Source organism: Methylomonas sp. 2BW1-5-20, assembly GCF_052474515.1.
Genome location: NZ_CP184127.1, coordinates 4,191,617 through 4,248,985, shown reverse-complemented (window position 1 = coordinate 4,248,985; position 57,369 = coordinate 4,191,617). Strand labels below are relative to the sequence as shown.

The 57,369-nt window shown below is 51.5% G+C and carries 56 protein-coding genes (2 of these 56 only partly in view); 32 read left to right on the top strand and 24 right to left on the bottom strand.

Features of this window, described 5'->3' with window-relative positions; all coding sequences use genetic code 11:
- The 12 genes from groEL to sodB all read left to right on the top strand — a co-directional run.
- Positions 1-1,043 carry the 3' portion of a chaperonin GroEL gene (gene groEL / locus ACH50O_RS19650; protein ID WP_446809442.1) on the top strand. The gene continues 640 nt to the left of window position 1, outside the view, so the window shows 1,043 of its 1,683 coding nt (coding positions 641-1,683); its start codon lies off the left edge, out of view; the stop codon is at positions 1,041-1,043.
- Positions 1,044-1,261: 218 nt separating this feature from the next.
- Positions 1,262-3,049: a sigma-54-dependent Fis family transcriptional regulator gene (locus ACH50O_RS19645; protein ID WP_446809441.1), complete on the top strand. Its 1,788-nt coding sequence runs from the start codon at positions 1,262-1,264 to the stop codon at positions 3,047-3,049.
- 108 nt (positions 3,050-3,157) lie between these two features.
- Complete coding sequence (gene trpE, locus ACH50O_RS19640; RefSeq protein ID WP_446809440.1) at positions 3,158-4,642, top strand: anthranilate synthase component I; 1,485 nt, start codon at positions 3,158-3,160, stop codon at positions 4,640-4,642.
- Positions 4,639-5,229, top strand: coding sequence for an anthranilate synthase component II (locus ACH50O_RS19635; RefSeq protein ID WP_446809439.1), 591 nt, complete (start codon positions 4,639-4,641; stop codon positions 5,227-5,229). The genes trpE and ACH50O_RS19635 overlap by 4 nt, the downstream gene beginning before the upstream one ends.
- 149 nt (positions 5,230-5,378) lie before the next feature.
- Positions 5,379-6,071 (top strand): DUF4145 domain-containing protein, encoded by a 693-nt coding sequence (locus tag ACH50O_RS19630; RefSeq protein WP_446809438.1) that lies wholly within the window; start codon positions 5,379-5,381, stop codon positions 6,069-6,071.
- 117 nt (positions 6,072-6,188) lie between these two features.
- The gene (locus tag ACH50O_RS19625) at positions 6,189-7,421 is read left to right on the top strand and encodes a TIGR03862 family flavoprotein (protein ID WP_446809437.1); all 1,233 of its coding nucleotides are present in this window, start codon (positions 6,189-6,191) and stop codon (positions 7,419-7,421) included.
- Positions 7,422-7,534: 113 nt separating this feature from the next.
- Positions 7,535-8,551: an anthranilate phosphoribosyltransferase gene (trpD, locus tag ACH50O_RS19620; protein WP_446809436.1), complete on the top strand. Its 1,017-nt coding sequence runs from the start codon at positions 7,535-7,537 to the stop codon at positions 8,549-8,551.
- 39 nt (positions 8,552-8,590) lie between these two features.
- A complete protein-coding gene (locus ACH50O_RS19615) occupies positions 8,591-8,779 on the top strand; it encodes a type II toxin-antitoxin system RelE/ParE family toxin (RefSeq protein ID WP_446809435.1) in 189 nt (62 codons plus the stop codon).
- A gap of 112 nt (positions 8,780-8,891) precedes the next feature.
- Entirely contained in the window at positions 8,892-9,197 is a 306-nt protein-coding gene (locus ACH50O_RS19610; RefSeq protein WP_446809434.1) for an addiction module antidote protein, read from the top strand.
- Between the two features lie 334 nt (positions 9,198-9,531).
- Positions 9,532-10,920: a KAP family P-loop NTPase fold protein gene (locus tag ACH50O_RS19605; RefSeq protein WP_446809433.1), complete on the top strand. Its 1,389-nt coding sequence runs from the start codon at positions 9,532-9,534 to the stop codon at positions 10,918-10,920.
- A gap of 428 nt (positions 10,921-11,348) precedes the next feature.
- Complete coding sequence (gene trpC / locus ACH50O_RS19600) at positions 11,349-12,149, top strand: indole-3-glycerol phosphate synthase TrpC (RefSeq protein ID WP_446809432.1); 801 nt, start codon at positions 11,349-11,351, stop codon at positions 12,147-12,149.
- Positions 12,150-12,576: 427 nt separating this feature from the next.
- Entirely contained in the window at positions 12,577-13,158 is a 582-nt protein-coding gene (gene sodB, locus ACH50O_RS19595) for a superoxide dismutase [Fe] (protein ID WP_446809431.1), read from the top strand.
- A 123-nt stretch (positions 13,159-13,281) separates the two neighbouring features.
- Here the strand turns inward: sodB and ACH50O_RS19590 are convergent, their stop codons facing one another.
- Complete coding sequence (locus tag ACH50O_RS19590; RefSeq protein WP_446809430.1) at positions 13,282-14,076, bottom strand: hypothetical protein; 795 nt, start codon at positions 14,074-14,076, stop codon at positions 13,282-13,284.
- Positions 14,077-14,109: 33 nt separating this feature from the next.
- Here ACH50O_RS19590 and ACH50O_RS19585 point away from each other — a divergent pair, with 33 nt between their 5' ends.
- Positions 14,110-14,235 (top strand): hypothetical protein, encoded by a 126-nt coding sequence (locus ACH50O_RS19585; protein WP_446809429.1) that lies wholly within the window; start codon positions 14,110-14,112, stop codon positions 14,233-14,235.
- Between the two features lie 27 nt (positions 14,236-14,262).
- Here ACH50O_RS19585 and ACH50O_RS19580 read toward each other — a convergent pair whose 3' ends face one another.
- The gene (locus tag ACH50O_RS19580; RefSeq protein ID WP_446809428.1) at positions 14,263-14,913 is read right to left on the bottom strand and encodes a glutathione S-transferase family protein; all 651 of its coding nucleotides are present in this window, start codon (positions 14,911-14,913) and stop codon (positions 14,263-14,265) included.
- A 112-nt stretch (positions 14,914-15,025) separates the two neighbouring features.
- Between ACH50O_RS19580 and ACH50O_RS19575 the strand changes: the two genes are divergently transcribed.
- Complete coding sequence (locus ACH50O_RS19575; protein ID WP_446809427.1) at positions 15,026-15,598, top strand: TetR/AcrR family transcriptional regulator; 573 nt, start codon at positions 15,026-15,028, stop codon at positions 15,596-15,598.
- 115 nt (positions 15,599-15,713) lie between these two features.
- Positions 15,714-17,201, top strand: a complete 1,488-nt coding sequence (locus tag ACH50O_RS19570) for a polysaccharide biosynthesis protein (protein ID WP_446809426.1) — start codon at positions 15,714-15,716, stop codon at positions 17,199-17,201.
- Here ACH50O_RS19570 and ACH50O_RS19565 read toward each other — a convergent pair.
- From ACH50O_RS19565 to ACH50O_RS19555, 3 genes are read right to left on the bottom strand one after another with little or no spacing between them, the layout of a single operon-like run.
- Positions 17,198-17,428 (bottom strand): DUF1289 domain-containing protein, encoded by a 231-nt coding sequence (locus ACH50O_RS19565; protein WP_446809425.1) that lies wholly within the window; start codon positions 17,426-17,428, stop codon positions 17,198-17,200. The two genes, ACH50O_RS19570 and ACH50O_RS19565, sit on opposite strands and share 4 nt — an antisense overlap.
- A complete protein-coding gene (ribF, locus tag ACH50O_RS19560) occupies positions 17,425-18,369 on the bottom strand; it encodes a bifunctional riboflavin kinase/FAD synthetase (RefSeq protein ID WP_446809424.1) in 945 nt (314 codons plus the stop codon). Before ribF ends, ACH50O_RS19565 begins: the two co-directional genes overlap by 4 nt.
- Positions 18,360-18,497: a hypothetical protein gene (locus ACH50O_RS19555; protein ID WP_446809423.1), complete on the bottom strand. Its 138-nt coding sequence runs from the start codon at positions 18,495-18,497 to the stop codon at positions 18,360-18,362. Before ACH50O_RS19555 ends, ribF begins: the two co-directional genes overlap by 10 nt.
- Before the next feature lie 38 nt (positions 18,498-18,535).
- Here ACH50O_RS19555 and ACH50O_RS19550 point away from each other — a divergent pair, with 38 nt between their 5' ends.
- Both ACH50O_RS19550 and ACH50O_RS19545 read left to right on the top strand, forming a co-directional pair.
- Positions 18,536-19,126, top strand: a complete 591-nt coding sequence (locus ACH50O_RS19550) for an LOG family protein (protein WP_446809422.1) — start codon at positions 18,536-18,538, stop codon at positions 19,124-19,126.
- Positions 19,127-19,234: 108 nt separating this feature from the next.
- Entirely contained in the window at positions 19,235-20,152 is a 918-nt protein-coding gene (locus ACH50O_RS19545) for a PilZ domain-containing protein (RefSeq protein ID WP_446809421.1), read from the top strand.
- A gap of 125 nt (positions 20,153-20,277) precedes the next feature.
- Here ACH50O_RS19545 and ACH50O_RS19540 read toward each other — a convergent pair whose 3' ends face one another.
- On the bottom strand, positions 20,278-20,634 hold the full coding sequence (locus ACH50O_RS19540) for a hypothetical protein (RefSeq protein WP_446809420.1): 357 nt from the start codon (positions 20,632-20,634) through the stop codon (positions 20,278-20,280).
- Between the two features lie 495 nt (positions 20,635-21,129).
- Here ACH50O_RS19540 and ACH50O_RS19535 point away from each other — a divergent pair, with 495 nt between their 5' ends.
- From ACH50O_RS19535 to ACH50O_RS19520, 4 genes are read left to right on the top strand one after another with little or no spacing between them, the layout of a single operon-like run.
- On the top strand, positions 21,130-22,122 hold the full coding sequence (locus tag ACH50O_RS19535; protein ID WP_446812173.1) for a radical SAM protein: 993 nt from the start codon (positions 21,130-21,132) through the stop codon (positions 22,120-22,122).
- Positions 22,110-22,823, top strand: a complete 714-nt coding sequence (locus tag ACH50O_RS19530) for an SDR family oxidoreductase (RefSeq protein ID WP_446809419.1) — start codon at positions 22,110-22,112, stop codon at positions 22,821-22,823. The genes ACH50O_RS19535 and ACH50O_RS19530 overlap by 13 nt, the downstream gene beginning before the upstream one ends.
- Before the next feature lie 6 nt (positions 22,824-22,829).
- Positions 22,830-24,434 (top strand): NAD-binding protein, encoded by a 1,605-nt coding sequence (locus tag ACH50O_RS19525; protein ID WP_446809418.1) that lies wholly within the window; start codon positions 22,830-22,832, stop codon positions 24,432-24,434.
- A complete protein-coding gene (locus ACH50O_RS19520; RefSeq protein WP_446809417.1) occupies positions 24,431-25,135 on the top strand; it encodes a potassium channel family protein in 705 nt (234 codons plus the stop codon). The genes ACH50O_RS19525 and ACH50O_RS19520 overlap by 4 nt, the downstream gene beginning before the upstream one ends.
- 43 nt (positions 25,136-25,178) lie before the next feature.
- Here the strand turns inward: ACH50O_RS19520 and ACH50O_RS19515 are convergent, their stop codons facing one another.
- A complete protein-coding gene (locus ACH50O_RS19515) occupies positions 25,179-26,399 on the bottom strand; it encodes a potassium/proton antiporter (protein WP_446809416.1) in 1,221 nt (406 codons plus the stop codon).
- A 377-nt stretch (positions 26,400-26,776) separates the two neighbouring features.
- Here ACH50O_RS19515 and ACH50O_RS19510 point away from each other — a divergent pair, with 377 nt between their 5' ends.
- The 5 genes from ACH50O_RS19510 (at position 26,777) to ACH50O_RS19490 (ending at position 32,545) form a co-directional block, all read left to right on the top strand.
- The gene (locus tag ACH50O_RS19510) at positions 26,777-27,727 is read left to right on the top strand and encodes a universal stress protein (protein WP_446809415.1); all 951 of its coding nucleotides are present in this window, start codon (positions 26,777-26,779) and stop codon (positions 27,725-27,727) included.
- Positions 27,728-27,844: 117 nt separating this feature from the next.
- Positions 27,845-28,342 (top strand): disulfide bond formation protein B, encoded by a 498-nt coding sequence (locus tag ACH50O_RS19505; protein ID WP_446809414.1) that lies wholly within the window; start codon positions 27,845-27,847, stop codon positions 28,340-28,342.
- A 392-nt stretch (positions 28,343-28,734) separates the two neighbouring features.
- The gene (locus ACH50O_RS19500) at positions 28,735-30,942 is read left to right on the top strand and encodes a primosomal protein N' (protein ID WP_446809413.1); all 2,208 of its coding nucleotides are present in this window, start codon (positions 28,735-28,737) and stop codon (positions 30,940-30,942) included.
- A 175-nt stretch (positions 30,943-31,117) separates the two neighbouring features.
- Positions 31,118-31,870, top strand: a complete 753-nt coding sequence (locus ACH50O_RS19495; protein ID WP_446809412.1) for a DUF5765 domain-containing protein — start codon at positions 31,118-31,120, stop codon at positions 31,868-31,870.
- A gap of 3 nt (positions 31,871-31,873) precedes the next feature.
- Positions 31,874-32,545 carry an NAD(P)H-dependent oxidoreductase gene (locus ACH50O_RS19490; protein WP_446809411.1) on the top strand — a complete coding sequence of 224 codons (672 nt, stop codon included), beginning with the start codon at positions 31,874-31,876 and terminating at the stop codon, positions 32,543-32,545.
- Here the strand turns inward: ACH50O_RS19490 and ACH50O_RS19485 are convergent.
- The 7 genes from ACH50O_RS19485 to ACH50O_RS19455 form a co-directional block, all read right to left on the bottom strand.
- Positions 32,542-33,132 (bottom strand): C40 family peptidase, encoded by a 591-nt coding sequence (locus ACH50O_RS19485; RefSeq protein ID WP_446809410.1) that lies wholly within the window; start codon positions 33,130-33,132, stop codon positions 32,542-32,544. The two genes, ACH50O_RS19490 and ACH50O_RS19485, sit on opposite strands and share 4 nt — an antisense overlap.
- A 93-nt stretch (positions 33,133-33,225) precedes the next feature.
- The gene (locus ACH50O_RS19480; protein ID WP_446809409.1) at positions 33,226-34,641 is read right to left on the bottom strand and encodes a hypothetical protein; all 1,416 of its coding nucleotides are present in this window, start codon (positions 34,639-34,641) and stop codon (positions 33,226-33,228) included.
- Positions 34,641-36,026, bottom strand: a complete 1,386-nt coding sequence (locus tag ACH50O_RS19475; protein ID WP_446809408.1) for a GtrA family protein — start codon at positions 36,024-36,026, stop codon at positions 34,641-34,643. Before ACH50O_RS19475 ends, ACH50O_RS19480 begins: the two co-directional genes overlap by 1 nt.
- 130 nt (positions 36,027-36,156) lie before the next feature.
- Positions 36,157-37,248 (bottom strand): DNA polymerase IV, encoded by a 1,092-nt coding sequence (dinB, locus tag ACH50O_RS19470; protein ID WP_446809407.1) that lies wholly within the window; start codon positions 37,246-37,248, stop codon positions 36,157-36,159.
- Positions 37,249-37,254: 6 nt separating this feature from the next.
- Positions 37,255-37,557 (bottom strand): DUF4389 domain-containing protein, encoded by a 303-nt coding sequence (locus ACH50O_RS19465; RefSeq protein WP_446809406.1) that lies wholly within the window; start codon positions 37,555-37,557, stop codon positions 37,255-37,257.
- Positions 37,558-37,564: 7 nt separating this feature from the next.
- Entirely contained in the window at positions 37,565-38,584 is a 1,020-nt protein-coding gene (locus tag ACH50O_RS19460; RefSeq protein ID WP_446809405.1) for a DUF2333 family protein, read from the bottom strand.
- A gap of 110 nt (positions 38,585-38,694) precedes the next feature.
- Positions 38,695-38,967: a YcgL domain-containing protein gene (locus tag ACH50O_RS19455; RefSeq protein WP_446809404.1), complete on the bottom strand. Its 273-nt coding sequence runs from the start codon at positions 38,965-38,967 to the stop codon at positions 38,695-38,697.
- A gap of 89 nt (positions 38,968-39,056) precedes the next feature.
- Between ACH50O_RS19455 and ACH50O_RS19450 the strand changes: the two genes are divergently transcribed.
- The 5 genes from ACH50O_RS19450 (at position 39,057) to guaA (ending at position 44,387) form a co-directional block, all read left to right on the top strand.
- Entirely contained in the window at positions 39,057-39,647 is a 591-nt protein-coding gene (locus tag ACH50O_RS19450; protein WP_446809403.1) for a lysostaphin resistance A-like protein, read from the top strand.
- Positions 39,648-39,656: 9 nt separating this feature from the next.
- On the top strand, positions 39,657-40,124 hold the full coding sequence (locus ACH50O_RS19445; protein WP_446809402.1) for a hypothetical protein: 468 nt from the start codon (positions 39,657-39,659) through the stop codon (positions 40,122-40,124).
- Positions 40,125-40,219: 95 nt separating this feature from the next.
- Entirely contained in the window at positions 40,220-41,686 is a 1,467-nt protein-coding gene (gene guaB / locus ACH50O_RS19440) for an IMP dehydrogenase (RefSeq protein WP_446809401.1), read from the top strand.
- Between the two features lie 144 nt (positions 41,687-41,830).
- Positions 41,831-42,727 carry a class I SAM-dependent methyltransferase gene (locus ACH50O_RS19435; RefSeq protein WP_446809400.1) on the top strand — a complete coding sequence of 299 codons (897 nt, stop codon included), beginning with the start codon at positions 41,831-41,833 and terminating at the stop codon, positions 42,725-42,727.
- 73 nt (positions 42,728-42,800) lie between these two features.
- Positions 42,801-44,387: a glutamine-hydrolyzing GMP synthase gene (gene guaA, locus ACH50O_RS19430; protein ID WP_446809399.1), complete on the top strand. Its 1,587-nt coding sequence runs from the start codon at positions 42,801-42,803 to the stop codon at positions 44,385-44,387.
- Between the two features lie 867 nt (positions 44,388-45,254).
- On the opposite strand, the gene ACH50O_RS19425 is transcribed toward guaA, so the two are convergent.
- Entirely contained in the window at positions 45,255-46,007 is a 753-nt protein-coding gene (locus ACH50O_RS19425; RefSeq protein ID WP_446809398.1) for an SDR family NAD(P)-dependent oxidoreductase, read from the bottom strand.
- Between the two features lie 118 nt (positions 46,008-46,125).
- Here ACH50O_RS19425 and ACH50O_RS19420 point away from each other — a divergent pair, with 118 nt between their 5' ends.
- Positions 46,126-46,437 (top strand): ArsR/SmtB family transcription factor, encoded by a 312-nt coding sequence (locus tag ACH50O_RS19420; protein WP_446809397.1) that lies wholly within the window; start codon positions 46,126-46,128, stop codon positions 46,435-46,437.
- Positions 46,438-46,949: 512 nt separating this feature from the next.
- Here ACH50O_RS19420 and ACH50O_RS19415 read toward each other — a convergent pair.
- From ACH50O_RS19415 to atpA, 9 genes are all read right to left on the bottom strand, one after another.
- A complete protein-coding gene (locus ACH50O_RS19415) occupies positions 46,950-47,420 on the bottom strand; it encodes a hypothetical protein (protein WP_446809396.1) in 471 nt (156 codons plus the stop codon).
- Positions 47,421-47,789: 369 nt separating this feature from the next.
- On the bottom strand, positions 47,790-48,923 hold the full coding sequence (locus ACH50O_RS19410) for a hypothetical protein (RefSeq protein WP_446809395.1): 1,134 nt from the start codon (positions 48,921-48,923) through the stop codon (positions 47,790-47,792).
- Positions 48,904-49,941, bottom strand: coding sequence for a nucleoid-associated protein (locus ACH50O_RS19405; protein WP_446809394.1), 1,038 nt, complete (start codon positions 49,939-49,941; stop codon positions 48,904-48,906). The genes ACH50O_RS19410 and ACH50O_RS19405 overlap by 20 nt, the downstream gene beginning before the upstream one ends.
- Positions 49,942-50,285: 344 nt before the next feature.
- Positions 50,286-52,115: a glutamine--fructose-6-phosphate transaminase (isomerizing) gene (glmS, locus tag ACH50O_RS19400; protein WP_446809393.1), complete on the bottom strand. Its 1,830-nt coding sequence runs from the start codon at positions 52,113-52,115 to the stop codon at positions 50,286-50,288.
- 1 nt (position 52,116) lies between these two features.
- Entirely contained in the window at positions 52,117-53,538 is a 1,422-nt protein-coding gene (glmU, locus tag ACH50O_RS19395; RefSeq protein WP_446809392.1) for a bifunctional UDP-N-acetylglucosamine diphosphorylase/glucosamine-1-phosphate N-acetyltransferase GlmU, read from the bottom strand.
- A 73-nt stretch (positions 53,539-53,611) separates the two neighbouring features.
- Complete coding sequence (locus ACH50O_RS19390; RefSeq protein WP_446809391.1) at positions 53,612-54,034, bottom strand: F0F1 ATP synthase subunit epsilon; 423 nt, start codon at positions 54,032-54,034, stop codon at positions 53,612-53,614.
- Positions 54,035-54,058: 24 nt separating this feature from the next.
- Entirely contained in the window at positions 54,059-55,432 is a 1,374-nt protein-coding gene (atpD, locus tag ACH50O_RS19385) for a F0F1 ATP synthase subunit beta (RefSeq protein WP_446809390.1), read from the bottom strand.
- A gap of 44 nt (positions 55,433-55,476) precedes the next feature.
- Positions 55,477-56,340: a F0F1 ATP synthase subunit gamma gene (gene atpG / locus ACH50O_RS19380; protein ID WP_446809389.1), complete on the bottom strand. Its 864-nt coding sequence runs from the start codon at positions 56,338-56,340 to the stop codon at positions 55,477-55,479.
- Positions 56,341-56,351: 11 nt separating this feature from the next.
- Positions 56,352-57,369: the 3' portion of a F0F1 ATP synthase subunit alpha gene (gene atpA / locus ACH50O_RS19375; RefSeq protein ID WP_446809388.1), read on the bottom strand. The gene runs 524 nt beyond the window's last position; only the last 1,018 of its 1,542 coding nucleotides appear in the window; its start codon lies beyond the right edge, outside the window; it ends in the stop codon at positions 56,352-56,354.

The window sequence follows — 57,369 nt, the reverse complement described above, 5'->3', positions numbered from 1 at the left end:
CTATTTTGGAACGGCCCTACATTCTGTTGTATGACCGGGAAATCAGCGACTTTATGGATCTGGTACCCATTCTGGAAGAAGTGGCCGCTGAAGGCCGGCCGTTACTGGTGATCGCCGAGGCCTTAGCCGAGAAGGCTTTGACCGGCTTGTTGCTGAATCACGTGCGCGGCATTTTCAAAGTGGTGGCGGTCAAGCCGCCCGGCTTTGGTGACAAGCGCATCAATCGCCTGAGCGATTTGGCCTTGTTGACTGGCGGCACGGCTATTCTGGAGGCACATGCCAGTCGCCTAGAAGACGTCACGTTGGCGCAACTGGGTCAGGCACAGCGCGCGGTCATAGTGGAAGGCAGTACGACGATCATCGGCGCGGCTGGTTCGCGCGAACCGGTTAACACACGCATAGAGGCGCTCCGGCGCGAGTTGGCCCTGGTTCGTGCCCGCAAACCCGGCGAAGGTTCCGCCACCGGAAACTCCCACGAAGCCGAAGAACTGGAAGAGCGTATCGCTCTGTTGTCGGGCAAGACCGGCACATTCAGTGTCGGCGGCATCACCGATGTGGAAATCAAGGAACGTTTGGTACGGATCGAAAACGCATATTTGTCCGCCAAGGCAGCGCTGCAAGAAGGAGTTTTGCCTGGCGGCGGCGTGGGTTTGTGGCGTTGCATGGCGGTGTTGGACGAAGTGATTGCCGAAAACGCCGAGCAGCAACAAGGCATTGCCATTGTCAAGCAAGCGTTGAGCGCGCCGTTGCGGCAATTGCTGAGCAATTGCAGTCTAAACCGCGACGAAATCCTGATCCGCCTATCCAGCCAAGCCGATCCGACTTTTGCCATCGATATGCGGTATTTGCGTTTCGGACATTTTCTGGACATCGGTATTATCGACCCGGTGAAAGTAGTGCGCATGGCCCTGCGCAACGCAGTGAGCGTGGTAGGCACCTTAATCAGCAGCGAGACGGTGATCATGAACGTGCCCGACTTATCCATCATGACCGGCTATTCGCCGGAATGGGCTGCCGCCACCCGTGAAGACCCACGCATGTAATCGTTTCCCTTATTCAAGCTCCTCTCTAACCTCCGAATGTGAGCGTTTTTTCCTATATTCTGCAATAGAGTAAGGTAATGTGACGTTATGTCGCATTGCCTCTTTTTTTGATTTTGTTATTTTGGTCAACATCGCCGTAAAAAGCAGCTAAACCTCTGTTTTTTATATTTTTGTTTTGTGCCGATACTAATTTGGCGCACCAAAATACAAGAGGAAAAATGGATATTGCCTTGCATTTGCCCCACAACGTAAAAATCATCCGGGAAGCCTTTACCCTTAAAACTAGTTTGGAGTTTGAAATCGATCGCCCGGTGCAGGCCTGGCGTTGGATGGCGCAAACCCGCTGCGTCCCTGATCATGCCGATTGGGTGCGCCCCGAGGTTTCCGAATCCTGGCGCCGCTGTCTGGAAGAATATCAATTGCCGTTAGGCAATTATGTGCGATGGGATCATCTGAACATGACCGAAGAGCCACAGCCCACCGTCGGCGAAAAGGCGCAACGCATTTCGGATATGCTCGGCCGTTTAGGTCATCAATTCGACGTATTTCTCGAGGAAGCCGGGGTGATGTTGATACTGACCGACGCAGGCGGCCGCTTGTTACAAGTGTTGGGCGAAAATCCGTTTGCCAGCCCTTTCGTCTTCAGCTTGCATGAAAAACACAGTTGCTGGAGCGAAGCGGTATTGGGCAACAATGGTATCGGCACTGCTGCCCAGCTGAAAAAACCGATCGCCTTTCAAGGCATGGAACACTTTTTAAGTTTGTTACACCCGTTTACCACGGTCGGTTACCCCTTACTGGATCAGGACGATAACATACAGGCCGTGATCGGCTTGATCAGCGACAGACAGGAAAGCATGAATTCGCTGTTCGCGTTTCTACATTTGCTGTGTGTGCTGCTGAATACCAACCTGCCCCTAACCCAAAGCCCGGTAGCGCAGGCGCGGGTACTGGAAAAAATTCCGTTCAAGCTGGCAAAAAAACCACCCAGCCAACACGAATCCGCAATATCCGAACAATTAGCGGCCCTAGTGGACAAAGCCGTAAAGCTGCAACATCACAAAATTCCGATGTTGATTACCGGCGAATCCGGCGTGGGTAAGGATCACTTCGTCAATCTGTTGCAAAGCGCCGGGCCGCGGAAAAATCAGCCCTTGATCGCGATCAACTGCGCGTCGATTCCGCATGACTTGATTGAAAGCGAACTGTTCGGTTACGAAGCCGGCAGCTTTACCGGCGCCCGCAGTGCCGGCAAACCGGGGAAATTTCTGTTAGCCGACAAAGGCATCCTGTTCCTGGATGAAATCGGCGATATGAGCCTGGATTTGCAGTCCACGCTGTTACGAGTTTTGGAAACCTCGGAATTCACCCCGGTCGGCGGCAGCAAGCCAATCAAGGTGGACGTGCAAATCGTCGCCGCGACTAACGTCCCCTTGCTGGAAGCCGTCGAAGCCGGCCGTTTCCGCCGCGATTTGTATTACCGCTTAAACGGCGCGCAAATTCATCTGCCACCCTTGCGCGAACGCGACGACAAACTCGGCATCATTCATCACATTCTGCAACGCGAACTGGCCAATCTGCCCAATCCCCAGGCAATCCGCATTTGTCCCAGCGTCATTACGTTAATAGAGCAGCACCCCTGGCCCGGCAATATTCGGCAATTGATCAACGTGATCCGGGCGACGGTCTACACCGCCGGCGACACGCTGATTACCCGGCAGGATTTGCCGCTGGATTTTGTCGAGGAACTCGCCAAAGTCATGCCCGCCATCGACAATAAACCACCGTACAACATGCCGCCTTACGCAATGTCGGCGGTTCCCGGCCGGGCTATGACGCTGGAAGACTGGGAGTTGTACGGTATTAAAGCCAGCTTGCGGGAGTGCGCGGGCAATATTTCCCTGGCGGCAAAAAACTTAGGGATAACCCGTACCACGCTGTACCGGAAAATCGAACGCTTTGGTTTGGATAAAATCGACTGGCGCGAACAATCCCAAGCCGGTTAAGCATTGCGTTAATTCGGCGCGCATAGTTTTCAGCCGCGCGGGTCGCTGCTGGGCGCGTTGTGCGTTACAATCTTGGGTCGCACAACCGGTTGCCTCAAGAGAATAATAATGACACCCGCCGAATTTACCGCTTACGCCCAACAAGGCTACAACCGCATTCCGATCTGCCGCGAAGTGCTGGCCGACCTGGATACGCCGCTCAGCGCTTATTTAAAGCTGGCCGACGGCCCTTATTCCTATTTGTTCGAATCCGTACACGGCGGCGAGCAATGGGGACGGTATTCGATCATCGGCTTGCCCTGCAAAACCCGTATCAAAATCAGCGGCCACAGCATCACAATCGAAAATGACGGCGCGGACCCGCAAACTTTCGAACATACCCAGCCGCTGGAGTGGATAGAAGAATTTCGGCAAAACTACAATGTACCGGACGTGCCGGGTTTACCGCGTTTCAACGGTGGCCTGGTCGGTTATTTCGGTTACGAAACCATCGGCTACATCGAGCCGCGCCTGCAACCCAGCGGCAAGCCCGATCCCATCGGCGCGCCGGACATTTTGTTGATGGTGTCGCAAGATTTACTGATATTCGACAACCTGTCCGGCAAAATGCTGTTGCTGACCCATGCCGATCCGGCGCAGGACAATGCTTACCACAACGCGAAAGCCAAACTCGATCGTCTGGTGGAAAAATTGCGCAAACCGCATGCCCACCCGCAACCGAATGCAGCAACCAAGCATGTGCAGGAGACCGACTTTGTTTCCGGCTTTACCCAACAAGGCTTTGAAAATGCAGTACTGAAAGCCAAGCAATACATCACCGACGGCGATTGCATGCAGGTGGTATTGTCGCAACGCATGTCCATCCCATTCAGCGCCGCGCCGTTGGACTTATACCGGGCGCTACGCTGCCTGAATCCGTCGCCGTACATGTTTTTCATGAATTTGGACGATCTACATGTGGTGGGCTCGTCACCGGAAATTTTGGTGCGACTGGAAGACAACGAAGTCACGGTCAGGCCGATCGCCGGCACCCGGCGCCGCGGCGAGACACACGAACAGGATTTGGAGTTGGAAAAGGAACTGCTGGCCGATCCGAAGGAAATCGCCGAACACTTGATGCTGATCGACCTGGGCCGCAACGACACCGGCCGGGTCGCCAAAATCGGTAGCGTCAAACTCACCGACAAGATGATTGTGGAGCGCTATTCGCACGTGATGCACATCGTTTCCAACGTCACCGGCGAGTTGCAGGAAGGTAAAAACGCCTTCGACGTATTGGCGGCGACCTTCCCGGCCGGCACCGTCAGCGGTGCGCCCAAGATTCGGGCGATGGAAATCATCGACGAGTTGGAGCCGGTCAAACGCGGTATTTATTCCGGCGCGGTCGGTTACATTTCCTGGTCCGGTAATCTGGATACCGCCATCGCGATCCGTACGGCGGTGATTAAAGATCAAACCTTACACATTCAGGCGGGCGCCGGCATCGTTTACGATTCCGTGCCGCGCAACGAGTGGGATGAAACAATGAACAAAGGCCGCGCGGTGTTCCGTGCCGTCAGCATGGCCGAAGCCGGCCTCGGAGGCAAAGCATGAGCGGCGTCAGATTGGTGATGGTCGACAACTACGATTCGTTCACCTACAACCTGGTGCAATATTTCGGCGAACTGGGTGCCGAGGTGGTGGTGGTACGCAATGACGAAGTGACGGTGGAAGACATTGAGGCGTTGCGCCCCGACAAAATCGTGATCTCCCCCGGCCCCTGCACACCCAAGGAAGCCGGCATTTCCGTGGAAACCATCCACCGCTACGCCGGCAAATATCCGATTCTGGGCGTCTGTCTGGGACACCAAAGCATCGGTTACGCCTTTGGCGGCAACATCATCCACGCCAAGCAAATCATGCACGGCAAGACCTCGCCGGTTTATCACCAGGATGCCGGTGTATTCAAAGGCCTGAGCAATCCATTTACCGCGACCCGATACCACTCCCTGGTCATCGAACAAACCAGCTTACCGGATTGCCTGGAAGTGACTGCCTGGACTCAGGACGAGACCGGCAATATCGACGAAATCATGGGCGTAAGGCACAAAACTCTGGATATAGAAGGCGTGCAATTCCACCCCGAGTCGATTCTGACCGAGCATGGGCATGATATGTTGCGGAATTTTTTGCAGCGGTAAATTGCCGGTTAGTTTTGATTAAGGCGCAATACCGTGGTCTCGATGTTCAAATATTACATCAACACTAAATGCTTAGTTTTTAAGGGAGGGACATTGAATTGGTAACGAGACCAGAGTATGGAAGCAATAAATTTCAATGCCCTCACTGTATGGCTATCTCTCAGCAGCAATGGTTCGACGCTAATAATGCAAATGGCACTATTTTAAAATTAATTAATCATCTTTTTTATGATTATAGAACCAACATACAAAGCTATCAGCAAGAAGCAGTAGCTAGTTTCATTGACACCATAAACAAAACATTTGCACAAAACACAGCAAGTTACATACCGCCAAGATTTTCGCTTGCAACATGTATGTCATGTAAAGACATAACTTTGTGGGTTGATAGAGTGATTGTATATCCGCAAAAAACTTCAATACATCCTCCTAATGAGGATATGGATGATGGCATCAAATTACTTTATCTTGAAGCAGCAACCATTTTCAATAATTCGCCGCGAGGCTCAACAGCGCTGCTTCGTTTAGCTCTTCAAATGTTATTAAAGCAAGCCGGCAAAACAGGGAAGGACATAAATACTGATATTAAAGAACTAGTTGCTGAAGGACTTAGTCCAAAAGTCCAGCAGGCTCTAGATTTACTGCGAGTAGTCGGAAACCATGCTGTTCATCCAGGACAGATAAACCTTGAAGATAATAAAGACATAGCACTAAAGCTCTTTAGGCTTTTAAATTTTATTGCTGATGAATTGATTACCAAGCCTAGAGAATTGGAATCCCTTTATAGTGAAATAATCCCTGAAGGAACGCAGGAATATATAAAACAAAGAGATGGTAAATAATTTAACTAGCACACTGAGACAGCTTTGCTGTAGAGCACTAAAGCTTAGTTATTGAAGCCAAGGATGCCGACTGTTGCTTGATCAAGGCAATAATCCGTCTAAATCAGGCGTATTCCCATGAATTCAGAAACCCACTCGGCAATTATCATCGGCGCCGGCCCTGCAGGCCTGATGGCCTCCGAAGTATTGAGCCAGGCCGGCTTGAGCGTTACCGTTTACGACTCAATGCCGTCGGCCGGGCGCAAGTTTTTGATGGCTGGCAAGGGTGGTATGAATATCACGCACTCAGAGTCTTTCGCGCAGTTTTTAGCCCACTACGGTGCGCGGCGCGGCGAACTGGAACCCATACTGAACGATTTTTCGCCAGACGCGTTGCGGGCCTGGGCAAAAGGTTTGGGTATCGAAACCTTTGCCGGCACTTCAGGCCGCGTATTCCCGACCGAAATGAAAGCCGCGCCGCTACTGCGCGCCTGGCTGCATCGCCTGCGTTCCAGCGGTGTGCAGTTTCGGATGCGCCACCGCTGGCTGGGATGGGCGGAAAATGGCTTACGATTCGATACGCCGGACGGCGAGCGAATCGTCCAGGCCGATGCGGTGATTTTGGCTTTGGGCGGCGGCAGTTGGCCGCAATTGGGTTCGACGGGTGTTTGGCAATCAATATTGTCGCAGCGCGGCATCGCTGTCGAACCGCTCAAGCCGGCCAACTGCGGTTTCGAAACGATCTGGAGCGACTATTTTCGCGAGCGTTTCGCCGGCCAGCCGCTCAAGCCGGTCAGCATCCTATTCAGCAACCAGCGTGGTGAGTCGTTCAACCAACAAGGTGAATTGACGATAGCCGAGTATGGTTTGGAAGGCGGCTTGATCTATGCGCTGTCCGCACCGCTGCGCGATGAAATAGCCGCCAGCGGTTCAGCGGCGATACAGTTGGATTTGCTGCCGGATCGCAGCTTGGCAAATATCATCGACCGCTTGGCCGCGCCGCGCGGCAAGGACAGTTTGAGCAATCATCTGCGCAAACGTTTAGGTATTAGCGGCGCCAAAGCCGCTTTGCTACGCGAAGCCTTGTCTGCCGCCGAAATGGACGATCCGGCCAAACTTGCCATAACCTTGAAAGCGCTGCCCATTGCGGTAACGGCCACCCGGCCTATTGCAGAAGCGATCAGCAGTGCCGGCGGCGTCAGTTTCACCGAGTTGGACCAACACCTGATGCTGCAAAAATTTCCCGGCTTGTTCGTGGCGGGAGAAATGCTCGATTGGGAAGCGCCGACGGGCGGTTATTTACTCACTGCCTGCCTGGCCACCGGCCGCGCGGCGGGCTTAGGGGCATTGGCCTGGCTGCAACAGCAATGAGATACGCGAGTTTTGCTGGCGGTTTGTTATCATGTCCGCCTGTAATTTTTTTGCCCTGCTGGGTTTCGCTTTGCTCTACCCAGCCTACGTCTGCCGACCATTAGAACTGATCCATGCAAATCCAAGCCACGCTGCAAAAACTTCTGGATAAACAAGACCTCAGCACCGAGGAGATGTGCGCCGTGATGCGGACCATGATGCAAGGCGAACTCACCGATGCGCAAATCGCCGGCTTTTTGATCGCCTTGCGCTGCAAGGGCGAAACCATAGAAGAAATTGCCTCAGCGGTCAGCGTATTACGCGAGTTGGTAAGACAAGTGCCGGTGCACGGGGAACACGTGATCGACACCTGCGGCACCGGCGGCGACGGCGCCAACACCTTCAATATTTCCACCACCGCCGCCTTCGTGGTCGCGGCGGCAGGCGGCAAAGTCGCCAAACACGGCAACCGTTCGGTGTCCAGCAGTTGTGGCAGTGCCGATGTATTGGAGGCTGCCGGCATCAATCTGGATATGCCCGCCGAGCAAGTGGCGCAATGCGTGGACGAGATTGGCGTCGGCTTTTTGTTTGCCGCCAAGCATCATAGCGCGGTACGACACACGGTCGGCCCGCGCAAGGAAATGGGTGTGCGTACCCTGTTCAATCTGATCGGCCCGCTCTCCAACCCGGCCAATGCGCCGCACCAATTGATCGGCGTATTCGATAAACAATGGCTGGTGCCGGTCGCGGAAGTCCTAAAAAAACTGGGCAGCAAACATGTTTTGGTTGTGCATGCGCGGGATGGCCTGGATGAAATCAGCATCGCCGCGCCGACCGACGTTGCCGAATTAATCGACGGTATTGTCCATTGCTACACCATCACGCCGGAAGGTTTCGGCTTGTCACGCGCCAGCCTGGAAACCTTGTCGATTACCTGTGCTGCCGATAGTCTGACCATCATCCGGGCGGTATTGAATAACCAACCCGGCCCGGCCCGCGACATTGTCGCCTTAAACGCGGGCGCGGCAATTTATGCCGCCGATTTGACTGATTCGCTGGATGCCGGGATTCGGCGGGCACATCAGGTGTTGGCGGATGGAAGTGCGTTGGGTAAGTTTGAGGCGTTGATAGGGTATTCCAAAGCCGGTTAAAGTATTGACGCGATGTAATCGTTCGATTACAGTTTCTGTATGTACACAATCAAACAACTCCCCGCATTCAGCGAATGGCTGTTTGGCTTGAAAGATGGGTTGACCCGTCGCCGTTTGGCGCGCCGACTGGAAAAAGCCCAACAAGGCAAACTCGGTGACGTGAAAACCGTAGGCGAGGGGGTTTTTGAAATGCGTGAACATTTCGGTCCGGGCTGGCGGATGTACTAAGTGCAGCGGGGCGATGTGTTGATTGTGATGCTGGGGTGGCGGTGATAAATCCAGTCAGACCGCCGATATTGCCAAAGCTCAACGCCTAGCCGCGTTGTTGGAGGACTGAATCATGAATGAAAAAATCAAAATCGCCGACTTACCCGTGTTTGACATTACCGAACATCTGGATAGCGATCAAGCCATTGCCGAATACCTGACCGTGGTTCTGGAAGAAGATGACCCCGCAGCCTTGGCCCATGCGCTCGGCAGCATTGCCAGAGCGCGAGGCATGACGGAAATTGCCAATGCCGCCGGCATCAGCCGCGAAGCCTTGTATAAAGCCTTACGTGCCGACGCCCAGCCGCGCTTCGAGACCATTGCCAAAGTTTGCAAGGCGCTTGGGGTTAAGTTGACGGCGCAGACGAGAGCGGCTTGAGATTATGTGTGTCGCTATCGCGACGGTTATTTTAACGTCGGGTCTCGGCCCGACAGCCGAGATACTTTTCTTTGCTTGTCCAAAGAAAAATATCCAAAAGAAAAGACACCCCGATGCCGCTTTGATCCTGCGCTCCGAAGGGTTTGAACGGGGTTTTCGGAAGGGCTATCCATAGCCCTCTGAATACGAGCGGCATCCCTGCCGCTCCCCTGCGGGCTGATCCGCTCAAACCCTCCGGTGCTCGGCGCGACATAGGGTAGAATGAAGGATCTCCGGTATGGATAGCATGCAAAGAATTTTGTAGGTTAGGGAGTTTACTTTTCAAATAAGGAATATGAATAAGATGCTTGAATGGGAAGGGGATGTCTTACAAAGAAAAAAATACTCTTTGTTTTTGACAAAATATCTTGAAAACAAACAGCATCCTACGGTCATTAATATTAATGCGCCTTGGGGAGCAGGAAAAACCTTTTTTATCGAAAAATGGCATAGTGATTTAAAGCATGTTCATCCCGCCATTTACTTTAATGCTTGGAAGAATGATCACAATAGCAATCCATTAGTATCTCTTATTTCTTGCATTAACTCTCAATTGGGAGCTTTTTCAAAAATCAAACTTTCCGAGAAATCGAAACAGAATTTCTTTGTTAAATCTGGAAAAATTCTAAAAAAACTTGCACCAACAGTAATAAAAGGAATTGTCAAAAAAAACTTAGGCGAGGATGGATACCAAGACCTTGCTCTGATTGGCCAAGAAACGGAAGAAACATTATCCGATTTGTCCAGTGAACTTACAGAAGCCCTTCTAAAATCCCATGAAGAAACTGAAGCAGTAATCGAAGAATTTAAAAATGCAATTTCTTCATTGCTTGATGAATCAACCCAAGAAGAATTAGAAAAACCACTATTCATATTTATTGATGAGTTAGATAGATGTAGACCACTTTTTGCAATTGAATTGTTAGAAAGGGTTAAGCATATTTTTAATATCCCAGATGTGATTTTTGTAGTCTCAACCGACACAGAGCAACTAAGCCATTCTATACAAGCCGTCTATGGGCAAGGGTTTAACGGAGAAATCTATCTAAGAAGATTCTTTGATCAAATATACACGTTACCAGAACCAGATTATATCAGCTTCGTTTCAATGCTATTCAAAGACTACAAAGAAACCGCTAAATTTTTTAATTACAGCATTAACTCAGTAGGCGGCCGAAATAGAAACGAAAACACTCTAAAATGCTCATCACGCGAAAACACAGAAAAAATCCTTATATTTTCGTTGTTTTCTAGGTATTTTCGGCTTGATCTTAGAAGTAAAAAACAATGTTTTCAAAGATTTATAGCAATCGAAAGTTCAATTCAAAACAGTCACGAGATTCATTTCGCTTATTTGATTTTTCTAATAATGTTAGATGCGAAATATCCGTCCAAATTTCAAAAATATTTTTTAGATCAATCGGCAAAGGATATTTTAAATGATTTAGGGCAATCTAAAGAAAATGTGCATTTATATAAAGATATTTATACAGCCAAAGACTTAATTGAAATTTACTTAAATAATTTATTAGGATCAAAAGCTGATTTAATAACGAGCCTTCAAAAGCAAGACCATGCTGCTGCTGAATTTCTTGCGTATGATTTAACGTGGAGCTTGCATAATAATTACGATCAAATTATACATTATAAAACCCTTGTTGAGATGGCGAATGCTCTCGGATGATATCAATGTATATGACCGACACAACTTATTAATTCGCCAAATCGGTTTGTTACGGAAGACCTTGCAGTTGGAAGAATATGACTCTCATGAGTCCGAGTAATCTTCGCTAATTGTACAAACTGATCCTTTTATAAGTTTGAATTCTGCAACGGTTTTCTCCCCTATGCCGCGCCGAGCACCGAAGGGTTTGAGCGGATTAGCCCGCGGGGGAGCGGCAGGGAAGCCGCTCGTTTTCGGAGGGCTAGGGATAGCCCTTCCGAAAACCCCGTTCAAACCCTTCGGCGCGCAGGATCAAAGCGGCATCGGGGTGTCTTTTCTTTTGGATACTTTTCTTTGGACAAACAAAGAAAAGTATCTCGGCTGTCGGGCCGAGACCCGACTTCAAATATAATTAGTCGCGATAGCGACACCACTAATAAAACCAAACAATGACGAACAGCACTCCTGATATTTTAAAAACCATCCTAACCAAAAAAGCCGAAGAAGTAGCCCGCCGCAAAAGCAATACGCCGTTGTCGATGCTGCAAGAACTCGCCGGCACCGTGCAAGGTCCGCGCGGCTTTTATTCGGCATTGCGCAGCAAGGCCGATCAGAAAAAGCCGGCGATCATTGCCGAAATCAAGAAAGCCTCGCCCAGCCAGGGCGTGATTCGCGAGAACTTCAAGCCGGTGGAAATTGCCGTTGATTATGCTTTTAGCGGTGCGACTTGCTTGTCGGTGCTGACCGACAAGGAGTTTTTCCAGGGGTCGGAAGCCAATCTGCAAATGGTTCGGCAAAACTGCCCGCTGCCGGCGATTCGTAAGGATTTCATGATCGATCCGTATCAAATCCATGAATCTCGGGCTTTGGGTGCAGATTGCATCCTGCTGATCGTTGCCGCACTGGATGATGCGATGCTGAAAGAACTGGCCGACACCGCCACCGACTTGGGCATGGACGTATTGACCGAAGTACACGACGCCGATGAACTGGAGCGGGCATTGCGATTGGACACCAATATGATCGGCATCAACAACCGCAACCTGCGCACCTTCGATGTGTCGCTACAAACTACGCTGGATTTGAAAAACACCATTCCTGCCGACAAATTGATCGTTACCGAAAGCGGCATCCACACCCCGGCGGACGTGAAATTGATGCAGGACAATGGTATTTATACCTTCCTGGTCGGCGAAGCTTTCATGCGCGCCGAATCGCCGGGGCAAAAAATGCGCGAGTTGTTTTTTTAAGACGGTTGCGTTCCCAAGCCGGAGCTTGGGAACAAAGCAATCTCGAAAAGGAGAGACCTTTAATTTTAATGTCCCTGCTATCGTCAAGCAGAATGCATGACAACACATATGCCTAATTTGACGAGCGGCAGCGCCGCTGAAAACCGTCCATGTTGCCCGCGTGAAAAAGACAACAGGCCAGCGAGATCAATTACCGGGGCGGACTTTTTTAAAGCATGTTGATAAACATCAGCCTGCAAATAGTGTGGTTTTGACGAGACCGCAATTATTTTTAGCTCTAACCTATTGATTTTTGGGGCATCGACTCTGCGGAGCCCGCATTGTCTATTGCGCCGGGGAATTCTTTATTATAATGCTGGGTAATTAGATTTGGGCTGTCAGTCCATATCTAATAACTGCTGCTATTCAATCAATCTGGAGAATAAAGATGGCTTTTGAATTACCTGCATTACCGTACGCAAAAGACGCATTGGCACCGCATATTTCCGCGGAGACCATCGAATTCCATTACGGCAAACATCACCAAACTTATGTCACCAACCTGAACAATCTGGTTCCCGGTACCGAGTTTGAAGGCTTGTCTCTGGAAGAGATCGTGAAAAAATCCTCCGGCGGCATTTTCAATAACGCAGCGCAAGTCTGGAATCATACTTTCTATTGGAACAGCTTGTCACCGAACGGTGGCGGCGAGCCTACCGGCGGTTTGGCGAACGCCATCGACAGAACCTTCGGTTCTTTCGAGAAATTCAAGGAAGAGTTCACCAAAACCGCTGTCACTACTTTCGGCTCAGGCTGGGCGTGGTTGGTGAAAAATCAAAACGGAGGTCTGGAATTGGTCAGCACCAGCAATGCCGCGACGCCATTAACCGCCGGTCAAACCCCTATTTTGACTTGCGATGTTTGGGAACACGCTTATTACATCGATTTCCGTAATCTGCGCCCTAAATATCTGGAAGCTTTCTGGGCGTTGGTTAACTGGGAATTCGCCAGCGCCAATTACGAAGCTTAAGCCTTGATAAGGCGCGGGCCGGCGTCCTCACAGGCCCGTCCGCGCCGCTCTTATTTTCGCCGCGATTTAGCCGGCACAATTTTCTTTTCCGCTATAACGCCCGTTCACCCAATCTTGCCCGGATCATTTCTTCACCAAAACCTGTTGTAAGTTCGTATGTAAAAAATCGTCAGGACGCAATACTTTTTTGCTGAAAAACAGGATGCTCTGCTCCACCAGCTTGATGTCCACAAACGGACAAACGCAACGATAAATAAAGTAGATAAATTCCGTGCAGCTAAAACTTTTATGGGTTTCAAAATCAAAACCAAAATCGTAGGCATAACCCAGATGGGCCAACGCCAGCCGTTTGGCCTGCTCTATCGCATCCGCGCCGGCAACCGTATCGCCGTTTTTTAAGGCTTGATATATCCGTTCCTCCTCAACACTAAAATCCGGCACCTCCGCACTGCCGACCTGTACTTTCTGTTCGGTTTGTTTGCCGATTCGCTGAGGTAAACGCAGGATGGCGATCTTGTCGCAACGGGTAAAGGTCAAGATGTCCTCCATAAATACCCCTTCCGCCATGGAATGCACCACCATTTGCTTGCCGGGCGTGAACCAGTCATTGCCGTTTTCCTGTTGGCCGACTCGAGCCAACGGCCTATCGAACTCATCCGTGGCTTCGCCGTAATAAAAGCCGGCATGGCTAAATGTACCGCCGATAAATTTGCCGTCCAGATAATTATCGTAGCCGCGCAGCAAAATATCGCCTGCCTGTAACGTGTCTAAAATCTCGCGTAGATCCGGGCCTTTAATACGGTAGGAGCCGGGGTCGTAAATGATGAACATGGGATGCGGATAAATCTTGATATCGCCGAAAAACGTTAAAAACTTTTCCCAGGGATTTTGTTGGCGGGTTTTCTGAGTTGCACTCATGCTCGGTCTCCTTATTGTTGGTTTTAGTCGCGCATGACCTTATCTTCCTCCCGCGCGCTTGCCGATGCAAGATTGGCGCGGGAAGCGAATATTGAAATACTTGAACAGCTTGGGCTGGCCCGCCGGCTCAGCGCAAAACAAGAAGTAAAAGCGCTTTAAACCAAGTCGTGCTTGGTCGGATTGGCCTTACTTTTTCCGAAAAAACGCCGCCAGGGCTTTTGTCCGGTCGACACCAACAATTTGCGCGTGCGGCCGGCTTTCGATCAGTTGTATATAGGCTTCGATACCCGGAATATGGGTATTCACCAAATTCTCGCCGTATATTTTTTGCGTGGCAAAACCGACCAGTTGCAAATGCGGCCAAGCCACAATGTCCGCCGCGCTAAAGCTGTCTCCCAACGCATAGGGCGCCAATTTCAGCAATTTGGCCAATCCCATTAGACCTCTGTCGAGTTTTGCTCTGACTTCGTCCTTGGTTTCCGGCGACACAGTGTCGCCGAATAGAGCTTCCGCGTATAAGCGACGTGCTATCAGCTCGACATTGAGCTCGATATGCTGAATAAATTCCCGGCATTTACCGCGCTCGTATGCATCGGCCGGATACAAGGGATTTTCCGGAAACGCATCTTCCAGATACTCCAGGATCGCTTGCGATTCCGACAAATAGCCTTCGCTGGTTTTAATGAACGGGATTTTTCCCAGCGGCGAACGCTGCAGCAGTTCTTCACTCTGGCCGGGCGGAGTAAATTCTTCGATGAACGCTATATCCTTTTCCATCAAGGCGAATTTGATTTTGTTGTAATAGTTGCTAATTGCCACGCCGTACAAAGTAATCATCGAATTATCTCCAATAGTTGAATTAAGAGCTGCACTAGAACAGACCGGTCAGTCTGTTGAAATAATACATACCGGTCTGTATAGTTGCAAATTATTTTCTCGGCGTTTAATTATGGCTCGCAATCTCCAAGACCACATTTTGCAGACTGCGTCTGAGCTGTTTTACAGCCAAGGCATCAAGGCCACCGGCGTCGATGCCATAGTAAAAGCCGCCGGCACCACCAAGATGAGTCTTTATAAATACTTTCCATCAAAAGACGACTTGGTATTGGCGCATCTGCGCAGAAGCCGCGAAGCCATGCTGAAACGGATACTTGCCGGTATCGAGGCGCGCGCTAGCGAACCGCGGGCTAAATTGCTGGCGGTGTTTGCGGTATTCGACGAGTTACTGTCCAGCCCTGAGTTTCGCGGCTGTCCGTTTATCAATGCCTCGGCCGAATTTGCCGAAGCCGCCAATCCGATCCAACGTGCCGCCGTGGAATTTTCCGATGCCTTCCGGCAAATATTGGCCGATCTGGCGCGGACAGCCGGTGCGCGCAACCCGGACGTACTGTCCCAACAATTGGCGATGCTGATTTCCGGCGCCATCGTCAGTGAGCAGATGCGGCGGCAGTCCGGCGCGATGCGCACCGTCTCGGCTGCTGCGGAAATCTTGATCGCAAAAAGTTTAGCCGACGCGGCCTGAACGGCGCTCCTCCAAATTCCAGCCCGCGCAAATGCTCGGCAAGCCGGTAGCTGGCTTACAATATCGGCTCTAAGATCTCGCCGAGAAACCTCATCATTTTCTGGAAGAACCGCTCTTGAGCTCACTACGCCAACTCGTTTCCCAAACTGCCATCTACGGTCTCAGCAGTATCGTCGGCCGTTTTTTGAATTACTTGCTGGTGCCGCTCTACACCTACACCTTCAGCGCCGGCGAATACGGCGTGGTTTCCGAGTTTTACGCCTATGCCGGATTTTTTGCGGTACTGTTGGTGTTGGGCCTGGAGACCGGTTATTTCCGGTTTCGGCAGCGCCCGGAGTTTAGCGGCGACGAGGTTTACCGCAATGCCCTAGGCTTTCTGTTAGTTACCAGTCTCGGGTTCATCACTGCAATCTACTATTGGCAACAGGCGCTGGCCGACTGGCTACAATATCCGCAACACCCGGAGTATTTGCTGTGGTTCGGCTGGATTCTGGCGCTGGATGCGCTATCGGCGTTGCCGTTTGCCCGGCTGCGCGCCGAGAACCGGGCCTGGCGTTTTGCCGGCATCAAGATGACCGAAATTTTCATCGCCATCGCCTTGAATCTGCTGTTTTTACTGGCTTGGCCGAAGCTGCAAAGCCTCTGGCCGGATAGCGAGTTGGCCGCCTATTACGAACCGACAATGGGCGTCGGTTATATCTTCCTGGCCAATCTCGCGGCCAGCGTCTGCAAGCTGCTGCTGTTACTGCCGCAATTTCGCGCGGTACGTTTTCAGCTCGACCCGCGTGTGCTCGGGCCGATGCTGCGCTACTCCCTGCCCATGGTGATTATCGGCTTTGCCGGCATGGTTAACGAAATGCTGGACAGGGCTATTCTGAAAGTCTTGCTGCCTTACGATTTGTCCACCAATCTCAAAATGTTGGGCATCTACGGCGCCTGCTACAAGCTGTCGATTTTGATGAGTTTATTCGTGCAGGCATTTCGCTACGCCGGCGAACCGTTTTTCTTTTCCTATGCCGGGCGCGCCGATGCCAAGCGGGCTTATGCGTTGGTGATGCAGTATTTCGTGATTGCCGGGGTGTTTATATTTTTAGTGGTGATGCTGTTCATCGACCTGTTCAAGTACTTTATCGGCGCCGAATTTCGCGCCGGCCTGGAGGTGGTGCCGATTTTACTGATGGCCAATCTGCTGCTGGGGATTTATGTCAATCTGTCGGTTTGGTACAAACTCAGCGATCGTACCGGCCTGGGCGCCTGGGTTTCGCTGGCCGGAGCCGGTCTGACTATTGTGTTGAATATCTGTTGGATACCGGTATGGGGCTATGTCGGTTCCGCATGGGCGACTCTGGCCTGTTACCTGTTTATGGTGGTTTTGTCGTGGGCTTTGGGCCGGCGCTATTATCCGGTGAGCTATCCGCTTGGCAAAATAGCCGGCTATTTTGCGTTGGGCTTGGCGCTATATGTTGCCGACCGCTACGTGCTGGAGATGCATCGGCTTAACGTCTGGCTGGCCGGTAGCGCGGGTTTGACGGTTTATCTCGGCATTGCCGCTTGGCTGGATATCAGGCCGATATTGCAAAGGCGGCGCGTTGCCGACACTTAAGCTTCCGGCAACTGTTCGACATAAATAGAACCCAACCGGCGCAACTGGAGGATGCCGGCGCGGCGCTCGGCGACACGTTGCAAAACCAGTTCGCGCGTCGGCTTGTCGGCTGCGGACCACAAGCGAATCTCGTCCAGGGAACGGAAGCACCCCAGGCAAATATCGTCGTCGTTCAGGCAACAGTTCCTGACGCAAGGCGACTCCGGGAGGTTTTCGGCATTAATCATTTCATATCCGATGTTTGATTAAAAAACTGCAGGGCTTGTTCGACATCCCGGCTGATTTGGAGTTTCAATTCGACCAGCGAGGCAAAACGGATTTCGTCGCGCAGCTTCTTTTTAAAATGCACTTCGACATAATGCCCGTAAATATCTTGGTTGAAGTCGAACAAATGCGTTTCCAGCACCACCTTGGCCCCGCCGTCGAACGTGGGCCGAGTACCAACATTGGCGACGCCCCGATATTCCTTACCGTCCTGCCCCGTCATCGTTACCGCGAACACGCCGATAACCGGCGTATTTTTCCGAAACATCCGCACATTGGCCGTCGGAAAACCCAGTTCGCGGCCGCGCTTGTCGCCGTGCGCCACCCGGCCGCATACCGAATAATCCCGGCCCAGCATCAGTTGCGCTTGCTCCAGTTGGCCTTCGCCCAGCGCATCGCGAATCAGGGTGCTGCTGACTCTTAGCCCGGCCAATTCGAAAGAATGACTATCTTCCACCGCAAAACCGTATTCCCGACCGCGATGCTGCAGCAGCGCAAAATTGCCGCGCCGGGCCTTGCCGAAGTGAAAATCGTCGCCAACCACCAAATGTTTGACCTGCAAGCGATTTACTAAAATATCGCGGATGAAATGCTCGGCATCGCAATCGGCCAGACTGCGGTTGAACGGCAACACCAGCAACTCGTCGATCGGCAATTTGGCAAACTGGATCGCTTTCTCGCGCAAACGGGTCAGCCTGGAAGGCGCGTGGTCGACGAGAAAATACTCCAAAGGCTGGGGTTCGAACACCATCGCCACGCTCGGCAAACCCAGACGCCGACCGTGTTCGGCCAGCTTTTCGATCACTAGCTTATGCCCAAGATGCAAGCCGTCGAAATTGCCTATGGTCAGCACACAGCCGTGGCGTAACGGCTCAAGATGATTCAAACCCCGGATTAAGCGCATGATGGCTGTTTGGCTAAAAAGACTAATTCTATCAGCAACACCGGCTGAGCCACCATGCCGGCAATTGCCAACGCATTTACCGGCACCCGGCTTAACGAAAATTCGCCTTGCCGCGGCACTGCTTTCATCCGAATATAAACGACCCTAAATCTCCAGCAAAACGGACATGACAACGATAAACAGCATTTGCATCTATTGCGGCTCCAGTCCCGGCCGGCACGAAGCCTACGGCGCGGCGGCCCGTGCCCTGGCCGAAGCGCTGGTTAGCCGCAACATTCGCTTGATATACGGCGGCGCCGGAATCGGCATCATGGGCACGGTGGCGGATCGGGTACTGCAGCTGGGCGGCGAAGCAATCGGCGTGATCCCCAAAGCCTTGGCGCATAAGGAAGTCGCCCATCCAAACCTGACCGAATTACACGTCACCCAATCCATGCACGAGCGAAAAATGCTGATGGCCGAACTGGCGGACGGCTTTATCGCACTACCCGGCGGCATTGGTACGCTGGAGGAATTATTCGAGATTTGGACTTGGGCACAGCTAGGGTTTCATCAAAAACCTTGCGGTGTGTTAAATGTGGCGGGCTATTACGACGCCTTGATTACATTTCTGGACCACGTCGCGGCGGAACAATTCGTCAAACCGCATCACCGCGACATGTTGATGGTCGAAGCCGATCCGAATTTGTTACTGGACCGCTATGTCAATTATCAGCCGCCTGCTGTAAAGCTCTGGCTGAGCAAAGACGAAACCTGAGCTAACAACGCCCGCAATCCCCGGCTTATATTTATACCGGTTGAGACTTTCGGGTCTTGGGCTATCCTCGACAGTATGTAACGCGCGGTTTTTAGGATCCCAATGAACATGGCTAGAGCAAACGGCAAGAAATTAAATCGCAGAGTGGCTTTTCGCATCTATGAGCCGGCCAATCTGTTCTATCGCAAAATCGACCGCGCGCCGCAAAACGAGCCGGCGGAGAACTTCGATAGTTTACTAAGCGGTTTCAACCAGCCCTTTATTGCCACACCGTCGTCCGGATCTCCCGTTAACGACCCGGCGCTACCGGATTCGCAAAGCCAGGAAAACGACACGCTCAACGTCAATATCAGCGCCAGCGGCATTGCCTTTACCGCGCAAGCGCCGCTACAAGCCGGCGATTATCTAATGCTGCGCATATTATTGTTATCCGGCATGACCGCGATCATGACCTGCTGCGAGGTGGTTTATTGCAAACCCAGCAACCCTTACGAGAACGACCGCTATCCCTATTTGATCGGCGCCCGATTCGTCAATCTGACGGCTGAAGACAGCGCGTTGTTGAGTCGCTATGTTAACAAGAAGCAGAAACAACAATTGGCTGTCAATGGATTGCTGCTGACCTTGGTATTGACGGCGCTGGCAATGCCGGATGTCGCGTTCGGCCTGCTAGTGGGCTTGGCTCACCATCTGCTTGAGTTGGCACTGCATATGCTGCATTTAGTGTTCGAATATGCCGAATACAATCTCGATCATGTGATCGAACATGCGTTTGAGACTGACACCTATACCACCCAGATCATCGTCTTTTATATTCTGTGCACTATCGGCCTGATAGGTGTTTATTTCCTCGGCCGCCTGATTCCCTCTGCCTGCCGGCGCGCTGGCAATGGCCTGAAGGTTTTCTGGAACCGAAAAAAAGCCAGCTGCATGTATTATTGGGGCGAAAAAGCCTTGGCGGATAAAATCAAGATAGTCGGATTAAGCATACTCGCCATAGGCTGTTATGCGTATTTTGCTATCTGACTCATAGTCTGACTCGGAACGCTGAACCCTGATTGTGTTGCAGGTTCCGCGGCTGACTGGTTGCGCGGAATCCAATCCGCGTGGATTTAGACTGGGCCGGAGGTCGGCCCAGCCCGGTTCAAGCTTTACAGCGCTTTATACAGCTCAATTGCTTTGTTCAATTCTTCAGTGGCTTTGGCTACGTTGCCGCTTTTCGAGAGTATTTGTCCTTGCATCAAAGACGCGTGGGCTTTTTTCGCAGCCTCGGAGTTGCCGGAGATTGACTCGGAACTGGTTCTGGCGGCTTTCAGATGAATCTGCGCGGCGGAGAAATCGCTTTTACCGACTTCAACCAGCGCTTTTTCGATGTGGGAAATAATTTCGCCGGTAGCTGCAGACGAAGTAGCGGCAGGAGCTGCGTCCGCGGCAAATACGCAAACGCTTGCCAAGCTTAAAGACATTGCCAAAGACAGCGTTAATACAGTTTTGTTAAATATATTCATGAATTAAATGTATGTGATGGTTATAAGGTCCAATGACCTAAAAAACACGTCATCACAGGACAGATTTTTGTATCGTAACTTTGCCGGCTAGCTTGCCGGCGCTCCGATACAGCGGCTTATGAGGCTTATCGCTCACAAAAGGCTTGGAGCAAATCCATGCTGAGTGGAAGTATCTTTTTTCCTACTGGGTCCAATTGAAAAACTTTATTGCTTTTCAGCAGCCATCATAACGGATTTAGGGTTCCCGCGATTGAGCATTTACTGTCAGCGCTTGCGACAAGTTGCCGCGTTTGTTTTATCGCACGTTTACCGTCAGTCTTACCGCCTATTATTACCGGCCGCAAACGCAGGCAAAACGACGGATTTGCTAGCCCGAGCACCCACCGGGAATCAGGAAATCTACCGCCGCGATCCGGGCAACTTGGTCTTGGCCGCGTCCTAGTCGCCGCCAATCATTTATAATGCCGGACCGCCTCCTTGCCGAATCAACCCACCATGATCGACACGCTTTATATCGAATCCGCTATCGAACAGCATCCGCGCGTGGCGGCAATTCGCAGGCGTTTCCCGCAAGCGCGGACCATTGCTTGCGAACGATACGGCGAAGTGTTTAACCCCAAGGCGCAGAATTTCCGCTTACAAAAGCAGCACCCGGCCCTGATTCTGGCCGAGAAGTATCAAAAGTTCGTCTTGCCCGCTCCGGCCGGCTACGGCATCGGCGGACAGCGCAATTATTATTTTTCACACATGCTTAACTGCTTGTACGACTGCCGCTACTGCTTTTTGCAAGGCATGTACCAGTCGGCCAATTATGTATTGTTTGTGAATTACGAGGATTTTCAAGAACAGATTCGCCATATTTGCAGGGAAACCCCGGATCAGGAAATATATTTTTTTTCGGGCTACGATTGCGACAGCCTGGCTTTCGAGCCGGTCACCGATTTTGCCGAGCAGTTTTTGCCGGTATTTGCCGAATTGTCCAATGCCTGGCTGGAGTTGCGCACGAAAAGCACCCAGATCAGAAGCCTGTTGCAGCGCGAGGTGGTGCCGCACTGCGTGGTTGCGTTTAGCCTGTCGCCAGATGCGATTGCCGATAAGGTGGAAGCCAAGGCGCCGAGTGTCGCCAAACGTATCGACGCCGCCGCCAAACTGCAGCAACAAGGCTGGCAGATTGGTTTACGTTTCGATCCCTTGATTTACCAGCACAATTATCGGGAACAATACCAAATGTTGTTCGAACAAGTATTCTCGACCATCAACGCCGAAACGCTGCATTCGGTCAGCCTGGGCGTGTTTCGTTTGCCTGAGCAATACTTCAAAAAAATCCATAAACTGTATCCGGACGAAAAACTATTCGCCAGCCCGCTGCAAACCGCGGCCGGCATGGTGTCGTACCGTGCCGATCTGGAGCAGGCGATGATTGCCGATTGTACGGCTATGCTGCTGGAATACATCCCGCAAAGCGTTTTTTTCCCATGCACACTGTAATGCGTACGCTACTGGTCACCGGCGCCAGTTCCGGCATTGGCCGGGCGATTGCGCGGCAATTGCTGGCGCAAGGTCACTACGTTATCGGAACCTCCCGCGACTGCCGGCGGTTTAGCCGGGTGCATCCGCGGTTTGTCGGCATCGAGCTGGACTTGGCTAAATTGGCGGATATTCCTGCGCTTGCCAAGCGGCTGCAAAACGATTTTCCGGCATTAGACGCAGTGGTTTTCGCTGCCGGTTACGGCCAGTTCGGCAGCCTGGAGCAGTTTTCCTACGAACAGATCGAAAAGCTGATGACAGTCAATTTCACAGCACCAGCCTGTTTGACGCGGGCCTTGTTACCGAAACTGAAGCAAAAAACGCATGCCAATCTGGTGTACATCGGTTCGGAAGCCGCCTTAAAAGGCAGCCGCAACGGCAGCATCTATTGCGCCGGCAAATTTGCGTTGCGCGGATTTACCCAGGCATTGCGCGACGAGTGCGGCAAAAGCTCGGTAAGGGTATCCTTGGTAAATCCGGGCATGGTGGATACCGCGTTTTTCGATACCCTGTCCTTCGCACCCGGCAAACAGTCCGGCCAGGCCTTAATGGCCGATGACGTTGCCGACGCCGTCTCGTACATCCTGCAAGCCGGCCCGCATTGCGTAATTGACGAAATTAATCTGAATCCCTCCAGCAAAGTGATCGAATTTAAGAAATAACCCCTGATGCTAGCCAAACTCATCGTTTATTGCGCTTACTACTTAAAATCCGCCGATTGGTATCGCAGAGCGAAACTGTTTTTTTACGACCTGCTGGAAAATAGCCATAGCCGTAAAAAGAAGTATTTTGACGGGACCATGATCGGCTTGCTGATCTTGAGTGTGATCTTTTTGATTTACGACATCGAACACGAAGACAGCAAGATGGGCGGCTACTTCGAGTTGGCGATCTTGATGGTATTCATCGTCGAATACGTCATCAGGGGCTGGATCTATTCCGACACTTATAAGGTGATTATCGAGGAATACGAGAAAGCGCTTTACCTGAACATGAATTTCAAGCTGATCGGCGTCTTTAAAAAAGCCATGCTCAGGGATTTGGAATACATATCCTCGCCGTTTGCGATTATCGACATTCTGGCTATTTTACCCAGCTACCGGCCGCTGGCGATATTGCGTATCTTCATCATTTTCCGGCTGTTCAAGCTATTCCGTTACTCCAATAGCGCCAAACTGTTTGCCGACGCGCTGGCCAGCAAGCGTTTTGAATTGAAGACCTTGTTAATCTTCACCTGCTTTTTGGTATTTATCGCCAGCGTGTCGATTTACATGTTCGAGTACCAAGCCGCCGGTAGCGGTATCCATAATTTATTCGACGCCTTTTACTGGACCATCGTCACCTTGGCTACGGTCGGTTTTGGCGACATTACGCCGCAAACCACCGGCGGCCGCTGGGTGACGATTTTTTTGATTCTGGCCAGTTTGGGCGTGTTGTCGTTCTTCACTTCCATCCTGATCGCCGCGTTCAGCGAGAAAATGCTGTCGATGCGGGAAAGCCGTACCTATGCCGAACTCGAGCGTTACGATAGCTTCATCATCATTTGCGGCTTTGGCCGAGTCGGACAGGAAATTGCCCGGCATTTGCAAAACGACAGGCAAAAATTCGTGATTATCGACCGAGTACCGAACCGGGTGGCGTTGGCGAAGAGCCGCGGCTATCTGGCGATAGAAAGCGATGCCAGTAATAACGAGGTATTGATCAACGCCGGCATTTGCCGGGGCGCCACTGCGATTTTGTGCATTACCGGCGACGACGTGATCAATGTCTACGTCACCCTGACCAGCCGGCATCTGAACAAGAACCTGCGCATCATTTCCCGCGCCAACCGTCACGATAACGTCAACAAGCTGTATCAGGCCGGCGCGGACAACGTGATCAGGCCGTTTGAAATTGCCGGCCTGTTGGCTGCGGAATTTGTCGGCCAGCCGGTCGCCTTCGAAGCTATCTCCGGCATTCTGCATAATCAGACCGAAACCGTCATGGAGTCGGTATTAGTCAGCGAAAAATCGGTGCTGGACAATCAGCAAATAGGCCAATTGGATTTACAGCAACGCAAGCTTACTCTGCTGGGCGTAATCAGCGACAATCCGATTCATTTGAAGCACAAGAATAAGTACCAGGTAAAAGAACAGCACTTTTATTTCAATCCGGAAGCGCAATTCATCTTGCGCCACGGCGACATGCTGGTGCTGTTGGGGCGTAAATACGGTATCGACCATTTTCGCGATCAGGTGGAGCAACGCCGCCTATTCAGCAGGAAGCCAGCATGAAAAACATTGCCGTGTTCGGTTACAACCGCTTGTCGTTCGAGGCCATTAGCCGCCTGGATAAAACGCTTTATCAAATCACCGTGATCGATCACGATCAGGCCAAGGCCGCATTGGCGCGCGAAAACGGTTTCGACACCGCCAATATCGATTTTCGTAGCGATGACGATTTGAAAATGATCGGCATCGGCGGCCATATCGATACCTTGTTTTGTTTTTTCGATGCGGACTCCGAAAACGTGTTTTTAACACTATCCGCGCGGGCGTTGGATAAGGAGCTTAATATCGTCGCGATTGTCGATAGCCCGGAATCGGCCGAAAAACTGCTGGCAGCCGGCGCCAACAAGATCATCGACCCTTACGAAATCTGCGGCCGCAAGATACACGACATGCTGAAAAGGCCGGACATCAACGACATTTTCGATCACACCGTATTCGGCCGGCACGACCTGCATCTGGCCGAGGTGGCGATTCCGGAAAACAGTTACTTGGAAAATACCGATGTCAGCCAATTACAGCTCAGCTCACGTTACAACCTTATACTGATCGGTATCGTCAATAAACAGGTCAGCGAAAAACTAAATTTCGTGGTTGAAGAATTGGATCGCCGCCTAAATGTTGGCGATATTCTGGTGATTTTAGGGCCGTCGCGGGAAATCAGGGCTTTCAAGAAAGACGTGGAAAATGCATTTTGTAAAATATAGTCCGCGCCTGATCTCCGCCGCGCCAGCAACGGCCAATGTCCCGCTATTTTTTCTCCGCCAGTCCCAACCAGCGCGCCAGGGTCGATAACGTAAAGCCCTGTATCAATACCGACATCACCACGATAAAGCTGATCAGTACAAAAATTTCGCCGGCATCTTTAATGCCGGCGGCCAACGGAAAAGTCGCCAATACGATAGGGACCGAACCGCGTAGGCCAACCCAAGAAACCAGCAATTTTTCCTTAAAGCCGATCTTGGCCCAGAACAAACTGATGAACACGCTAAGCGGACGCGCAACAAACATCAGGAACAGACTAATCGCCACGGCGACGCTGGCCAGCGACGACAATTCGGCGCGATAAGGCACCGACAACATGCCCAGGGTTAAAAACATGATGATTTGCATTAGCCAAGCAAAACTGTCGTGAAATGCGCTGATGTAGTGCTGGTGCACAACCTCCCGGTTGCCGGCCACAATGCCGGCCACGTAAACGGCCAAAAAGCCGTTGCCGTGCATAAATGTGGCGCCGCTATAAGTCAGCAGCACCAAAGCTATCGAGGCAATGGCGTACAGACCGGCCGAACTCAAACCCAAACGATTCAGCAGCCAGACCATAAAACGCCCGGCGGCATAGCCGACAGCAATACCAATCAACAGCTGTAGCACCAGGAACATGCCGCCTTCCAGAAAAGCCGCATCGCCACCTGTCGAATAATTGAGCAACGTGACGGTCAGCAATACCGCCATCGGGTCGTTGCTGCTCGACTCCAGCTCCAATAGCGGTTGTAACTTGCCTTTCAACGCGATTTGACTGGAGCGCAGCACGGAAAACACCGCGGCCGCATCCGTGGAAGAGACAATCGCGGCGAGCAACAGGCCCTGGGTCAACGTGATGCCGTGTACGCCCAGCGAAAAAGTGCTGAACGAACCAAGGATAAACCAGGCAAAACTGCCCAGCAGCAACATCGTAATAAAAACACCTATCGTGGAAAGGCATAGTCCCTGCCACAGTACCGGACGAATATTAGGCCAATGCGAGTCGAGGCCGCCGGTAAACAAAATAAAAATCAGCGCAAAATCGCCGATAAATTTTGCGATTTCCGGGCTACGCAGCTCCGGTCCGCCGAATTCACCTATCAGCCAGCCGGTCAACAGAAAAAACAACAGTGAGGGAATTCCCACTTTCGTGGCCAGCTTGCTGGAAAACACGCTGATCAATAACAAGCTGGCACCCACCAGACTGACTAATTCAATGGATGGCATGGTCTGTTCTCTGGGGTTCTGGATTCATCGTCTATTGGATGCGGTGCTTAATTCGTGGGTGAGGATTAGATAATTATTTATCGTACTTAAGATGTATGGGTTAATAAGCTATGTCGCAAGCCATGGCGTGCAATAATCAGTCCGACTCGGAAATGGCGGCTTATATCCCTGGGCCGATTTACTCCGCACCGGTAAATCCGGGCCGATTGCCTAGCGCTGCCCGACGCGGTAAAGTCTGCGGTTAGCGTAGGCTGAATCGCTCTGCGCCGGCATGTGGTCTGGTATCCGAAACCCGCCATGGCTGGGCGCAACTCCTTGGATAATAAAGCTTGGAAGCAACCGGTTCGGCTATTCACTACGATCTCAACACAATGGCTATGAAACGTTTCAAAAACATCCTGTATGTTGCCGAATTTTCCGCCGATCAAAATTCGGCAATCGCGCGGGCGCTTGCGCTGGCGGAAAACAATCAAGCCAAACTGACTTTTTTGCATGTTGTGGAACCCCCGCGTCCGGGAGCTTTGCTCGATTGCTATACTCCGGAGCAGATCGAGACACAGTTGCTCGAGCAAGAGCGGACTAGGCTTGAGCAATTGCTGCTCGGTTATCGCGACCTTAGCCCCATCGATTTGCAAATTCGTTTTGGCAGCCCTTTTATCGAGATCGTGCGCCAGACCCTGGATCGCGACCATGACTTGGTCATCAAGTTGGCAGCTGGCGGGCATGGGATTCAAGACCGTTTGTTCGGCAGTACCGACATGCATTTATTGCGTAAATGTCCGCGTCCGGTCTGGTTGATGCGGCCCGAGGAAAAAGTGAACTACAGCAAAATTATGGCCGCCGTCGATTTCGATCCCTGGGCCGCGGGGGACGCCGACGACAATTTGAACCGAAAGATTTTGGAACTTGCCAGCTCCGTGGCACTCTCCGATTTTGCCGAATTGCATCTGGTACACGTGTGGGACTCGATGCTGAGCGGCTGGGCCGGGGAAATTCCGCCTAAAACCGTCGAACTGCAAATTGAGGCCGAAAGAGCGCGATATCAGTCCGGATTCGATGACTTGGCCGGCAAATTACGGCATTGGATAGGCGGCGAGGCTTGCAGTTATTTATCGCCGCGCCTGCATTTGGTCAAAGGGAGTCCGCGGGACGATATTCCGGCTTTGGCGGCAAAGCTGGACATAAACTTACTCGTGATGGGAACGGTAGCGCGTACTGGGATTAAAGGCCTGATTATCGGCAACACCGCCGAAGTCATTCTTAACGGTATCGCTTGTTCGGTACTTGCGGTCAAGCCGGACGGTTTTGTTTCGCCCGTGGAAGGTTGACGGCATAAGGCGTATTTCGCAAATAATCCTAAATTCCGTAGTTTCCGTTGAAGTCGGTTGGACCGATATTAATAGCGGAACCTACACATTCGCACCACTAACCCAAAGATATAGAAAATGAGTTTTTTAACATTGAGTCCGCGTATTTGTTTTTTCCTGGGTTTCGCCGCCTGCGCATCCTTGCTGGGCGTCGGCGCTTATTTGCAATTCGTCGAGCAACTGGAGCCTTGTCCGCTGTGTATCTCGCAACGGCTGGCTATTTTGGCAACCGGCGTCGTATTTCTATTAGGCGGACTACATAACCGCGGCCGAAAAATCTACGCCCTGGGCAGCGCGGCGGCCGCATTGATAGGCGCCAGCATTTCCGCGCGTCATGTCTGGTTACAGCATTTGCCGCCCGAGGAAGTACCGGAATGCAGCCCCGGTTTGGAATATGTGTTCCAAAATTTCCCCCTGGCCGATACCATCAAGTTAATGCTGACCGGTACCGGTGAATGCGCGAAAATCGACTGGACTTTACTGGGTTTAAGCATCCCGGCCTGGACCTTATTCTCGTTTTTACTGTTGGCGGGCTGGGGCTGTCTACAGTTTTTTAACGATCAGAACCAAATTTAGCTGACTAGGCCTGCGCATTGGAAGAGATGAACGGTTGGGATCGAGGCGTTCTTTGAGTGTCCGAATCGGTGCATTGCCAGAACAGTTACTGCATCGGATCGACACAGTCCAGCAACAGGTTATGCACAAAAACGGGGCAAGGGCTTCGCGGCATTTCATGTAGGGTCTGAGATATTTAACACAGATTAATTTTTACCGTAAGTCATTGATTTTTAATGCACAAGCCAACTGACTTAAATTTGCGCAATTTAACAAATATGTAATAAAAACCGACACTAAGCGATTCGCTCTAAACCCTATCCACAGAGTTATCCACAGTTTTTGTGGGTAACTTGGATTCCTTAATCTAGTTAAAGACTTAGCGGCGTAATATCAAAAAGACATCACAACTTATGGCTAACTGTGACGCTTCCCGCAAATTAATTTTTAAAGTTGCGGTACCGGTGCCGTTAGATCGGCTATTCGATTATCTGGCACCCGATGGTTGTCATCCTGCTGAGTTAAAGCCCGGTATCAGAGTCATGGTCCCCTTCGGCAAACGCTGCCAAGTGGGCGTACTGTTGGCTGTCGAACATAGCTCCAAAATCGAAAGCGACCGTTTGAAACAGGTTATCGAGATTCTGGATGCCGCACCGCTGTTATCGGAAAGCGATTTACGCCTGTTGCAATGGTCTAGCCGTTACTATCACCATCCGCCGGGCGAAGTCTTGGCTGCGGCGTTTCCGGTGGCACTCCGGCAAGGCCGTCCGGCTTTATTACAGCTGCCGCGATTTTTCAGTCTCAGCCGGCAGGGTCAAGCAACCTTACCGGAACAGTTGCGACGTTCGGCTAAGCAGCAAGTTTTATTGGCTATGCTGCAAACCGCCGGCGGTGCCGTGCCCGCCTCGGCTTTAAGCGACTATAAGCCGGCCTTGAAAGCCTTGCTCGCTAAAGGCTTGGTGCAGGAACAAGCCCCCGGCCCCGTATCATTGCCGCAGCTTGCCAAAGCGGCCTTGTGCGCCAACCCCGAACAGCAGGCGGCGATAGATGCGGTGATCGCCAACCTGGGACGCTTCGCCGTATCGCTGCTGGAAGGCGTGACCGGCAGCGGCAAGACCGAAGTGTATATGCAGATTATCGCTAGGGTACTGGAGCAAGGTAAACAGGTCTTGGTATTGCTGCCGGAAATCAGCCTGACGCCGCAACTGGAGCAGCGTTTTCTACAGCGGTTTGCGGTGAATATGGTATCCACGCATTCCAAATTGACCGATAACCAACGTTTGCAGGCCTGGCTGAGTATGCAGCAAGGCTACGCAGCGATTATGCTCGGCACCCGTTCCGCGCTGTTCACGCCGATGCCGCGTCCCGGCTTGATCATTCTCGACGAGGAACACGATAGTTCGTTCAAACAACAGGAAGGATTTCGCTTTTCCGCGCGGGATGTTGCCATCGCCAGAGCCAAGGGTTTGGGTATCCCGATATTACTGGGCTCGGCGACGCCGTCGCTGGAAAGCATGGCGAACGTCGTCCAGCGCCGCTACCAACTGCTGCATTTGCCCAATCGCGCCGGCAACGCCACAACGCCGAGTTTTCAGTTATTGGATATTCGCAATAAAAAAATGCAAGCCGGCCTGTCCGAGCCACTGCTGGCGGAAATCCACGCCACGCTGGCTAAAAATCAACAAGCGCTGATTTTTCTTAACCGCCGCGGCTATGCGCCGGTGCAGATTTGCCATGGTTGCGGCTGGGTCTCGCGCTGTCGGCGTTGCGACGCCAATCTGGTGATTCATGCCGCCGAGCGATTGCTGCGTTGCCATCACTGCAGTAGCGAACAAGTATTGCCCAAGCAATGCCCGGCTTGCAAAACCGGCGAATTACAGGCATTGGGCCTGGGCACCGAACGTATCGAACAAACCTTGGAGGCCGTGTTTCCGGATAAGGTGATCGTACGACTGGACCGCGACACCACGCAACGGAAAGGCTCCTTGGAAGATTATCTCGAACAAATTCACGCCGGCCGAGTGGATATTATTCTGGGTACGCAGATGGTGGCCAAGGGCCATCATTTTCCCAGGGTAACCCTGGTGGCCATTTTGGATATCGATAGCGGCTTGTTCAGCATCGATTACCATAGCAGCGAAAAACTGGCGCAATTAATCGTACAGGTCGCGGGCCGGGCCGGACGCGCCGATCAACCGGGCAAGGTGATATTACAAACTCGGCATCCGCAGCACCCATTGCTCGACATTTTATTAAGCAAGGGTTATCGGGCTTTTGCGCAAAGTGCATTGAGCGAACGGCGCCAGGCCGGCTTGCCGCCATTCGGCCATCAAGCCTTGTTCAGAGTGCAAGCGGCTATAGCTGAAGAGCCGCAACGATTTTTGCAAGCAGTCTGCCAGGCGATCGGCGAACTGAATTCGGATAAAGTTCAGGTGTTCGGCCCGGTGACAGCGCCGATGGCCAGGCGCGCCGGCTTGTTTCGTTACCAGCTGTTATTGCAGAGTCCGCAACGAAAAGAACTGCATCAGCTGCTGGATAATTTATTGCCAGCCATTTATGCGTTGAAGGAAGCTAAAAAGGTGCGCTGGTCATTAGATGTCGATCCGGTTGATTTGTATTAGCCCAATCCGCCAAAATCCGGCGATTTAGCCGGGTTTATGTAATAATTCCCGCCCTTTGCGATGGATCGTAGCGAAACCCGTAGACATCTGGACCGGTATTATCAAGCGCAGTCGGACTGCGCGGTTACACACTAGATGTCTATGCCTATAACTAAAATAAAGAAGGTATTTTTCAATGTGTTGGAGTGGAGAAGCGTCAGGCGTGTTGGCTGCCGCAGGTTTAACGACCGCCGTTTACGTGGCTTATAAAGGCGAATCCAAGGAACTGTGGATCCCATTAACTTATTTTGCCTTGATGGAATTGCTGCAGGCGGCAACGTATGTATACATCAATCTGTGCGATAACCCGAATAATCAGGTGCTAACCCTGCTCGGTTATCTGCATATCGCCTTCCAGCCGTTTTTCGTGAATATGGTGGCGATGTACTTCATTCCGGAAAGCGTCAAATTGAAAATCAGGACGACGGTGTATACCTTGTGCGCGATCAGTTCGCTGGCAATGCTGATCAAAATGTATCCGTTCGCCTGGGCCGGCGACTGCGTACCCGGTACCGAAGGATTTTGCGGCGTACAGACCTGCTCGGTTTCCGGCGATTGGCACATCGCCTGGCAAATGCCTTTGAACGGGCTGATGTCGCAACCCGTGACCTGGCTGTTGGGTTTCAACTGGGGTTTGCATGCGTTTTCTTACATTTTGGCGGCATTTTATCTGCCCATCATGTACGGTTCCTGGCGCTTTGTGGCGTTCCATTATTTGATCGGACCCTGGATTTCCGATGTCACCACCGACGATCCTAACGAATATTGCGCGGTATGGTGTCTGTTCTCGATCGCGCTGTGCGTGTCGGTGATCAAAACCCCGATCAGAAAATATTTGCATGTGAAGAAATGGCCATTTTATCAACGCGAAGTGGGCGACAGCTTATAAACCATGACTATCAATAAACAGGACATTCTCGACGCCTATCAATTTCGGCATGCCTGTAAGGAGTTCGACGCCGAGCGCAAAATCGCCGGCGCGGATTTCGATTTTATTCTGGAAATTGCCAGACTCTCGCCCAGTTCCTTCGGGCTGGAGCCTTGGCAGTTTTTGGTCGTGCAAAACCCGGAATTAAGGGAAAAACTGCGGGCTGTTACCTGGGGCGGGCAAAAGCAGTTGCCTACCGCCAGCCATGTAATTTTGACGCTGGTGCGAAAAAGCTATTTCATGCGCTACGACAGCGCTTATCTGCAATACATCATGCGCGATGTGCAGCAGTTTCCGGAAGACATAATCAGCTTGCGCAGCGGCCTGATCGAAAAGTTTCAGCGTAGCGATTTTGATTTGCTGGGTTCCGAGCGCACACTGACCGACTGGGCGACACGGCAAACCTATCTGCCGCTGGCGAACATGATGACGGCGGCGGCGCTGATAGGCATCGATTCCTGTCCGATAGAAGGTTTCGAGCGCATGGCAGTGGAGCGGATAATGGCCGAGGACGTTGGGATCGAACTGGAACAGTGGTCGGTAGCTTATCTAGTGGCCTTCGGTTACCGGAAAAATCCGCCGGCACGGCCGAAAACTCGACAAGAACGCGATGCGGTGGTGCGCTGGCTGGATTAGTTTAAACGGCAGCTCGAGCTATCGATGTCATTCAGAGAAAGGGAATAGCGAGCTACCGGGCGTCGAACGCCGATAAAGCGCTCCCGCCAATACGGCTGCCTTAGATCCGACACCATCACCCGGCCGGTGCGCGCGCTGGGCGCATGCACAAACTGCTCGCCGCCAATATAAATACCGACATGCGAAAACGGCCGGTCGGTGGTAAAAAACAGCAGATCGCCCGGTTGCCTTTGCTCCGGTTCCACAGCCGGCAATTGCCGGGCCAGCGACTGCGTATCGCGCGGCAAGCGCACACCCTGGCGGTTATAAACGTAATACACCAAGCCGCTGCAATCGAAGCCCTGGCTAGGCGACTCCCCGCCGTAAACATAAGGTTTCCCCTGCAATTGCAAGGCTTCGTTGGCCGCGATCCGGTTACCGGCCTCAGGCGTAGGCATAACCGACAGCGGTGCTTGTTCGGTGCTGGCGCAGCCGCTCAACTGGCTAAGTAAAACAACCGCCAACAGCTGACTCAGCAGTAACAAAGCGCGGCAGTGAATTCGACAAGAGAGCATCGGCGTTATCGGCAACAAAATCTGGATAAACATATTATAGACAGCCTAATCCTTGCATGCTCGCGGATTAGCGATACTTCGGCGCAATAAGCCGAGATAAACCTAAATTCCCCTGATAAATAAACTTCAATCAGCTTTGGCCAACCAAGGCCGTGCCAGCATCAATACGCTAAGCAAAGTGCAAAAAATCATATAGTGAGAATAGCGAAAATCGGGAGACGGCGCCGCCAGCATCAAGCCGAACTCATGCAGGATGGCACTGGAAGTCAGGCAAAGCACTTCGGGATTCCGGCGAAAGAGTGCAACAAAAAACAGGCAATTTACCGCTAAAAAATAGGGCCAAGGCTGAAAAAACCAGCAATCGATCCACTTGGACGTTTCGGCTTCAATATAATTTTGCAGTTTAGTTGCCTGCGGGTGCTGGCCGTATGCCTGCTCTAAATCGGTGGCGAAATCTTTACCCATTATGATAGGGCTCCAACTTGCTTCCGGCACCCAGCCCAGCACGTACTTCGATACCGCGAAACGATGGCGCAGCCACAACATTGGCTCCGCCACAATGGTTTGCACCCATAACGTATGCAGCGCTTGCCGTTGCGTTTCCGATAAACTTTCAAAGCCATGGATTTGGGACCCCATCGAATTTTTAGGCAGCTCTAAAGTGGGCGGCTTAGTCCTGAAAATTTCCCGCCAATACATCGGGGTATACGCTCTTAATAAAGGCTCGACGGTCCCCGTCGAATTGAGGGCGGCAGCTAATTGATCAAACAGAGCTTGCTGCCGGCCTCTGTCGTCAAGCCGTTTAATAACGCCGGCAATATCAAAGGCCGCATTAGCGACCCAGGGATAGGTATGACGATCTGCAAGCCGGTTATTGATCACTCCGGTGACCAAAAATAAGACCAGCGCAATAGCAGCGCCGGGAACGGTAACGCGAATTAACCCGAACCAACTATTTTTGGGGTACAAGCGAAATATAGCAAAGCTCAGTATCGGTATTGTCGCGAAAAAAGCATTGTGTCTTAGCAGGATGGCTAGCCATAAGATCAGAATGGTTACTGCAAATAAAAGCCACGCGAACCGTGAGCTTTGCGCGGCATTGTTTTTTATATGTCCGGCAACGCCGAATGCGGCAAACAGTGCCCCCCACATCAGCACGTCTTTCAAAATAGCCCCGCTGATGCCAAACATCGGCGGCAAAAACAATAAAGCGCAAAGCAAGGGCGCTGCGGCCTGGCAGGCGTAGGGCTGAAAAAACGCGTGAAAAACCAGATAGGCGCCAAGCCACACCAAACTGAGCTGTAAAAACAGCATCCCCGCGGGGCCGGGTACTATGTTGTCAACGAAGCGCCAGATAACAGCCATTAAGGGTGGATGCCAATCCGAGAACACGCCCTCCCGAGCTTCTAAGATTTGATTGATCGCGTCGTAACACATGAAGCCCGGATACATGATGCCGACATGAACCAAGAACCCCAGACTGAAAACTGCCGCTATTGGCGGCGATTTTGCAAAAATCGCCATTTTTTCAGCTGTCGGCATCAGAAATTCGGAATTTTTTTAAACACGATGAGGCGCGAAGCCGAAAAATTCAGCACCATGCCGGCCACAGAACCAACGGCAACTGCCAACGAAGGGTGTTGATAAGCCATGGGAATGCTAAAAATCATCCATAGATAAGCACCGTTATTTGCGGCCCAGCCCAGCGTATTAGCCAGCACGTAACGTAACCATTCGCGATGGATGCTGCGGTGGCTGGCGCCGAAGGTGTAGCGCCGGTTAAGCCACCACGTCACGGTGACTGCCGCCGGAAAGGCCAGCATTTGCGCCCGGATCGGCCCCATACTCAGCACTAGCGACTCCACTAAACCGGCGTTGACGACATAGCCGACAACCCCCACCAAGCCGAAGCGCCATATTTGTTGCAACAGATCCCGGTTTTTTGCCTCGGCACTGTCGCCGTAAACCGGCAAACATGCGGCTCCGTCATCGGCGGATACATAGGCTGGAGCCGGATATTGTAAATAAGTCAGCATCCGTAACTCCTTGCGCCCACGAGTCACGGTGTCCAAAACAGTGCCGGTGACCAGACTCAACGATGCCAACAGCATAATGCCCATGGCAAGAAAGGCGGTTGGAAATCGGGGGACCAACCCGGTATCCAGATAAGTCTCTATCACCGGCCAGATCAGTAACACGGCGGCCATTGTCAGTAATCCGGCCACGGCTCCAAAAAATACCATGGGCCGTTCATGTCTTATCAGTCTGATAATCAGCATCAGGATGCGCCAACCGTCGCGGTAAGTGCGTAATTTACTTTCCGAACCTTCCGCCCGCCCCCGATACGCGCCTTCAATATGCGCCGCCGGCATCGACAACTCAAGTGCATGTACCGTCAACTCGGTTTCAATATCAAAGCCGGTTGATAACGCTGGAAAAGACTTCACGAATCGCCGGGAAAACACTTTGTAACCGGAGAGCATATCCAGGATACGGTTGCCGAAAATTTGTCTTACCACCCCGGTCAGCAGCTGATTTCCGAAACGATGTCCGCCGCGGTAAGCGGCATCGCAGATTTCGCGGCGAATGCAATTAATCAGATCGTAGGGACCGCTCATTGCCAATTTGAGCATTTCCGGCGCTAAACCGGCATCGTAGGTATCGTCGCCGTCAACCATCAGATAAAAATCGGCATCGATATCTCTGAACATGCGGCGGACGACATGGCCTTTACCCTGCTGCGTTTCGCTACGCACGCTGGCACCCGCCGCCAGCGCTTCCCCAACCGTATTATCGCGGGAATTATTATCGAACACGTAAATAGCCGCATCCGGCAAAGCCGCGCGAAAGTCGTTTACCACTTTCGCAATCGAGACTTCTTCGTTATGGCAGGGAATCAGAACAGCGACTTTTAGGTGTTTGAACATGTTTGGCGATTGATGAATTCCAGGTAAAAGGGCGAAATTATGAAAGGGGTAAGCTTGAAGCAGGCCTATTCTGACAGGTCTAAACTGTTGCGAATAAAAATATCTACATTAGTCTGCTGGCGAACCGAATTCAGCGCAGGTCGAACAGATCCAGTTGCCTAAATTGCCGCAGGCGGTTATCGCCGCTCTCCAGACTGGATAAGGTTACCCCCAACAGCCGGACTTTGGCCGCGCCGATGCCGGTATTTTTTAGTAAATCCGCCAGTAATAGTCTAGTAGTCGGACTATCTCCGATCGGTTCCGTCAGCGTGCGGCCGCGAGTGATTTGTACGAAATTTTGGTATTTGATCTTCACGGTCAAGGTGTAGGCCGTCATCTTCTTTTCGGCTAATCTGAGCAGCGCTTTTTGCAATAAGTCCTGCAAATAGCCGAGTACGGTGGGTAGATCGGCAATGTCGTGATCGAAGGTAGTCTCGATACCCACCGATTTGCGGGCGCGATTGGAAGTGATTTGGCGATGGTCTATACCTCGGGCAATATCGTAATAATATTGGCCGGCTTTACCGAAATGCCGCTGCAATTCCGCCAACGGTATTTGCTTTAAATCCTTGCCGGTAACAACGCCCAGGTCGTGCATTTTTTGCTCGGTCGCGCGACCGATGCCGTGAAATTTGCCGATAGCCAGTTTTTCGACGAATAAGGGTCCTTGTTCCGGTGTGATTAAATACAAACCATCCGGTTTACCCTGATCGGAAGCAATTTTTGCGAGAAATTTGTTGTAGGAAATGCCGGCGGAAGCGATCAGTTGGGTTTGCCTGAGTATTTCCCGTTTGATCTGTTTGGCCAACAACGTTGCGGAACCTTGATAAAGTTCGCTGTCGCTAACGTCGAGATAAGCTTCGTCCAGCGACAAGGGTTCGAAACATTCACAGTAGCGCGCGAAAATGCCGCGGATAATCTCCGAAGCTTCCCGGTACACGTCGAAACGCGGCTTAACGAAAATAGCTTGCGGGCAAAGCCGGTACGCGTGCGCCGAAGGCATGGCCGAACGCACGCCGAACTGACGGGCTTCGTAACTGCAGGTGGCGACTACGCCGCGCGAATCCGGCTTTCCGCCGACGATCAGGGGTTTATTGCGATATTGAGGATGGTCGCGTTGCTCGACCGCCGCATAAAATGCATCCATATCGATATGGATGATTTTGCGCGGCGCCGACTGCATGGAAGTTTACTGCTTGCCGAGCAATTCCAGTTTGGCGGTTTCGTTCCAATCGGAAAACGGAAACGGCAGTTGCTCGGTATTAAAGGTCAGAAACAGCAAAATATGGTAATGATAAGTCGACAGGCTACGGCCGAAATTCAGAATATTGGCATTAGCCTCGCCGGTAAACAGCACCGACCCCACCTGCAACAAAATGACCAGCCATAACAGCAGTTTCACTAAACTGTCTATCGCGGCGAAAATCAGCATGAAAATAATACGTTTCCAGGTTTCGATTTTCTTTAGGTTGTCGTTGATTTGTTCCTGCATGACGGCATTAACCTCTATTCATCACGTCCCGCAAATCCAGCGCCGCCGCGTTGGCGCGGGCAATATAGTTGGCCATCGCCAGCGAGTAGTTAGCAAACAAGCCAAAGCCGTCGCCGTTCAATACCACCGGGCTTAAAGTCGGCGTCAGGGCACTTTCCAAGGATTGGATCATAATGTCCAATGTGTTCATCGCCCGTTTGTCGAGCAAAATATCGGAAAAGTCGTGCTTGATGGCTTTTAAAATATGTACCAAGGCCCAAGCGGCGCCGCGGGCTTCGTAGAATACGTTATCGATTTCCATCCAGGGTGTTTGGCCGATGGTCGGCATGTTGATGTCCACCGGATTGGAAGGATCGCCGTGGGCGGCACCGGAAAATTTATCGGTACTGGCCGCAAGCCGGGTAGAGAGACCGCCCAAACGCTTGATGACGACCTCGGTGTATTGCCACAAGTTATCGGCACGGGAGTGGAACTGTGCCGGTTTTGAATCGGATGTCGGGTTTTGCAAGCGGCCCATGTAAGCATGCAAGGCGTCTACGCCTTTGATGTACTCGGATTCGGTGGAGGGTAAGGCCCAGGAGTTCCGCTCGTAATAGAAATACGGTTCAGCCTTTGCCAAGTCGGGGTCTTCGGCCGATTGCGACTGGTCGCGGGCGAAATGGTTACGTAGCGCGGTAGTGGCGTCGCGCAACATCACCAGCGCGCCGTATTCGAAGTTTTGAATGTTATCGCAAAACAAGCCGGGAGGCGCTACGTCATTGGATAGATAGCCGCCATGCTTAAACAAAATCACATCGGCAATATGGGCCAGCGTATTGGCATAGACGTAACCGATCGGCATTTGGTCGGTATGGGTAACGTTCATTCGTTCAACAGCTTCGTCTTGAACACTGAATTGCTCGGGTTCGCGGCTCCACCATTCACCTAAGACCAGCATGACGATCAGTACGACGCCTACCAGCGAACCAAATCCCCAAAGTATGCCTCTCGACTTTGCGTCCTCGTAAGCTAATGGATTATCTGACATGTGTTGCATATCCTGGTCTGACTAAAAATTGAGCAAAAACCGTGCTTCATGATAAGGATTTTTTGTTACAGGCATGTTAGCACGGATTGATAATCTGGCGTGCGCTGATTTCAGTGCAGCCGCTTGTCTGGTGTCGAGGGCATGAGGCTAATTAATGTTGGCGGTAACTGTACGAAAAACCCCTTGCTTTGCAGGCTGGCGATAATTTTTTCCGGGTTTTCCCGCGCTAATTTTCGTTCCGGACTTAATTGCAGCTCCATCACGAACGCCAAGCGTCCCAAACTCTTGAACAATGCTTCCGGCACTGCGGAAAAATCGTCTTTTTTGTCCAAATATAAGTAGAGCTCGTCTTTTTTAAGGCTTTTGTAGATGAAACATTGCATGATGGTGGTCCTTGATCGCTAACGCTGCCAATTCTAATGGTTTTTGTTTAGAATTTTCAGTCTCAGTTTGCCGCATACCGCCCGACACCATGGAAAATCACCCTGCCGCTACAGACGCCTTTTTCAAGATAGCCTGTTATTTCGAGGGATCGTTGGCTTTGCTGGCCTTGGCGCTGGGCTGGCTCGCGGATCTGGACCCATTCGCCAGCCTGATCTTTTCGGAGACTGCGTTCGGTATCGGCATCCTCGCGACCTTGCCTCTAGTGGTGTTGTTTTTTGCAATGCAGCAGCTGGACTATCCGCCGCTGAAAAAAATTCGCGACTTGCTGCTGGAAACCTTGGGCGCCAGATTGGCGTATAGGCATTGGACCGATTTACTGATCCTGGCCTTCATCGCCGGCTTTGCCGAAGAGGCCCTGTTTCGCGGATTCCTGCAGCCTTGGCTGGAAAACGGCTGGGGGGCGGATGTTGGCCTGTTCGGCAGCAATCTGCTGTTTGCTTTGGTACACGCTGTCACGCCGCTGTATGCCGTATTAGCGATGCTGATGGGTTTGTATATGGGCAGCATGCTGGATTACGGCGGCGAACGCAATTTATTGGTGCCCATGGTGATTCATACAGTTTATGATTTTGTGGCGTTTGTTGTTATCCTCCGGGATTACCGCAACCGCTCTCATTAGGAGTCATAGATGTTCGTTCATTCCCAGCCATCAGCCGCCGATCTCCGGCCGCACTGGCTAATCTGCGCCGTCATGCTGGTATCCGTGCTTGGCTATAACCTGGTTTGTCATGTCTGGGCCGGCGAATTACAAATAGGCTTGGACGAAGCGCGGCGGGAGCTGATCAGAAGCGTTCTTTACGGAGCGGCAATTATATTGTTTCCTTTCACCAAACTGCTACGGCACATTCTGTTGCGCTTGAATCAAACCGTGCCGGGACCGAAAACCGCTAAGCAGCGCTATTTGTCGACGATTATTGTCACCCAACTTTTGATCGAGCTGGTTAGCTTGTCCGGTTTGGCTATGTTCATTCTTGGCGACGGCTTCAACACTTTATATATTTTCAGCGTGATGGGCGGCCTGGGAATTTTCCTGCATAAGCCTAATCCCAACGAATATTTGGCCATTGCGGCGGCGCTCTCTACGGAAAATCGCTAGGCGACCTAAATCCCATTGACTATTTCCGATTTTTCGGAATGCAGGTTAGGTTGTACAATGGCTGGCTTATTTAAGATTAGCCACCCGGTGTGATTATGCAAATCATTCAAGAAGCTCTCACCTTTGACGATGTTTTATTGGTGCCCGCCCATTCCAGCGTACTCCCGCGCGAAGTCGAATTAAAAACCCAACTTACCCGCAAAATTAAGCTGAATATCCCGCTGGTATCGGCGGCGATGGATACCGTTACCGAAGCCCGCTTGGCTATCGCAATCGCCCAGGAAGGCGGCATCGGCATTATCCATAAAAACATGACCATCGAGCAGCAGGCAGCGGAAGTCAGACGGGTAAAAAAATACGAAAGCGGCGTCATCAAAGATCCGATTACCGTCTCGCCTAACGTCACGGTGCGTGAAGTCATGGAATTGACCCGCGCTAAAAATATTTCCGGCGTACCCGTGGTCGATGGCGAAGAATTGGTCGGCATAGTGACCAGCCGCGATCTGCGCTTTGAAACCCGGCTGGACGAATCGATTCGTTCGATCATGACGCCGAAGGACAAACTGGTTACGGTCCACGAGTCCTTCAAACATAAAGAAGTCATCGATTTGCTGCACAAACATCGGATCGAGAAAGTGCTGGTCGTCAACGATGCCTTCCATTTGCGCGGCATGATTACCGTAAAAGACATTCAAAAAGCCAAGGATAATCCGCAAGCCTGCAAGGACGAGCAGGAAAGACTGATAGTCGGCGCGGCGGTCGGCACTGGCGCAGATACCGGAGAACGAGTTGGTGCACTGGTAGAGGCCGGGGTCGATGTGATTATCGTCGATACCGCCCACGGCCATTCCCAAGGCGTCCTGGATAAAGTGCGCTGGGTAAAACAAAATTTTCCGCAAGTGCAAGTCATCGGCGGCAATATTGCTACCGCCGCCGCCGCATTGGCATTGGTTGAAGCCGGTGCCGATGGGGTCAAAGTCGGTATCGGCCCCGGCTCTATCTGTACTACCCGGATCGTCGCTGGTGTCGGCGTGCCGCAAATCACGGCTGTCAGCAATGTCGCAGACGCGCTGAAAGGCAGCGGTGTGCCTTTGATCGCCGACGGCGGCATCCGTTATTCCGGCGACGTGGCCAAAGCCTTGGCGGCCGGCGCGCATGCGGTAATGTTGGGCGGTTTGTTTGCCGGCACCGAGGAAGCGCCTGGCGAAGTGGAATTATTCCAGGGCCGCTCTTATAAATCCTACCGCGGCATGGGCTCATTGGGTGCGATGTCGCAGCTGCAGGGCTCCAGCGACCGTTATTTTCAGGAAGATACCGATCAGGTGGAAAAATTGGTGCCGGAGGGCATCGAAGGGCGGGTGCCGTATAAAGGCAGCGTACTGGCGATTGTGCATCAGCTGTTGGGAGGAATTCGTTCCAGCATGGGTTACACCGGCAACAGTACTATCGCCGCGATGCATGAAAACGCCCAATTCGTACGCGTCACCAGCGCAGGCATGCGCGAAAGCCACGTTCATGACGTGACGATTACCAAGGAAGCGCCGAATTACCATATGAACTAAAGCCGCTCCTCCGGCGTTTACTCGTCAGGTCCGTGTATTCCGCGCGGACCTGTTTACCGAAAGCAACCAAAATTCAACGCAATGTCCGAAACGTCCTCAACTCCATGCAATCTTTGCGGCGGCAACCACGTTGCCGTGTTATCAATGCGCAGCCGCAGTGGCGCCGAGTTGCGTAGCGTGATCTGCAAGGACTGCGGACTGGTGTGGAGCGATCCGTTTCCGCACGATCCTCGCCAGTTTTACGAGGAAGACTATCGGCTGGAATACAAAAACACTTACGCGCCCAAGGCCAAACATATCTTGCGCGCCGGTCGAGTAGCCTTGACCAGGCATGAAAAAATCAAGCATTTACTACACAAACCGCAAACCATGCTGGATGTGGGCACCGGCGGCGGGGAGTTTGCTTATTTAATCAAATCGCTGGGACACGACCTGCACGGCATAGAGCCTAACAAGGGTTATGGTCAATATTCGGCCGCGCAGTACGATTTGAATTTGCAGTTCGGCTTTATTCAAGATGCGCAGTTTGCAGAAAACAGTTTCGACGTGATTACCATCTGGCACGTGCTGGAACACACCGAAGATCCGTTTTTTGTGTTGGGCAAGTTACACAGTTTGTTGAAAACCGACGGCGTGTTAGTGGTCGAAGTGCCCAATATAGAAGCCACCTGCCAATCGCCAAGCAGCACGTTTCACGAGGCACATCTGTACAATTTCAATCTAGCTACGCTGCGCCGCATGGGCGAAAAAGCCGGTTTGCTTGAGGACAGACATTTGTTTTCCGAAGACGGCGGCAACGTCACCCTGTTTTTCAAAAAAGCCGAGCCGGTCGCCGATCAAGCCGTCAGTTGGGGAATTCCCGAAAATGCCGAACGCATTGCCGCGATTGTGCGCGGCCATACCAATTTTCGGCATTACCTTGGCGCGGCGCCCTATTTACGATTTATCAAACGTATGACTCGTTCGCTGCTCGAAAATCGGCACGTAAAAGGTTTCGAAAACAATAAAAGTCTACTTGATCAGTTGTATCGAGGCTTGTAGTACGCTCGTAATTTAGATTTCCCGGTGGGTGCGCAATGCTCGCCCACCCTACATTTTTGAAAGGTTTCCCGTCATGTCATCCCACGCGACCAACATCCATTCCGACAAGATCCTGATTCTCGACTTCGGTTCGCAGTACACGCAATTGATCGCCCGCCGTATCCGCGAAATTGGCGTGTATTGCGAAATCTATTCCTGCGATTGCAGCACTGACGAGGTCAAAAACTTCGCGCCCAAAGGCATCATTCTCTCCGGCGGACCGGAAACCGTGACCAGCAGCGACACGCCGCGCGCGCCGCAAATCGTCTTCGAATTGGGTGTGCCGGTACTGGGCATTTGCTACGGCATGCAAACCATGGCTGAGCAGTTGGGCGGCAGAGTGGAATCGTCCGATCACCGCGAATTCGGCTATGCGCAGATTCGCGCTCGCGGACATTCCAAATTGTTACTGAACATCGAAGATCATGCTTCGCCGGAAGGTTTCGGCTTATTGGATGTGTGGATGAGTCACGGCGACCGCGTCGTCGAATTGCCGACCGGGTTTAAATTGATCGCCAGTTCCGACGGCGCACCGATTGCGGGCATCGCCGACGAAGACAAACACTTCTACGCGCTGCAGTTTCACCCGGAAGTCACTCACACCAAACAGGGCGGGCGGATATTGAGCCGGTTTGTGTTGGAAATATGCGGGTGTCAGGCGTTGTGGAATGCCAACAATATCATTGAAGACAGCATCACTGCCGTGCGTGAAAAAGTCGGCAGCGATCAAGTCATTTTGGGCCTGTCCGGCGGCGTCGATTCATCGGTAGTAGCGGCTTTACTGCATCGCGCTATCGGCGAACAACTGACCTGCGTATTCGTCGACACCGGCTTGCTGCGTTTGCACGAAGGCGATCAGGTCATGGCTATGTTCGCGCAGCATATGGGCATCAAGGTGATACGCGTCGATGCCGAAGGCCGTTACATGGCAGCCCTCGCCGGCGTTAACGACCCCGAACAAAAACGCAAACTCATCGGCGGTCTGTTCGTAGAAATCTTTGACGAAGAGGCGGGCAAACTCACCGACGCCAAATGGCTGGCGCAAGGCACCATTTACCCGGATGTCATCGAATCGGCCGGCGCCAAAAGCGGCAAGGCACATCTGATTAAATCGCATCATAACGTCGGCGGCCTGCCGGAAAACATGAAGTTGAAACTGGTCGAACCCTTGCGCGAACTGTTCAAGGACGAAGTACGCAAACTCGGCCTGGAGTTAGGCTTGCCGGCCGATATGATCCACCGCCACCCGTTTCCCGGTCCGGGCCTGGGTGTGCGCATCCTCGGCGAAGTTAAAAAACAATACGCCGATTTACTGCGCCAGGCCGATGCGATTTTCATTGAAGAACTGTATCGTCACGACCTGTACCACAAAGTCAGCCAGGCATTTGCGGTATTCCTGCCAGTCAAATCGGTGGGCGTGATGGGCGATGGCCGCAAATACGACTACGTGATCGCCATTCGCGCGGTGGAAACCATAGACTTTATGACCGCCCGCTGGGCGCACTTGCCGTATGATTTTCTGGATTTGATCTCAAGACGGATCATCAATGAAGTGCCCGGTATCTCCCGCGTGACTTACGACATTTCCGGGAAGCCGCCGGCAACGATAGAGTGGGAGTAGCTATCTGCTTTTAATACGCAGAAATTGCTATTTTTGATAAGGCTGTCGCCTACAAACGCGGCGAAGACGCTCAGTTAGAAATCTTGTCCGGGTAAAACCCGGGCAAGACCCAGTCTCGTTAGCCGCAAACAGACTGCGTCAAAAAGTGCATCGAAATATGACGCAGCTTATCCCGTCAATACACCGCCTAGCTCCAAATCTCAGCTTGCAGCCATCAGATTCCAATCGACCCAATAGCAATCCTTGTCTCAAAGACATAGACAATAGGGCGATTAAGGGTGGGCATTTAATGACAATGGGATGAATGCAGTCGTAACGGTTTTAGGGGTAAAACAGCTAGACCACTTAATAAAAAATGCAAGGCATTAATTTTATTTATTCACAATAAATGACTTGACACTGCTGATGAGCTGTTTTGGTGCAAATCTAGCCTTTAACTTATGCTTGTTTTGTTATAAGTTGTTGATTTTGAATTGCATAAAGCCCTGGCTAAAATCGAGTCAATTTAAGCAAATGCCCTGAAAATTAGGCATTTAGCGCCTGAAAAAACTTTTTATCCCCAGCGTTATCCACAGTTTTTGTGGATAAGATCACAAGCTATTTTAGTGTCAGACACTTAGCTGCAAAAGCTATATTCCCTTTCAGCTTTTTGTCTTATTTCAGACACAGTTGCAGCAGGCAATTACTTGGAGAGTTTTGGGGGTAAAGTGGAAGTTGTGGCGGTGTTGGAATAGGACTGGCAATCAGTCGCACAGCCCTTTTGCTATACCCGCGCATTCCCCTTCCACTCCTTGAACAAGAGGGGAAGGGGAGTTTTTCTATCTTGCCAACCGGCTCCCACGCCGCGCGCGGGAACCCGAAAAATGGTTAACGCATTCCACCTGAAATGACCAAAGATTCGCCGGTCATATACTTAGAGTCATCGGAAGCCAGAAAAACGGCGGCAGGCGCAATGTCGTCAACATGCCCAATACGTCCAAGTGGCGCGGTTGCCTCAACCAAGGCTTTCATATCGCCTTCCGTGAAGCCGCCGGAATGCGATCCTTCGGTAACAATTAACCCCGGATTAATAGAGTTTACTCGAATTTTACGAGCGCCCAGCTCTTTTGCCAAAACACCCGTTATTGAATCCACCGCACCCTTGGTCGCCGTATAAACGGAGGAATTGGGGAGCAACAGCCTAGTCACGACCGAACTGATATTAATGACATTACCGCCGGCATCGCCAAAATATTTCAATGCCTCCTTTGTTGCCAATAACAAACCGAGGACGTTAATGTTGAACAGCTCATGAAAATCCGCTTCGGTGGCGTCTTCCAATGCTGCAAATCGATATATGCCGGCATTATTCACTAATACGTCTAATTTTCCGTAGACTCGTTTGGTTTCCGCAAATAAGCCGGTGATATCGGCCTGATTGGAGACATCTCCGCGAACCGCAATCGCCTTCCCGCCCTTGTCGACTATACGGGAGACAACCTCATCCGCGCCATCTTTGCTTGATGCGTAATTAACAACAACACTTGCCCCTTCCGCGGCAAATGCCTCAGCGATACCCGCACCGATACCTTTTGACGCCCCCGTTATAACGGCCACTTTGCCTTCGAGTCGTTTGCTCATAAACAGTCTCCTTGATGAGATAAAAAATTGATAGATGATATTGCCGTACACTCGTATTACCGTAGTTCAATATAATTGAACAATTGCATCATGTCAATTAGCTTGTTAAAGTGCAGGCATGGCACGATTTGTTCATCCCTCGAAAAACGACATCACGCTAACAAGCGTCCTTTACGCCTTGTCGGACCCCCAGCGTATCAACATCATCAAGAAACTACAGGAAGTCGACGGCTGCATGTCGTGCTCCGATGCGATGCCATGCCCGGATATGCCTAAATCGACGCTGTCGCACCACTTCCGCATACTCAGGGAATCCGGACTAATTCGTACGGAGAAAAAAGGCGTTGAGAACAGAAATGTTCTGAGGATGGAGGATATTAATGACCGCTTTCCCGGCTTGCTAAAGCTGATTCTAGACTTATCGGAATAATAATTGACGCCTCATATATTCGAGATGGGGCAATTGGCATGTTGGCCTGCACGCAAGGTTGTGTAGGTTTGGGGTTGGACCAATTTGGCTAACCCGAATAGCTTTTTACCTTGCGCTCAAAGTTATCGTGGCTTGCGATTAAAGCAATTTGCTATCGGCGAGAGCCAACTTTGCTTACGCGCATGCTTAGGTAGGATGGCGATTGAAGCAATTTGCCGTGCGCGAGCGGCTTATCGGCCCGCGCGCAAGGTGGTGTAGGTTTGGGGTTGAACCGATTTGACCGGCCCGAATAGCTTTTTAGCTTGCGCGCAAACTTATCGCGGCTGGCGATTGAAGTTATTTACCTTACGCCCAAAGCTTTTTGGCTTGCCGGCGTGCCGCAACGCTTGGCGCTTAAGGCTAAAAGGTATTCGGCAGGGGCAAAAAGCCTGGCATCGGTAGCGTTGAAGCTAAGCTGCCTAGCATGACGGCCGGCCGTCCCCCGCGGCCGGTTGCAAATCCCACCGTTATGCTTAGCCGGCGCTTTGTTCGACTTTGCTCTTGCCGCCGCGATTGAAGCGCACCGCCATCGCTTGCCGTAGCGTTTCCAGCGCCGCGCCTTTGCCGGCAATTTTCAACGAGGCGTAGGCATCCAGGCAAAAGCTGTAAATATCGCTGCCCAGCGCCATGTCGGTATCGTCGCCGCGCGCCTGCAAATCCCGCAGCCTATGCAACCTCGGCCGCAATTGATCGAGGCTGGTCATGTCGGCTTGCGCCTCGGGCATGTTCAGATTGGGCGGAATCGCCTGGGCGTTTTGCGCGGCCAGCAGCATGGTCTGCCGACAGAACGCTTCGGTTTTATCGCCCATCTTGAGAATATTACGACGCTGGTCGGGCGACAGCGACGCAAAGCCGGCGAAGTGGGTTTCCAAGGTATTCAAAGCCGCGTCGATCTCCGCCAACGCCGTGTCGCTGAAAGTTAACGATAACAAATTCTGACTCATCTCAATCTCCTACATAGTTGCCGAATACGCGAACCGACTGTGCCAGTCCGCAGAGAAAAAGCGTAGGCTATTTTTCTAAAAAAGAGTGATTTTATATGTTAGAGCTGGGCGTTTTAATTTGGGAAAAACGCGTGATCTGGATTAGGTGAAGTGGAATCCGGGGTTGAGATTCAAATTCTATGGATTGTCTTGATCCTGGCCATACTTGCTGTTGCCTGAAAGGAAAGGCTTAAAGCGGCCAAACGCCGGACGAATACAATAGTGCCAACGGCAAACGCCTAGCCGAAAGCAGACGTAGCGTGCGGCGAGTTTACGAACCGCAGCAATCGTAAACGATGCGCTTCACGCTGTTCAGCAAATCCTACGGTCCTAAAAACGTAAAGAGCCAGAAAACCAAATAAACATATACGTTGTTGCCCCAAGCGACATCGCCACTAAAAAATCGATAACCCATATTAATCTGCGTTGATGTATATAACGATGGTCAATTTCGCTATAACTGCCTAAGAATCGATTGGCAACCGAATTATATTTTTTCTCCAATTGTTGACGTTGTTGATCAATCTCTTGTTTAACCGCTGTCAACGTATGTCTTTGGTTACGTATCAGCAAATCCATCAGAACCGCAAACACCAGCGCGCCTAGCCAAATGAGTAAATTTTTGTTGCTCCAAGCACCTTTATCTTCAAGCTGACCGCCAACCAATACCAAGGCAACCGGCACGGTCAAGAGCTGGCTTTGCACGTCCGAAAAAACCTTGTTCAGTTTGATCATGGCATCCAGTTTTTCTTTCTCGATCTCAGTTTTGACTTTTTGGAAAGAGAATTCGGCAACGTACAGATCATAGCTAGCCTGCACTTTTTCGAAGAAATCGTCGAAACGTTGCAATACAGTGCCGAAGGGCAGACGATTGGCGCCGGAAAATTGCTCAAACAGTACCGTTTTGATAATCGACTTTTTTTGTTCTTGGTGGGCCTGGCTGGCAATAAACTCGGATTCGAAAGCCGCAAGATTTTTAAGCTCAGTTAATTCGGTCGAACTGTACTGAGGCGTTATCTCGATTTTGGATTGTTGCAAGAATACCAATGTCTTCGAATCGCCTACGCCGCCGTGGTGGTCGGCGACTTTACTCAACAGCGCGAAAAGCCGCGTCGCAGCTAGATATTGCCGTGCGTTTGGCAGTAAATCGGTTTCGTTACCGGTGTAAAGGGTGTCGCTATCCGCTAAGTAAAAACGTTTTGGTGATTTAATACGCCGCGCAGGGGAATCTAGCAAGTGTTCCAAAGATTGGAAGAAGCTTGGCGGAAGGTGCCATTCCAGCGTTCGGGTTGCTTTATTTGCGTTAAGTAAGAATTCCTTATTTTCTAGTGCTTGTTTTACCGTATCGAAATTCAAGTCTTCCGACAACTTTCCGCGCAATTTACCATCATCAATTGCGCGATCCTGCGTGTTTTTAAACAGCAGAATCGCAAGCTCTAGGGGATCATTCGGTAGAATCGACATCGCCGGGTTTATGTTTTCTGATTTCAGTGATCAATTCATCGGGCAAGTTAGTAATCACTAAGCAAGTATTGTCTTCGTCATAATCCACCCGCCCGTCCCAAATATCTTGCACATCGAAGCTGACCCTAACAGAACCGAATGTCTTGGAAATTCGCTTAAACCGGTTATACGTGGTCTTGTGCGGTTTAAAGGTTTCGTCAATTTCGTAGCCATTGTCCCTTACAAAATCGGAGAACGCTACAGGATTTTGGTCGTCGATAATGGCTGATAATGCCGTCAGATTAACTGGTTCGTCAGCTTTGTTTTTCGCTTCATAGTATTCATAGACTCTTCGACGCCCCTCGTGCCTTTGCTCGGGGGGCCACGCATTAGTTTCGCAGTAGTCCTCAAATGCGTCGAGTGTTTGCCCCGTATGATGTTTGGAATCCGTATACTCGGTGCAACCCAGCGCTTCGCGAAAGTATCGAGAGACTTGATCCCCACTTTGGCGCTTTTTGATGAAAGGCAAATAGGGCTGCGTGTCGTCTCGCCATTTTTGCAGGTCTACTCGAGCCGCTTCGTGCAAATGCTCGATGTCGAAACTTAAGGTCTCGCTCAGTTCCAATGTTTCTTCGTTTACGCCAGTACCGGGCTTGAGCTTGAGCATGGCCACCAGCATCCATTCTCGGCCTAGATTGGCGTAGCGTAGGAAGAGCACGTATCCGCCGGTAGCGAAAGCTTCATCGCTCATTTTTGCCGCGATCAACTCAGTAGATTCTCTGGTGAAGTCAATGAAATTAATCTGTTCCGCAACATGGTCTTGTAAGAACACGGGGAATCTATGAACGGTTTGGTTTGGATTGAATGTTCCATAACCGTTGGTAGAACGCGTATAAATTTTTAGAATCTCTTCGATTGTGCGCTCCAGGTGATCATTGATCTTTAAACAGGCTTCACGTTTTTTAGTGCTCGTTGAACTGGCGCCGCTGGTATTTCGTTCCTTGATGATACGATGCAGGATCGCTTTTTGAATTTGCATGTTCTTTTCCTTTTCGATGGTTATCCGCCATTGGGCATGGCCTAGGGCCGTAGGATGGAGCTCAGCGCCATCCACCTATTTAAAACTCTTGTTTCCATGGTAGATGACGTTTCGCTTATCCACCTTCAACCTTCATATTCGAATGGCCGATTTAAATTTCAAATTGGCATTCAAGATTACATACAACAATTTCCGCTTGGGACCGATCCGTCATCCCAATCATCGCGTAATTCCAAATACAACGAGTAGATTGTAATCAACAAAAAGGGTTTGCCGAGACTTACCCCGACAAACCCTTAAATGCAAACCGAACAAGCACGGAAACCTTTCCGTCAAATCCTCCGCTATTCCACCGTCACCGACTTGGCTAAATTGCGCGGCTGATCGACGTCGGTGCCTTTCAGCACGGCGACGTGGTAGGACAGCAGTTGCAGCGGGATGGTGTAGACGATGGGCGAGATGATGTTGGCGACGCTCGGCATTTTGACGATTTGCACGTTTTCGTCGCTGCTTTCCGCCAGTTCTTCATCCATGAATACGATCAACTGGCCGCCACGGGCGCTGACTTCCTGGATATTGGATTTCAGTTTTTCCAGCAGGTTGTTGTTCGGCGCCACGGTCACGACCGGCATTTCCGCGTCGATCAAAGCCAGCGGGCCGTGTTTCAGTTCGCCGGCTGGGTAGGCTTCGGCGTGGATGTAGGAAATCTCCTTCAGCTTCAAAGCGCCTTCCATCGCGATCGGGTAATGGGTGCCGCGACCCAGGAATAGGGCGTTGTGTTTGTCGGCAAAGCGCTGGGACAGCAATTCGATGGCGTTATCCAGTTTCAACACTTTTTCGATGTTGCCGGGCAGGCTGAACAACTCGGAGACGATTTTCTCTTCCGTTTCCTTGGTCAACGCAAAACGGCGGCCGACGGCGACGATCAACATCAGCAAGGCTACCAACTGGGTGGTGAAAGCTTTGGTCGAAGCCACACCGATTTCCGGGCCGGCGCGGGTCATCATGACCAGATCGGATTCGCGCACCAGCGAACTTTCAGGGGCGTTGCATATCACCAGCGAATGTTTGACACCCAAGCGTTTGGCTTCCAGTAGCGCCGCCAATGTATCGGCGGTTTCGCCGGACTGGGAAATGGTGACGACCAAGGTGTCCGGGGAAATCACCGGATTGCGGTATCGGAACTCGCTGGCCACTTCGATGGCGCACGGCACCCGAGCCAGTTTTTCAAACCAGTAGCGTGCCACCAAGCCGGCATGGTAACTGGTGCCGCAGGCCAGAATTTGCACCGATTTGATTTGGTCGAATACTTCGGCCGCATTGTGGCCGAACGCATTGTCCTGCAAACGGTTGTCGATGAACCGGCCTTCCAGGGTTTCGGACACCGCCCAGGCTTGCTCGTAAATTTCCTTGAGCATGTAGTGGCGGTATTTGCCCTTGTCTACGGAATCGGCTTTTAGTTGGCTTTCGACGATAGGGCGCTCGACGCGGTGGTCGTTCTCGTCGTAGATCACCAGGCTGTCAATTTTCAGTTCGGCAATGTCGCCGTCTTCCAGGAAAATGAAGCGCTGGGTGACCGGTAAGAGGGCGGCGATGTCCGATGCAATGAAATATTCGCCGATACCGACGCCAATCACCAAAGGGCTGCCTTTACGGCAGGCGATTAAGGTATCGGGGCAGTCGATGTAGACCACGCCCAGCGCGTAGGCGCCCTTCAAGGTGGCGACGGTGGCTTTTACCGCGTTTAACAGGCTGTCGGCGGTTTGCAGATCTTCGGCAATTTTGTGCACGATGACTTCGGTATCGGTTTCGGAGGTAAATTCGAAACCGTTCTGTTGCAAGGCGGTACGCAGATGATCATGGTTTTCGATAATACCGTTATGCACCACCGCCACTTTGTCGCGGCTGACATGAGGGTGGGCATTGCGGGTGCTGGGTTTGCCGTGGGTGGCCCAGCGGGTGTGAGCGATACCGATATGGCCTTCGATAGGATCGGCGGCGATCAAGGCTTCCAGGCCTTTGACTTTGCCTAGCTCACGTTTACGGAATATTTCGCCTTGACTGACCACGGCCAAACCGGCCGAATCGTAGCCGCGATATTCCAGGCGCTTCAGGCCTTCCAGCAAAATCGGCACAACATTACGCTGTGCAACTCCCGCGACAATCCCACACATATTATTTCTCCGACTTACAAGGAGGTAAGGAGTGCGGAGAATTGTCGGGAACAATCTCCGCCAGTTTAACTGGGCGCTGCCAGGTCGGCACGCTAAGCTGTTTGGTCCGGCTAAGGGTTAACTGATTTTCCGGCGTATCTCGGGTAATGGTCGATCCGGCACCAATCGTAGCATTTTTACCCACCGTCACCGGCGCCACCAATTGGGTATCCGATCCGATGAAGGCACCATCTTCGATAACGGTTTTAAATTTATTCACACCGTCGTAATTGCAGGTAATGGTGCCGGCGCCGATATTGACTTTGCTACCCACTTCGCTATCGCCAATATAGCTTAAATGATTAATTTTGCTGCCGGTGGCGACGGTGGATTTCTTGATTTCCACGAAATTGCCGATATGTACATGGTCGGCCAGTTCGGTTTGCGGACGTAGACGGGCGAACGGACCTATGCGGCTGCCGGCTCCAACCGTCGCATCTTCGATTACGCTATTCGCGAGGATTTCGACATCATTCGCGATGCTGGCGTTTTTAATCAGGCAATTCGGACCAATTTTGACGTTGGAGCCTATGCTATTTTTGCCCTCGAAAATCACGTTGATGTCAACATCGATATCCTGGCCCAGTTCGGCAAAACTGCCCCGCACATCTACCCGTGCCGGATCGCGTAGCGTGACACCTTTTTCCATCAATGCCTGTGCTTGCTCCAGTTGATAAACTCGCTCCAGATGCGCCAATTGGCTGCGATTATTCACGCCCAATACTTCATCCTGGCTACCGGCTTGAGTGGTTTCGACGCTAAGCCCATCTTCCACGGCCATTTCGATAATATCGGTTAAGTAATATTCGTTTTGGGCGTTGTTATTGCTCAGCCTGGACAACCATTGCTTCAACTGGCTGCCTTTGCAGGCCAGGATGCCGGTGTTGCCTTCGCTGATTTGCAATTCCGCTTCGTTGGCGTCTTTTTGTTCGACAATTTTGACAACAGCATGATCTTTGTCGCGGACAATGCGGCCGTAGCCGGTTGGATCATCCAGGTTGACGGTAAGCAAAGCCAAAGACGTCAAGCTGACCTTGTGCAATAAGGTTTGGATGGTTTTGGCTTTTAATAGCGGGACATCGCCATACAGAATCAGGACAGTATCCGGATCGTCCACATGGTGGATCGCTTGCTGCACTGCGTGTCCGGTTCCTAGTTGCTGTTTTTGCTCGATCCAGGTGGCGTTCAAACTGCTTAGGGTTTGTTTGACCGTTTCGCCGCCGTGACCATAGATGATAAAAATCTGATTGTTTTCCAGCGCCAGACTGGTTTCATAGACATGCTGCAATAATGCTTTATTAGCGATTTCATGCAGTACTTTGGGCCGCGATGAACGCATTCTGGTGCCTTGGCCGGCTGCCAAGATGATGGTTTTAATCGACATTGCTATTCCTTAAAACAAAAAAAGCCCGATAACGACAACGTCATCGGGCTTATATTTTTACGCAATAAATGGTTTACGCACCACGTTTTCTTAATCTTTCCAAGGTTCTCAACTGGTTTACTGCTTGTGCCAATTCGGCTTGCGCGATCGCGTAATCGTATTTACCCGATTTATCGCTCAACATTTCTTCAGCTCTGGCTTTGGCTTGCAAGGCTGCCGCTTCGTCGATGTCTTTCGCTCTGATCGCGGTATCCGCCAAAACGGTTACTAAATGCGGCTGAACTTCCAAAAAACCGCCGGACACATAATATGCCTGAAACTCTTTATCGCTCAGCTTAACCCGCACTTCGCCGGGTTTAAGCTTGGTGATTAACGGCGCATGGCGCGGGGCGATACCCACGTCGCCCATTTCGGCCGGCGCGAAGACCATTTCAGCCAAGCCCGAAAAGATTTCCTGCTCCGCACTGACGATGTCCACATGAATTGTCATTGCCATGTCAAAACTCTCCTATGAGGTGGTTTACATGCCTTTGGCTTTTTCAATGGCTTCGTCGATTGTGCCGACCATGTAGAAAGCTTGCTCGGGAAGACTGTCGTATTCGCCGCTGATAATGCCTTTGAAGCCGGCAATGGTATCTTTCAAGGATACGTATTTACCCGGTGAACCGGTAAAGACTTCGGCAACGAAGAACGGTTGAGACAAGAAACGTTGGATTTTACGCGCTCTGGAAACGGTCAGTTTATCGTCTTCCGATAACTCGTCCATACCTAAGATGGCGATAATATCGCGCAGTTCTTTGTAGCGCTGCAAAATGCCTTGTACCGCACGGGCTACGTCGTAATGTTCCTGACCGATAACCAAGGGATCAAGCTGACGGCTGCTGGAATCCAGAGGATCGATAGCAGGGTAAATACCCAACTCGGCAATCTGCCGCGACAATACTACAGTCGCGTCCAAGTGAGCGAAGGTTGTAGCGGGCGACGGGTCGGTCAAGTCGTCCGCGGGTACGTATACCGCTTGGATAGAAGTGATAGAACCGGTCTTGGTCGAGGTAATCCGTTCCTGCAATACACCCATCTCTTCAGCCAGTGTAGGTTGGTAACCTACAGCGGAAGGCATGCGGCCCAAGAGCGCCGAAACTTCAGTACCCGCGAGGGTGTAACGGTAAATGTTGTCAACGAAGAACAGTACGTCGCGGCCTTCGTCGCGGAAAAACTCCGCCATAGTCAAACCGGTCAAAGCTACGCGCAAACGGTTGCCCGGTGGCTCGTTCATTTGACCGTAAACCAGCGATACTTTGTCGATAACGTTGGAGTCGGTCATCTCGTGGTAGAAGTCGTTACCTTCACGAGTCCGCTCGCCTACACCGGCAAATACCGAGAAACCGCTGTGCTCGATCGCGATGTTACGGATCAGCTCCATCATGTTAACAGTCTTGCCTACGCCGGCACCACCGAACAGACCGACTTTACCGCCCTTTGCAAACGGGCAAACCAAGTCGATAACTTTGATACCGGTTTCCAACAACTCGTTGGCCGGCGCTTGCTCGTCGTAAGAGGGTGCGTCACGGTGGATAGTCCACTTCTCCTTTTCGCCGATAGGACCTTTTTCGTCGATGGCTTCGCCGAGGACGTTCATGATGCGTCCCAGTGTCGCCTGGCCGACCGGTACCTTGATCGCTTCGCCGGTGTTGCTGACTTCTATGCCGCGGCTCAAGCCGTCTGTGGAACCCATCGCAATCGTCCGGACTACGCCGTCACCCAATTGCTGCTGAACTTCCAAAACCAGACCGCCCTTAACATTCAACGCATCATATACTCTCGGCAGATTGTCCCGTGGAAACTCCACGTCTACGACCGCACCGATGATCTGAACGATTTTACCCAAACTCATTATGTCGTCCTCTTTTAAAATCTATCTAAACTTGTTTTGATGCCTTAAACAGCAGCGGCGCCAGCAACGATCTCGGAAATTTCTTGAGTAATCGCCGCCTGTCTGGCTTTGTTGTAAACCAGCTGCAATTCTTTAATGATGTTACCGGCGTTATCGGATGCGCTTTTCATCGCCACCATTCTGGCTGCCTGCTCGCAAGCGTTGTTTTCCACCAACCCCTGGAAAACCGCCGATTCTACGTAGCGGATCAATAAGCTATCCAATACCTCTTTGGCATTGGGTTCGTATAGGTAATCCCAACGGCTTTTCGACTCTTCGCCTAAATCGCCCACCGCAACCGGCAACAATTTTTGCACGACCGGCTTTTGGGTCATGGTGTTTACGAAGTCGTTACTGATCAGAAACAACTGATCGATCTCGCCGACAGTGAAAGCATCCAACATCACTTTGATGGTGCCGATAATATCGCTTTGATGTGGCGTATCGCCTAATTTGGAGACTTGGCCAATCAGATTTGCATTAATCATGCTGAAAAACCCAGCCGCCTTACTGCCGATGGTGCAGACATCCACGGCGATCTGCTGGCTTTGCCATTGCTGCATTTCACCCAAAACTTTTCTGAACAAATTGGCATTCAAACCACCGCACAAGCCTCTGTCCGAACTCACTACGATAATACCGACGCGCTTGACTTCGCGTTCAATCAAAAAAGGATGCTTGTATTCGGGATTGGCATAAGCCAGATGTTTGATGATCTGGCCTATCTTCTTCGCGTAAGGCCTAGTGGCCTGCATTCTGTCTTTGGTTTTACGCATCTTGCTCGCCGCCACCATTTCCATGGCGCGAGTAATCTTCTGAGTATTTTTAATACTCGCGATTTTGCTACGTATCTCTTTGCCAACAGCCATGTGCGGACCCTTTACCAGCTACCGGTATTAACGAAACGCTCAATGGCACTGTGTATGCCTTTTTGAATTTCGTCGTTATAGTCGCCTTTCTCGTTGATTTTAGCCATCAAAGCGGATTCGTCGGCATGCATGAAGTCGAGCAAAGCCGCTTCGAAAACGCGTACTTTTTTTACTTCCAAGCTATCCAGGAACCCGGCGTTAGCCGCATACAAGGAAACACTCATATCCGCTACCGACATAGGTGCGTATTGATTTTGTTTCATTAGTTCGGTAACGCGTTGACCGCGTTCGATTTGCTTACGTGTGCTTTCATCCAAATCGGAAGCGAACTGAGCAAATGCCGCCAACTCGCGGAACTGCGCCAAATCCAAACGAATACCGCCGCCCAATTTTTTGATGATTTTGGTTTGTGCCGCACCGCCAACCCGCGATACCGACAGACCGGCGTTAACCGCAGGACGAATACCTGAGTTGAACAGACCGGTTTCCAAGAAAATCTGGCCGTCGGTGATCGAAATCACGTTAGTCGGAACGAATGCGGAAACGTCGCCGCCTTGAGTTTCGATAATCGGCAGCGCGGTTAATGAGCCGGTTTTACCTTTGACTTTTCCATCGGTGAGCTTTTCGACTTCCGCCGCGTTGATACGGGCAGCACGTTCCAACAAGCGCGAGTGAATGTAGAACACGTCGCCCGGATACGCTTCACGACCTGGCGGACGGCGCAACAACAAGGAAATTTGGCGGTATGCCCAAGCCTGCTTGGTCAAATCGTCATAGATAATCAGTGCATCTTCACCGATATCGCGGAAGTATTCGCCCATCGAGCAACCGGTGTAGGGCGCGATAAACTGCAGCGCAGCGGATTCTGATGCTGATGCGACCACGATGATGGTGTGCTCCATCGCGCCGTGCTCTTCCAGTTTGCGAACCACGTTGGCAATAGAAGAACGTTTTTGGCCGATGGCAACATAAATACATTTGATGCCGGTGCCTTTTTGATTGATGATCGCATCGACAGCAATTGCAGTT

Excerpts from the sequence above, each read along its gene's own strand:
- atpD (WP_446809390.1), bottom strand. The coding sequence starts at position 55,432 with ATGAGTTTGGGTAAAATCGTTCAGATCATCGGTGCGGTCGTAGACGTG.
- ACH50O_RS19645 (WP_446809441.1), top strand. The coding sequence starts at position 1,262 with ATGGATATTGCCTTGCATTTGCCCCACAACGTAAAAATCATCCGGGAA.
- ACH50O_RS19535 (WP_446812173.1), top strand. The coding sequence starts at position 21,130 with ATGATCGACACGCTTTATATCGAATCCGCTATCGAACAGCATCCGCGC.
- ACH50O_RS19540 (WP_446809420.1), bottom strand. The coding sequence starts at position 20,634 with ATGAATATATTTAACAAAACTGTATTAACGCTGTCTTTGGCAATGTCT.
- ACH50O_RS19610 (WP_446809434.1), top strand. The coding sequence starts at position 8,892 with ATGAATGAAAAAATCAAAATCGCCGACTTACCCGTGTTTGACATTACC.
- ACH50O_RS19615 (WP_446809435.1), top strand. The coding sequence starts at position 8,591 with ATGTACACAATCAAACAACTCCCCGCATTCAGCGAATGGCTGTTTGGC.
- ACH50O_RS19465 (WP_446809406.1), bottom strand. The coding sequence starts at position 37,557 with ATGCAGGAACAAATCAACGACAACCTAAAGAAAATCGAAACCTGGAAA.
- ACH50O_RS19460 (WP_446809405.1), bottom strand. The coding sequence starts at position 38,584 with ATGTCAGATAATCCATTAGCTTACGAGGACGCAAAGTCGAGAGGCATA.
- ACH50O_RS19575 (WP_446809427.1), top strand. The coding sequence starts at position 15,026 with ATGGCTCGCAATCTCCAAGACCACATTTTGCAGACTGCGTCTGAGCTG.
- ACH50O_RS19405 (WP_446809394.1), bottom strand. The coding sequence starts at position 49,941 with ATGCAAATTCAAAAAGCGATCCTGCATCGTATCATCAAGGAACGAAAT.
- ACH50O_RS19530 (WP_446809419.1), top strand. The coding sequence starts at position 22,110 with ATGCACACTGTAATGCGTACGCTACTGGTCACCGGCGCCAGTTCCGGC.
- ACH50O_RS19420 (WP_446809397.1), top strand. The coding sequence starts at position 46,126 with ATGGCACGATTTGTTCATCCCTCGAAAAACGACATCACGCTAACAAGC.
- trpE (WP_446809440.1), top strand. The coding sequence starts at position 3,158 with ATGACACCCGCCGAATTTACCGCTTACGCCCAACAAGGCTACAACCGC.
- ACH50O_RS19580 (WP_446809428.1), bottom strand. The coding sequence starts at position 14,913 with ATGATTACTTTGTACGGCGTGGCAATTAGCAACTATTACAACAAAATC.
- ACH50O_RS19555 (WP_446809423.1), bottom strand. The coding sequence starts at position 18,497 with ATGAAAGCAGTGCCGCGGCAAGGCGAATTTTCGTTAAGCCGGGTGCCG.
- atpG (WP_446809389.1), bottom strand. The coding sequence starts at position 56,340 with ATGGCTGTTGGCAAAGAGATACGTAGCAAAATCGCGAGTATTAAAAAT.
- ACH50O_RS19550 (WP_446809422.1), top strand. The coding sequence starts at position 18,536 with ATGACAACGATAAACAGCATTTGCATCTATTGCGGCTCCAGTCCCGGC.
- ACH50O_RS19630 (WP_446809438.1), top strand. The coding sequence starts at position 5,379 with ATGGCTATCTCTCAGCAGCAATGGTTCGACGCTAATAATGCAAATGGC.
- trpD (WP_446809436.1), top strand. The coding sequence starts at position 7,535 with ATGCAAATCCAAGCCACGCTGCAAAAACTTCTGGATAAACAAGACCTC.
- ACH50O_RS19435 (WP_446809400.1), top strand. The coding sequence starts at position 41,831 with ATGCGCAGCCGCAGTGGCGCCGAGTTGCGTAGCGTGATCTGCAAGGAC.
- ACH50O_RS19625 (WP_446809437.1), top strand. The coding sequence starts at position 6,189 with ATGAATTCAGAAACCCACTCGGCAATTATCATCGGCGCCGGCCCTGCA.
- ACH50O_RS19475 (WP_446809408.1), bottom strand. The coding sequence starts at position 36,026 with ATGTTCAAACACCTAAAAGTCGCTGTTCTGATTCCCTGCCATAACGAA.
- ACH50O_RS19485 (WP_446809410.1), bottom strand. The coding sequence starts at position 33,132 with ATGTTTATCCAGATTTTGTTGCCGATAACGCCGATGCTCTCTTGTCGA.
- ACH50O_RS19445 (WP_446809402.1), top strand. The coding sequence starts at position 39,657 with ATGTTCGTTCATTCCCAGCCATCAGCCGCCGATCTCCGGCCGCACTGG.
- ACH50O_RS19500 (WP_446809413.1), top strand. The coding sequence starts at position 28,735 with ATGGCTAACTGTGACGCTTCCCGCAAATTAATTTTTAAAGTTGCGGTA.
- guaA (WP_446809399.1), top strand. The coding sequence starts at position 42,801 with ATGTCATCCCACGCGACCAACATCCATTCCGACAAGATCCTGATTCTC.
- ACH50O_RS19590 (WP_446809430.1), bottom strand. The coding sequence starts at position 14,076 with ATGAGTGCAACTCAGAAAACCCGCCAACAAAATCCCTGGGAAAAGTTT.
- ACH50O_RS19525 (WP_446809418.1), top strand. The coding sequence starts at position 22,830 with ATGCTAGCCAAACTCATCGTTTATTGCGCTTACTACTTAAAATCCGCC.
- ACH50O_RS19455 (WP_446809404.1), bottom strand. The coding sequence starts at position 38,967 with ATGCAATGTTTCATCTACAAAAGCCTTAAAAAAGACGAGCTCTACTTA.
- ACH50O_RS19515 (WP_446809416.1), bottom strand. The coding sequence starts at position 26,399 with ATGCCATCCATTGAATTAGTCAGTCTGGTGGGTGCCAGCTTGTTATTG.
- glmS (WP_446809393.1), bottom strand. The coding sequence starts at position 52,115 with ATGTGTGGGATTGTCGCGGGAGTTGCACAGCGTAATGTTGTGCCGATT.
- ACH50O_RS19520 (WP_446809417.1), top strand. The coding sequence starts at position 24,431 with ATGAAAAACATTGCCGTGTTCGGTTACAACCGCTTGTCGTTCGAGGCC.
- ACH50O_RS19450 (WP_446809403.1), top strand. The coding sequence starts at position 39,057 with ATGGAAAATCACCCTGCCGCTACAGACGCCTTTTTCAAGATAGCCTGT.
- ACH50O_RS19415 (WP_446809396.1), bottom strand. The coding sequence starts at position 47,420 with ATGAGTCAGAATTTGTTATCGTTAACTTTCAGCGACACGGCGTTGGCG.
- ACH50O_RS19480 (WP_446809409.1), bottom strand. The coding sequence starts at position 34,641 with ATGCCGACAGCTGAAAAAATGGCGATTTTTGCAAAATCGCCGCCAATA.
- ACH50O_RS19495 (WP_446809412.1), top strand. The coding sequence starts at position 31,118 with ATGTGTTGGAGTGGAGAAGCGTCAGGCGTGTTGGCTGCCGCAGGTTTA.
- ACH50O_RS19390 (WP_446809391.1), bottom strand. The coding sequence starts at position 54,034 with ATGGCAATGACAATTCATGTGGACATCGTCAGTGCGGAGCAGGAAATC.
- guaB (WP_446809401.1), top strand. The coding sequence starts at position 40,220 with ATGCAAATCATTCAAGAAGCTCTCACCTTTGACGATGTTTTATTGGTG.
- ACH50O_RS19490 (WP_446809411.1), top strand. The coding sequence starts at position 31,874 with ATGACTATCAATAAACAGGACATTCTCGACGCCTATCAATTTCGGCAT.
- trpC (WP_446809432.1), top strand. The coding sequence starts at position 11,349 with ATGACGAACAGCACTCCTGATATTTTAAAAACCATCCTAACCAAAAAA.
- ribF (WP_446809424.1), bottom strand. The coding sequence starts at position 18,369 with ATGCGCTTAATCCGGGGTTTGAATCATCTTGAGCCGTTACGCCACGGC.
- ACH50O_RS19635 (WP_446809439.1), top strand. The coding sequence starts at position 4,639 with ATGAGCGGCGTCAGATTGGTGATGGTCGACAACTACGATTCGTTCACC.
- ACH50O_RS19565 (WP_446809425.1), bottom strand. The coding sequence starts at position 17,428 with ATGATTAATGCCGAAAACCTCCCGGAGTCGCCTTGCGTCAGGAACTGT.
- ACH50O_RS19505 (WP_446809414.1), top strand. The coding sequence starts at position 27,845 with ATGAGTTTTTTAACATTGAGTCCGCGTATTTGTTTTTTCCTGGGTTTC.
- ACH50O_RS19510 (WP_446809415.1), top strand. The coding sequence starts at position 26,777 with ATGAAACGTTTCAAAAACATCCTGTATGTTGCCGAATTTTCCGCCGAT.
- dinB (WP_446809407.1), bottom strand. The coding sequence starts at position 37,248 with ATGCAGTCGGCGCCGCGCAAAATCATCCATATCGATATGGATGCATTT.
- ACH50O_RS19425 (WP_446809398.1), bottom strand. The coding sequence starts at position 46,007 with ATGAGCAAACGACTCGAAGGCAAAGTGGCCGTTATAACGGGGGCGTCA.
- ACH50O_RS19545 (WP_446809421.1), top strand. The coding sequence starts at position 19,235 with ATGGCTAGAGCAAACGGCAAGAAATTAAATCGCAGAGTGGCTTTTCGC.
- ACH50O_RS19585 (WP_446809429.1), top strand. The coding sequence starts at position 14,110 with ATGACCTTATCTTCCTCCCGCGCGCTTGCCGATGCAAGATTGGCGCGG.
- ACH50O_RS19410 (WP_446809395.1), bottom strand. The coding sequence starts at position 48,923 with ATGTCGATTCTACCGAATGATCCCCTAGAGCTTGCGATTCTGCTGTTT.
- sodB (WP_446809431.1), top strand. The coding sequence starts at position 12,577 with ATGGCTTTTGAATTACCTGCATTACCGTACGCAAAAGACGCATTGGCA.
- glmU (WP_446809392.1), bottom strand. The coding sequence starts at position 53,538 with ATGTCGATTAAAACCATCATCTTGGCAGCCGGCCAAGGCACCAGAATG.
- ACH50O_RS19605 (WP_446809433.1), top strand. The coding sequence starts at position 9,532 with ATGAATAAGATGCTTGAATGGGAAGGGGATGTCTTACAAAGAAAAAAA.